48 protein-coding genes, 1 tRNA gene and 2 pseudogenes (1 of these 51 only partly in view) are annotated in these 56,085 nt (G+C 74.0%); 22 read left to right on the top strand and 29 right to left on the bottom strand.

Going from position 1 to position 56,085, the window contains the following annotated elements; genetic code table 11:
* The 5 genes and pseudogenes from ACIG0D_RS10490 to ACIG0D_RS10510 all read right to left on the bottom strand — a co-directional run.
* Positions 1–321 (bottom strand): annotated as a pseudogene (locus ACIG0D_RS10490) (3-dehydroquinate synthase); the annotation flags it as partial.
* Positions 267–707 (bottom strand): annotated as a pseudogene (locus tag ACIG0D_RS10495) (shikimate kinase); the annotation flags it as partial. The pseudogenes ACIG0D_RS10495 and ACIG0D_RS10490, both read right to left, overlap by 55 nt.
* Positions 704–1,888, bottom strand: coding sequence for a chorismate synthase (gene aroC / locus ACIG0D_RS10500; RefSeq protein ID WP_399798229.1), 1,185 nt, complete (start codon positions 1,886–1,888; stop codon positions 704–706). The pseudogene ACIG0D_RS10495 and the gene aroC, both read right to left, overlap by 4 nt.
* Positions 1,885–3,165, bottom strand: a complete 1,281-nt coding sequence (gene aroA / locus ACIG0D_RS10505) for a 3-phosphoshikimate 1-carboxyvinyltransferase (RefSeq protein ID WP_399798231.1) — start codon at positions 3,163–3,165, stop codon at positions 1,885–1,887. The genes aroC and aroA overlap by 4 nt, the downstream gene beginning before the upstream one ends.
* A gap of 349 nt (positions 3,166–3,514) precedes the next feature.
* Complete coding sequence (locus tag ACIG0D_RS10510; RefSeq protein ID WP_399798234.1) at positions 3,515–5,011, bottom strand: MFS transporter; 1,497 nt, start codon at positions 5,009–5,011, stop codon at positions 3,515–3,517.
* A gap of 196 nt (positions 5,012–5,207) precedes the next feature.
* On the opposite strand from ACIG0D_RS10510, the gene ACIG0D_RS10515 reads away from it, so the two are divergent.
* A complete protein-coding gene (locus ACIG0D_RS10515) occupies positions 5,208–5,861 on the top strand; it encodes a TetR/AcrR family transcriptional regulator (RefSeq protein ID WP_399798237.1) in 654 nt (217 codons plus the stop codon).
* 214 nt (positions 5,862–6,075) lie between these two features.
* On the opposite strand, the gene ACIG0D_RS10520 is transcribed toward ACIG0D_RS10515, so the two are convergent.
* Complete coding sequence (locus tag ACIG0D_RS10520; protein ID WP_399798241.1) at positions 6,076–6,786, bottom strand: ScbR family autoregulator-binding transcription factor; 711 nt, start codon at positions 6,784–6,786, stop codon at positions 6,076–6,078.
* Between the two features lie 317 nt (positions 6,787–7,103).
* Here ACIG0D_RS10520 and ACIG0D_RS10525 point away from each other — a divergent pair, with 317 nt between their 5' ends.
* The gene (locus ACIG0D_RS10525) at positions 7,104–8,090 is read left to right on the top strand and encodes an aldo/keto reductase (protein WP_399798242.1); all 987 of its coding nucleotides are present in this window, start codon (positions 7,104–7,106) and stop codon (positions 8,088–8,090) included.
* Positions 8,091–8,131: 41 nt separating this feature from the next.
* Here the strand turns inward: ACIG0D_RS10525 and ACIG0D_RS10530 are convergent, their stop codons facing one another.
* Complete coding sequence (locus tag ACIG0D_RS10530; protein ID WP_399798244.1) at positions 8,132–8,893, bottom strand: GntR family transcriptional regulator; 762 nt, start codon at positions 8,891–8,893, stop codon at positions 8,132–8,134.
* Between the two features lie 233 nt (positions 8,894–9,126).
* Here ACIG0D_RS10530 and ACIG0D_RS10535 point away from each other — a divergent pair, with 233 nt between their 5' ends.
* The 4 genes from ACIG0D_RS10535 to ACIG0D_RS10550 are packed head-to-tail and all read left to right on the top strand — an operon-like array spanning position 9,127 to position 13,056.
* The gene (locus tag ACIG0D_RS10535; protein ID WP_399798246.1) at positions 9,127–10,164 is read left to right on the top strand and encodes a sugar ABC transporter substrate-binding protein; all 1,038 of its coding nucleotides are present in this window, start codon (positions 9,127–9,129) and stop codon (positions 10,162–10,164) included.
* Entirely contained in the window at positions 10,164–11,240 is a 1,077-nt protein-coding gene (locus tag ACIG0D_RS10540; protein WP_399798249.1) for an ABC transporter permease, read from the top strand. Before ACIG0D_RS10535 ends, ACIG0D_RS10540 begins: the two co-directional genes overlap by 1 nt.
* 8 nt (positions 11,241–11,248) lie before the next feature.
* Positions 11,249–12,151: an ATP-binding cassette domain-containing protein gene (locus tag ACIG0D_RS10545; RefSeq protein ID WP_399798252.1), complete on the top strand. Its 903-nt coding sequence runs from the start codon at positions 11,249–11,251 to the stop codon at positions 12,149–12,151.
* A 2-nt stretch (positions 12,152–12,153) separates the two neighbouring features.
* Positions 12,154–13,056, top strand: coding sequence for a sugar phosphate isomerase/epimerase family protein (locus ACIG0D_RS10550; protein ID WP_399798256.1), 903 nt, complete (start codon positions 12,154–12,156; stop codon positions 13,054–13,056).
* A 56-nt stretch (positions 13,057–13,112) separates the two neighbouring features.
* Here the strand turns inward: ACIG0D_RS10550 and ACIG0D_RS10555 are convergent, their stop codons facing one another.
* From ACIG0D_RS10555 to ACIG0D_RS10565, 3 genes are all read right to left on the bottom strand, one after another.
* Complete coding sequence (locus ACIG0D_RS10555; RefSeq protein WP_399798258.1) at positions 13,113–13,463, bottom strand: hypothetical protein; 351 nt, start codon at positions 13,461–13,463, stop codon at positions 13,113–13,115.
* 144 nt (positions 13,464–13,607) lie between these two features.
* Positions 13,608–14,570 carry a DUF3068 domain-containing protein gene (locus tag ACIG0D_RS10560; RefSeq protein ID WP_399798259.1) on the bottom strand — a complete coding sequence of 321 codons (963 nt, stop codon included), beginning with the start codon at positions 14,568–14,570 and terminating at the stop codon, positions 13,608–13,610.
* Between the two features lie 130 nt (positions 14,571–14,700).
* Positions 14,701–15,330 carry a TetR/AcrR family transcriptional regulator gene (locus tag ACIG0D_RS10565; RefSeq protein WP_399798262.1) on the bottom strand — a complete coding sequence of 210 codons (630 nt, stop codon included), beginning with the start codon at positions 15,328–15,330 and terminating at the stop codon, positions 14,701–14,703.
* A gap of 143 nt (positions 15,331–15,473) precedes the next feature.
* On the opposite strand from ACIG0D_RS10565, the gene ACIG0D_RS10570 reads away from it, so the two are divergent.
* From ACIG0D_RS10570 to ACIG0D_RS10585, 4 genes are read left to right on the top strand one after another with little or no spacing between them, the layout of a single operon-like run.
* On the top strand, positions 15,474–16,964 hold the full coding sequence (locus ACIG0D_RS10570; RefSeq protein WP_399798265.1) for an MFS transporter: 1,491 nt from the start codon (positions 15,474–15,476) through the stop codon (positions 16,962–16,964).
* Positions 16,965–16,967: 3 nt separating this feature from the next.
* Positions 16,968–18,143 (top strand): thiolase family protein, encoded by a 1,176-nt coding sequence (locus tag ACIG0D_RS10575; RefSeq protein ID WP_399798267.1) that lies wholly within the window; start codon positions 16,968–16,970, stop codon positions 18,141–18,143.
* Positions 18,140–20,065, top strand: coding sequence for an AMP-binding protein (locus tag ACIG0D_RS10580; RefSeq protein ID WP_399798270.1), 1,926 nt, complete (start codon positions 18,140–18,142; stop codon positions 20,063–20,065). The genes ACIG0D_RS10575 and ACIG0D_RS10580 overlap by 4 nt, the downstream gene beginning before the upstream one ends.
* Positions 20,066–20,090: 25 nt before the next feature.
* Positions 20,091–20,972 (top strand): MBL fold metallo-hydrolase, encoded by an 882-nt coding sequence (locus ACIG0D_RS10585; RefSeq protein ID WP_399798272.1) that lies wholly within the window; start codon positions 20,091–20,093, stop codon positions 20,970–20,972.
* Here ACIG0D_RS10585 and ACIG0D_RS10590 read toward each other — a convergent pair.
* The 8 genes from ACIG0D_RS10590 to ACIG0D_RS10625 are packed head-to-tail and all read right to left on the bottom strand — an operon-like array spanning position 20,908 to position 30,554.
* Positions 20,908–21,717 carry a thioesterase II family protein gene (locus ACIG0D_RS10590; RefSeq protein WP_399798274.1) on the bottom strand — a complete coding sequence of 270 codons (810 nt, stop codon included), beginning with the start codon at positions 21,715–21,717 and terminating at the stop codon, positions 20,908–20,910. The genes ACIG0D_RS10585 and ACIG0D_RS10590 overlap by 65 nt on opposite strands.
* Before the next feature lie 55 nt (positions 21,718–21,772).
* On the bottom strand, positions 21,773–21,988 hold the full coding sequence (locus ACIG0D_RS10595) for a hypothetical protein (RefSeq protein WP_399798277.1): 216 nt from the start codon (positions 21,986–21,988) through the stop codon (positions 21,773–21,775).
* On the bottom strand, positions 21,985–22,224 hold the full coding sequence (locus ACIG0D_RS10600; RefSeq protein WP_399798279.1) for a phosphopantetheine-binding protein: 240 nt from the start codon (positions 22,222–22,224) through the stop codon (positions 21,985–21,987). The genes ACIG0D_RS10595 and ACIG0D_RS10600 overlap by 4 nt, the downstream gene beginning before the upstream one ends.
* A complete protein-coding gene (locus tag ACIG0D_RS10605) occupies positions 22,221–24,167 on the bottom strand; it encodes an HAD-IIIC family phosphatase (RefSeq protein WP_399798282.1) in 1,947 nt (648 codons plus the stop codon). Before ACIG0D_RS10605 ends, ACIG0D_RS10600 begins: the two co-directional genes overlap by 4 nt.
* Complete coding sequence (locus ACIG0D_RS10610) at positions 24,164–25,192, bottom strand: 3-oxoacyl-ACP synthase III family protein (protein WP_399798284.1); 1,029 nt, start codon at positions 25,190–25,192, stop codon at positions 24,164–24,166. Before ACIG0D_RS10610 ends, ACIG0D_RS10605 begins: the two co-directional genes overlap by 4 nt.
* Entirely contained in the window at positions 25,189–28,413 is a 3,225-nt protein-coding gene (locus ACIG0D_RS10615; protein ID WP_399798286.1) for a type I polyketide synthase, read from the bottom strand. The genes ACIG0D_RS10610 and ACIG0D_RS10615 overlap by 4 nt, the downstream gene beginning before the upstream one ends.
* Positions 28,410–28,703 (bottom strand): acyl carrier protein, encoded by a 294-nt coding sequence (locus tag ACIG0D_RS10620; RefSeq protein ID WP_399798289.1) that lies wholly within the window; start codon positions 28,701–28,703, stop codon positions 28,410–28,412. The genes ACIG0D_RS10615 and ACIG0D_RS10620 overlap by 4 nt, the downstream gene beginning before the upstream one ends.
* 48 nt (positions 28,704–28,751) lie before the next feature.
* On the bottom strand, positions 28,752–30,554 hold the full coding sequence (locus ACIG0D_RS10625; RefSeq protein WP_399798292.1) for a fatty acyl-AMP ligase: 1,803 nt from the start codon (positions 30,552–30,554) through the stop codon (positions 28,752–28,754).
* A 238-nt stretch (positions 30,555–30,792) separates the two neighbouring features.
* Between ACIG0D_RS10625 and ACIG0D_RS10630 the strand changes: the two genes are divergently transcribed.
* The 4 genes from ACIG0D_RS10630 (at position 30,793) to ACIG0D_RS10645 (ending at position 34,672) form a co-directional block, all read left to right on the top strand.
* Entirely contained in the window at positions 30,793–31,491 is a 699-nt protein-coding gene (locus ACIG0D_RS10630; protein ID WP_399798294.1) for a 4'-phosphopantetheinyl transferase family protein, read from the top strand.
* 165 nt (positions 31,492–31,656) lie between these two features.
* Complete coding sequence (locus ACIG0D_RS10635; protein ID WP_399798296.1) at positions 31,657–32,292, top strand: TetR/AcrR family transcriptional regulator; 636 nt, start codon at positions 31,657–31,659, stop codon at positions 32,290–32,292.
* Between the two features lie 33 nt (positions 32,293–32,325).
* Positions 32,326–33,546 (top strand): alpha/beta hydrolase family protein, encoded by a 1,221-nt coding sequence (locus tag ACIG0D_RS10640; protein WP_399798299.1) that lies wholly within the window; start codon positions 32,326–32,328, stop codon positions 33,544–33,546.
* A 307-nt stretch (positions 33,547–33,853) separates the two neighbouring features.
* Positions 33,854–34,672: a BTAD domain-containing putative transcriptional regulator gene (locus tag ACIG0D_RS10645; protein WP_399798301.1), complete on the top strand. Its 819-nt coding sequence runs from the start codon at positions 33,854–33,856 to the stop codon at positions 34,670–34,672.
* 513 nt (positions 34,673–35,185) lie between these two features.
* On the opposite strand, the gene ACIG0D_RS10650 is transcribed toward ACIG0D_RS10645, so the two are convergent.
* The gene (locus ACIG0D_RS10650) at positions 35,186–35,785 is read right to left on the bottom strand and encodes a CGNR zinc finger domain-containing protein (protein ID WP_399798303.1); all 600 of its coding nucleotides are present in this window, start codon (positions 35,783–35,785) and stop codon (positions 35,186–35,188) included.
* A 60-nt stretch (positions 35,786–35,845) separates the two neighbouring features.
* Here ACIG0D_RS10650 and ACIG0D_RS10655 point away from each other — a divergent pair, with 60 nt between their 5' ends.
* Both ACIG0D_RS10655 and ACIG0D_RS10660 read left to right on the top strand, forming a co-directional pair.
* The gene (locus ACIG0D_RS10655; protein ID WP_399798306.1) at positions 35,846–36,775 is read left to right on the top strand and encodes an alpha/beta fold hydrolase; all 930 of its coding nucleotides are present in this window, start codon (positions 35,846–35,848) and stop codon (positions 36,773–36,775) included.
* Positions 36,772–37,788, top strand: a complete 1,017-nt coding sequence (locus tag ACIG0D_RS10660) for a GNAT family N-acetyltransferase (protein WP_399798309.1) — start codon at positions 36,772–36,774, stop codon at positions 37,786–37,788. Before ACIG0D_RS10655 ends, ACIG0D_RS10660 begins: the two co-directional genes overlap by 4 nt.
* A gap of 170 nt (positions 37,789–37,958) precedes the next feature.
* Here the strand turns inward: ACIG0D_RS10660 and ACIG0D_RS10665 are convergent, their stop codons facing one another.
* Genes ACIG0D_RS10665 through ACIG0D_RS10675 form a run of 3 tightly spaced genes read right to left on the bottom strand, consistent with a single transcriptional unit; the run spans position 37,959 to position 41,023 of the window.
* The gene (locus tag ACIG0D_RS10665; protein WP_399798311.1) at positions 37,959–38,963 is read right to left on the bottom strand and encodes a Gfo/Idh/MocA family oxidoreductase; all 1,005 of its coding nucleotides are present in this window, start codon (positions 38,961–38,963) and stop codon (positions 37,959–37,961) included.
* A gap of 59 nt (positions 38,964–39,022) precedes the next feature.
* Positions 39,023–39,790: an SDR family oxidoreductase gene (locus ACIG0D_RS10670; protein ID WP_399798314.1), complete on the bottom strand. Its 768-nt coding sequence runs from the start codon at positions 39,788–39,790 to the stop codon at positions 39,023–39,025.
* Between the two features lie 15 nt (positions 39,791–39,805).
* Entirely contained in the window at positions 39,806–41,023 is a 1,218-nt protein-coding gene (locus ACIG0D_RS10675; RefSeq protein WP_399798316.1) for a phytanoyl-CoA dioxygenase family protein, read from the bottom strand.
* Between the two features lie 76 nt (positions 41,024–41,099).
* Between ACIG0D_RS10675 and ACIG0D_RS10680 the strand changes: the two genes are divergently transcribed.
* The gene (locus ACIG0D_RS10680) at positions 41,100–42,134 is read left to right on the top strand and encodes a LacI family DNA-binding transcriptional regulator (RefSeq protein WP_399798318.1); all 1,035 of its coding nucleotides are present in this window, start codon (positions 41,100–41,102) and stop codon (positions 42,132–42,134) included.
* 31 nt (positions 42,135–42,165) lie between these two features.
* Here the strand turns inward: ACIG0D_RS10680 and ACIG0D_RS10685 are convergent, their stop codons facing one another.
* Entirely contained in the window at positions 42,166–43,323 is a 1,158-nt protein-coding gene (locus ACIG0D_RS10685; protein ID WP_399799245.1) for a Gfo/Idh/MocA family protein, read from the bottom strand.
* A gap of 159 nt (positions 43,324–43,482) precedes the next feature.
* On the opposite strand from ACIG0D_RS10685, the gene ACIG0D_RS10690 reads away from it, so the two are divergent.
* Entirely contained in the window at positions 43,483–44,487 is a 1,005-nt protein-coding gene (locus ACIG0D_RS10690) for a LacI family DNA-binding transcriptional regulator (protein WP_399798320.1), read from the top strand.
* Here ACIG0D_RS10690 and ACIG0D_RS10695 read toward each other — a convergent pair.
* Positions 44,477–44,821: a cupin domain-containing protein gene (locus tag ACIG0D_RS10695; RefSeq protein ID WP_399798322.1), complete on the bottom strand. Its 345-nt coding sequence runs from the start codon at positions 44,819–44,821 to the stop codon at positions 44,477–44,479. The genes ACIG0D_RS10690 and ACIG0D_RS10695 overlap by 11 nt on opposite strands.
* A gap of 179 nt (positions 44,822–45,000) precedes the next feature.
* The gene (locus tag ACIG0D_RS10700; protein WP_399799247.1) at positions 45,001–45,804 is read right to left on the bottom strand and encodes an EamA family transporter; all 804 of its coding nucleotides are present in this window, start codon (positions 45,802–45,804) and stop codon (positions 45,001–45,003) included.
* Positions 45,805–45,972: 168 nt separating this feature from the next.
* On the opposite strand from ACIG0D_RS10700, the gene ACIG0D_RS10705 reads away from it, so the two are divergent.
* Positions 45,973–46,824, top strand: a complete 852-nt coding sequence (locus ACIG0D_RS10705; RefSeq protein WP_399798324.1) for a LysR family transcriptional regulator — start codon at positions 45,973–45,975, stop codon at positions 46,822–46,824.
* Positions 46,825–46,871: 47 nt separating this feature from the next.
* Positions 46,872–46,945 (top strand) — tRNA-Pro (locus tag ACIG0D_RS10710).
* Between the two features lie 255 nt (positions 46,946–47,200).
* On the opposite strand, the gene ACIG0D_RS10715 is transcribed toward ACIG0D_RS10710, so the two are convergent.
* Entirely contained in the window at positions 47,201–48,289 is a 1,089-nt protein-coding gene (locus ACIG0D_RS10715; RefSeq protein ID WP_399798327.1) for a M12 family metallopeptidase, read from the bottom strand.
* A gap of 98 nt (positions 48,290–48,387) precedes the next feature.
* Here ACIG0D_RS10715 and ACIG0D_RS10720 point away from each other — a divergent pair, with 98 nt between their 5' ends.
* Complete coding sequence (locus ACIG0D_RS10720; RefSeq protein WP_399798329.1) at positions 48,388–50,220, top strand: LuxR C-terminal-related transcriptional regulator; 1,833 nt, start codon at positions 48,388–48,390, stop codon at positions 50,218–50,220.
* 103 nt (positions 50,221–50,323) lie between these two features.
* On the opposite strand, the gene ACIG0D_RS10725 is transcribed toward ACIG0D_RS10720, so the two are convergent.
* The 3 genes from ACIG0D_RS10725 to ACIG0D_RS10735 form a co-directional block, all read right to left on the bottom strand.
* Positions 50,324–51,514, bottom strand: coding sequence for a cytochrome P450 (locus ACIG0D_RS10725; RefSeq protein WP_399798332.1), 1,191 nt, complete (start codon positions 51,512–51,514; stop codon positions 50,324–50,326).
* Entirely contained in the window at positions 51,511–52,215 is a 705-nt protein-coding gene (locus tag ACIG0D_RS10730; protein WP_399798336.1) for a tRNA-dependent cyclodipeptide synthase, read from the bottom strand. Before ACIG0D_RS10730 ends, ACIG0D_RS10725 begins: the two co-directional genes overlap by 4 nt.
* 244 nt (positions 52,216–52,459) lie before the next feature.
* A complete protein-coding gene (locus ACIG0D_RS10735; RefSeq protein ID WP_399798339.1) occupies positions 52,460–55,063 on the bottom strand; it encodes a CHAT domain-containing protein in 2,604 nt (867 codons plus the stop codon).
* A 118-nt stretch (positions 55,064–55,181) separates the two neighbouring features.
* On the opposite strand from ACIG0D_RS10735, the gene ACIG0D_RS10740 reads away from it, so the two are divergent.
* Positions 55,182–56,085: the 5' portion of a S8/S53 family peptidase gene (locus tag ACIG0D_RS10740; protein ID WP_399798347.1), read on the top strand. The gene runs 527 nt beyond the window's last position; the window shows 904 of its 1,431 coding nt (coding positions 1–904); its start codon is at positions 55,182–55,184; its stop codon lies beyond the right edge, outside the window.

Here is a 56,085-nt window from a genome sequence, read left to right on the forward strand (position 1 = left end):
GATCGCGACCGCCTCGTAGCCCTGCCCGGCCAGATCGGCGCGCAGCGCCTCGCCGGTCTCGGCCAGCGCCTCGGGGTGGATCACGGCCACCCGGGACGCGGTGCCGACCAACCGGGGGAGTTCACTGAGCGGCCGACGGCCGATCAGGACGTCGTAGGGGTCGGCGCCGCCGACATGGATGCGTGTGGTCATACGTGCTTCAGCTCCAGTGCGTCGAGGACCGCTCGGGCGACCTCGGCGGGGGTACGGCCGTCCGTGGCGACCATCGCGCGGGCGACCTCGGTGTAGAGAGGCCGACGGGCCTCCATCAACGTCCGCCACCGCTCCCGCGGGTTGTCCGCGAGCAGCGGCCGGGCGGCGTTCAGACCGGTGCGCCGGGCCGCTTCCTCGGCTTCCATCGACAGGTAGACGACCGGGTGCCCGGTGAGCAGCGCGCGGGTGTCGGCGTCGAGGATCGCGCCGCCGCCGAGCGCCAGGACACCGTCGTGCTCGGCGAGCGCCCTGCGCACGGCCCGCTTCTCCAGGGCGCGGAAGTGGGGTTCGCCGTGGGTGGCGAAGATGTCGGCGATGGCGCGGCCCTGCTCGGCGACGATGTCGTCGTCGGTGTCCCGGTAGCCGAGGCCCAGTTGCTCGGCGAGGAGCTGCCCGACGGTGGACTTGCCCACGCCCATCGGACCGACCAGGACGACCTCAGGACCGGTGCTCATCGGATGTGCAGGTTGTCGAGGTACGACCGCACGTTGCGGCGGGTCTCGGTGACGCTGTCGCCGCCGAACTTCTCCGCCACCGCGTCCGCCAGCACCAGCGCGACCATCGCCTCCGCGACGATCCCAGCGGCCGGCACCGCGCAGACGTCCGAGCGCTGGTGGTGGGCGGCGGCGGGCTCATTGGTGGCCACATCCACCGTCTTCAGCGCGCGCGGCACGGTCGCGATCGGCTTCATCGCCGCGCGGACCCGCAGCAGCTCACCGGTGGTCAGCCCGCCCTCGGTGCCCCCGGAACGGCCGGACACCCGCCGGATGCCCTCCGGGGTGTTGACGATCTCGTCGTGCGCCTTCGAACCCGGCACCCGCGCCAGCTCGAAACCGTCGCCGATCTCGACACCCTTGATCGCCTGAATGCCCATCAGAGCCGCCGCCAGACGCGCGTCCAGCTTGCGGTCCCAGTGCACATGGGAACCGAGCCCGACCGGAACGCCGTAGGCCAGCACCTCGACCACACCGCCGAGCGTGTCACCGTCCTTGTGGGCCTGATCGATCTCCGCGACCATCGCCTTCGACGCGTCCGCGTCCAGGCAGCGCACCGGATCCGCGTCCAGCTTCCCGACATCGGCGGGCGTCGGGTACACCCCGTACGGCGCCTTGGCGGAGGCCAGCTCGACGACGTGCGAGACGATCTCGATCCCGGCGGTCTCCTTCAGGTACGACCGCGCCACCGCGCCCAGCGCGACCCGCGCCGCGGTCTCACGCGCCGACGCCCGCTCCAGGATCGGCCGGGCCTCGTCGAAGCCGTACTTCTGCATCCCCGCCAGATCCGCGTGGCCGGGCCGCGGCCGGGTCAGCGGCGCGTTGCGCGCCAGGCCCGCCAGCACCTCCGGGTCCACCGGATCGGCCGCCATGACCTGCTCCCACTTCGGCCACTCGGTGTTCCCCACCATGATCGCCACCGGGGAACCGAGCGTGAGCCCGTGCCGGACACCACCGAGGAAGGTGACCTCGTCCCGCTCGAACTTCATCCGCGCACCGCGCCCATAGCCGAGCCGCCGCCGCGCCAAGTGATCCGCCACCATCTCCGTGGTGACCGGCACGCCGGCGGGAAGGCCCTCCAGGACCGCCACCAGCGCCGGGCCGTGGGACTCTCCTCCGGTCAGCCACCGCAACCTGCTCACTGCCGCTCCTCACTGCTCACGGTCATCTCGGGAAACAGCCGCCGCATCTCGGCATGGAACCCGGGGAACGTCTTGGCCACACAGCCCGGGTCGTCCAGCTCCAGAGGGACCCCGGAGCCGAGGGCGAGGACCGAGAACGACATGGCGATCCGGTGGTCGCGGCGGCAGGCGATCCGGGCCGGGGCCGGGCGGCCGGGGTGGACGGTGAGCCAGTCGGCGCCCTCCACCACCCGGATCCCGCAGGCACGCAGGTTGGCCGCCATCGCCTCGATCCGGTCCGACTCCTTCAGACGGGCGTGTCCGATGCCACGGATGGTCACCGGGGCGTCGGCGAGGGGCGCGATCGCCGCCAGGGTCATGAAGGTGTCGGAGATCTCGCCCATGTCCACGTCGAAGCCGCCGCGCAGCCGTCCGTCGCCGCTCACGGTGGTGGCACCCGCCTCGACCCGCACGCGCGCACCGGCCTTCGCCAGCACGTCCACGAAGCGCAGATCGCCCTGGAGGCTGCCGCTGCCGAGACCCGGCACGGTGACGGCGTGCCCGGTGACCGCGCCCGCCGCGAAGAAGTACGACGCCGTGGAGGCGTCCGGCTCGATGGCCAGGTCGGTGGGGCGGTAGCGGCCCGGGAGGACGCGGATGCGGTCCGCCGAGGTCTCGACCTGCGCGCCGTAGCGGCGCATCAGCGCGAGGGTCATGTCGACGTACGGGCGGCTGACCAGCGAGCGGGCGTCGGCCTCCAGGCCGTGTCGCATCAGCGGGGCCGCCATCAGCAGCCCGGACAGGTACTGGCTGCTCATGGACGAGTCGACGGCGATCCGGCCGCCGTCCAGCCCGGCCGCGGTCACCTCGAACGGCAGGGTGCCCCCCGTCGTCCGCACGGTGGCGCCCAGCTCGCCGAGGGCGTCCAGCAGGGGCCGCAGCGGCCGGGCGCGCAGTTGCGCCGAGCCGTCGAAGCGGAAGGTGCCGTCGCCGGTGGCCGTGAACGGGGGCAGGAAGCGGGCCGCCGTCCCGGCGTCGGCGCACCAGACCCGCGCCGCCCGCCCGGTCGGGCCGCGGCCGGTTCCCGTGACGTCCCAGTAGACGTCCTCCGGGCCTGCGGTCACGGTGAGGCCGAGGTCGGTCAGCGCGGTGCGGAACGCGAGGGTGTCGTCGCTGACCAGCGGCGCCCACAGGCGGCTGGTGCCGGGCGCCGCCGCGGCCAGCAGCAGCGCGCGGTTCGTCAGGCTCTTGGATCCGGGGATGCGGGCGGTGCGGGGGAGCGGGTCGTCCGGGTGCATGGGCGGGTGGTTCCTATCGGCAGTCGGCGTTCGGGCAGTCGGCGTTCATTTCTCCCACGGTGGCTGCTGCAACGCCTGTTCACATCGAAGATCGAGCAGAGCGTTGTCCACTGTTTTCTCCAATCGCGGTGAGGCGTACGGCGATACGGGACGCAAGGAAGGGAAGAAGTGGGAGCGGGTCGAATGGCGGGATCCCGTCTGCGGCGGCACTGATCGTCCGACGCGTTCGACGGCGTCACCAACAAGACGCGCGTTACTCCGTCAGGTGACGCGGAATCCGTCAAGTGGCCGGAGATATGTCAAGTCGCGGCCGCCGCAGGGGACTTTCCGGGACGGGAGTATGCGTGCCTCAGCGCGGGCCGGGCACCTTGCCGGCCTGTGCCTTCGGCTCCTTCGGCACCCAGCGCAGCGCGAGGACGCCCAGGGCCAGACAGAGCAGGCTCGCCGCGCCGATCGCCACGTGCAGACCGGTGAGGAACGCGTCCTTGGCCTCGGCGACGGTGCCCGCGGTCAGGGCCGGTGCGTCCAGCGTCTCGTCGAGGGTGCCCGCCACACCGGGACCGGTCAGCCGGAAGCAGAGGGCGGCGAGCGAACCGAGCAGCGAGATGCCCAGGGCGTTGCCCAGCTCGTTGCTCATCTCGGCGAGCGACGCGGCCGACCCGGCGCGCTCGGCCGGTACCGCCGCGACGGCGGTGTCCGCGACCAGGCTGAAGGAGAAGCCGTAGCCGACGCCGGTGACGACCGAGGAGGCGATGAACGCGGCCACGCCGTGCTCGGTGGTCGTCAGCAGCAGAAGCAGCAGGCCGGTCCCCATGAAGAAGTGCGAGGCGATCAGCGCCGACCGCATGCCGATCCGCTCGACCACGGCGCTCGCCCTGACGCAGGCGACGGTGAGCACGGCCGCGCCCGGAAGCACCAGCAGGGCCGCCGCCAGGACGCCGTAGCCGAGGACCGACTGGAGGTACACGCCGGTGAGATAGCCTGCGGCCGCCCACGCGACCAGCGACAGCAGGCCGGTGAGGATCGCCACGGTGAACACGTGGTCCTTGAAGAGCCGCAGGTCGAGGAGCGGGTACTCCAGCGTGAGCTGCCGGCGCACGAACCACACCAGCACCGCCAGACCGACGACACCGGTGACGGCCTGCGTCGGGGAGAAGCCCTCCGCCGCGGCCGACTTGACCGAGTGGACGGTCAGCAGGATGCCGACGGCGGACAGGACGACGCTCAGGGCGTCGACGCGGCCGGGACGCGTGGTGCGGACTTCTGTCAGCAGCACCGGCGCGAAGGCGAGGAACAGCACGACGACGGGGATGTTGATGAGGAAGACGACTCCCCAGTCGAAGCGGCTGAGCAGCAGACCGCCGAGCACCGGTCCGACGGCGAACCCGGCGGCGAAGGTCGCGGCGAAGATGCCGATGGCCCGGGAGCGTTGCCTCGGGTCGTGGAAGAGGCTGCTGATGATCGCGAGACCGGAGGGCAGCAGCGTCGCTCCGCCGAGACCCATCAACGCCCGGCAGGCGATGAGCGCTTCGGCGTTCGGCGAGAACGCGGCGCCGACCGAGCCGGCACCGAAGACGGCCGCGCCGCCCAGCAGGAACCTGAGCCGGCCGTAGCGGTCGCCCAGGTTGCCGAAGGCGATGAGGAGGGACGAGACCACGAAGCCGTAGATGTCCAGAATCCACAGTGCCTGATCGGTACTCGGCGTGATCGCGGACGTGATGCCCGGCATCGCGAGATAGAGCACGGAGCCGTCCATCGCGACGAGCGCGACGGGGCCGAGGACGACGAGGAGGCCGAGCCAGGCGCGTCGGTCGGCACGCTCCACGGCTAAGTCGAGAGAGGTCATCGAAGCAACCTTTCGGGAGAAGGCGCGTAGGAGTCCTGAAGGTGCATACGGTGTACGCGAAATGCGGGCGTACGATGTACGCGCTCAGGGAGCGTACATCGTACGCGGGGGTGGCGTACAGCGTACGCGCAAGGTGTTCCCCGTTGTCCGGAATTCCCGGCGTACGACGTACGCGGAGGGCTGGTTATACTTCGCCATGGCCATCAAGACACAGGGCAGGCAAGCGAGTTCGCCGAGCCTGTCACGGGGTGCGATCGTGGCGGCCGCCATGCGGATCGCCGACGCCGAGGGCGTCGCCGCGCTCTCGATGCGACGCCTCGCGACGGAGCTGGACTCGGGCGTCATGTCGCTCTACCGGCATGTGGCGAACAAGAACGCGCTGCTCACCGAGATCACCCGGGCGGCATGTGACGAGCACCCGTATCCCGAACCCGCGCCGCCGGACTGGCGAGAGGCCATGCGGCTCGCGGCGCGGCTCGACTGGGAGGTGTACCGCGCCCACCCCTGGGCGCTGGTGACGTCGAGCTCCGCCCGGCACTTCTCGGACACCTCGTGCCTCGACTGGATGATGGACGCGCTGACCGGACTCACCGACGATCCCGATCTGGCGCGGTCCTTCGCGATCGCCGTGTGGTCGTATGTGCAGGGCGTGTGCATCCAGCATGTGGCGCAGGAGTTGCTGCCCGCGGGGGAGAAGCCCGAACAGTCGCCGCTGAGGGCGACGGAGGAGGACTTCGAGATGGGGCTGGAAACCCTTCTCGACGGAATGGAACAGCGCGCCCTGCGGGCCGGGACGGACGGTGCGGGGATCCCCGCCGTACGGACCTTTCCGGCGGACACGCGGCGCTGAGCCGACGCCCGTCGCCGTACGCCTGGCGCCCGATGCCCGGGCCCGAGTCCGGCGCCCGATTTCCGGCGCCCGGCGCCCGACGCCCGACGCCGTACGCTTGGCGCCCGATGCCCGGGCCCGATCTCCGGCGCCCGTACCGGTGTTCGACGCCCGGCTCCCGGAGGGGTTTCGCTGGCCGTCCGGGAGCCTCGTTCCGGTTTGCGGTGGTGCCGCCCTAGGGGGCGAAGCACATCTCCCGGGCGGCTGGGGTGGCGCAGCCGCCGGGGGTCCGGCGGCTCGCGAACCACCGGTCCGCCGCCGGTGACTCCCCGGCGGTGGCGTGGCTGCCGGCCGCGTCGATCCGGCCGCGTACGTGCTCCGCGGACAGCTGCGGCAGCACCAGACGCCAGAACGGTGTGACCGACTCCGGCGAGGGTGTGCCGTCCCGGCTCCGGTCCAGCGCCTCCACCCCCGCCATCACCGCCGTCACGGCGGACACCGCGTCGTCGAGATCCACCCCCGGGGCCAGGCTGCCCCGCTGGCGGGCGACCGTCAGCAGCCCGCGCACCCAGTCCCGCCAGTGGTGCCACAGATTCGTCCCGCCGTGCCACGCCGCGTCGTGCGCGAGCCGGAATCCCGCCCGGAGGACCGGGTCGTGCGAGACCCACCGGGCCAGCGTGTGCGAGGTGTCGACGAGTAACTGGAGCGGCGCGGGATGACGGGCGGGGTCCTGGCCGGTGATACAGCACAGCATGTCGGCCGCGGTCGACTCGACCGCCTCGCCGAGGGCCTGCTTGTTCTTGAAATGGAAGTGCAGCGCGCCCTGGCTGACCCCGGCCAGGGCGCAGATCTGCCCGATGGAGGATCCCGCGAACCCGGCCCGGTCGAAGACCTCGGCGGCGGATCGGATCAGTTGGCGACGTGTCTTTGCGGCACGGTCCTGCATGGTGATGCGCACTCCGGGAGAGGGAGGGAGGGGGGACTCGTGAGCGAGGAGTGGTGACCCGCACGCGGACGTGCCGGGCGGCGACACGCGGGGCACCGGACCACGGCGACATCGCGGGCGTACGTCCCCGTCCACCGCTCCACTCTTACCACGCCGGCCACGCGCCCTGAACGGCACGTCACCGGCCCTGGCGGGATATCGCCGACGCCGGCACCGGGCCGAACACGCCACGCCAACCGCCTTGACTTCGAGCGCACTTCACGCTGAAGACTCCCGTTCCGCCCGGACCAGCGGGCCCACGGGAAGGAATCGCCAGCATGAAGTACCGCACCATCGGCACGGATCCGGCACACCGCCGGGAGGTGAGCGTCCTCGCGCTCGGAGCCATGCTCTTCGGCTCCCTCACCGACGAGGAGACCTCCTTCGCCGTCCTCGACCGCTATGTCGAGGCCGGCGGGAACTTCGTCGACACCTCCGACAACTACGCCTTCTGGACCGACGGCGGCCAGGGCGGGCAGAGCGAGGAACTGCTCGGCCGCTGGCGGCGCAGCCGCGGCGTCGGCGACGAGATCGTCATCGCCACCAAACTCGGCGCCCGCCCGCTGGCGCCCGGCACCAGCTACACCGACAACCCCGAGGGACTGTCGGCGAAGACGATCCGCGAGGCCGCCGAACGCAGCCGCGAACGGCTGGGCGTGGAGAAGATCGACCTGCTCTACGCGCACATCGAGGACCCCACGGTGCCGTTGCGGGAGACCGTCGAGGGGTTCGCCGGACTCGTCGCCGAGGGCACCGTCGGACTGCTCGGCGTCAGCAACCACGCGATATGGAAGGTGGAACGCGCCCGCGCCCTCGCCGCGGCGGCCGGACTGCCCGGCTACGAGGTGCTGCAGTACCAGCACAGCCATCTGCGCCCGCGCTTCGACGTGCCGAGCGCCCTCTTCCCCGACGGCAGCCTCGGCCACGCGGGCCCCGAACTCCTCGGGTATCTGCGGGCGGAGCCCTCCCTCACCCTGGTCGCCTACTCGCCGCTGCTGGCGGGCGCCTACGTCCGCGCGGACAAGCCGCTGCCCCCGGACTACGACCATCCGGGCACCCCGCGCCGGCTCGCCGTGCTGCGCGAGGTGGCGAAGGAGACCGGCGCTACCGTCAACCAGGTGGTGCTGGCCTGGCAGATCGGCGGCCCGCTGCCGATCGTGCCGCTCGCCGGCGCGTCGTCCGTGGCCCAGCTGGAGGAGAACCTGGCCGCCGTCGACCTGGAACTGACACCGGACCAGCGGGCACGGCTGGACGCGGCGCACTGATCCGGGGGCGCGTGCCCGGGCGCCCCCTCCCTCGCTCCCCCTCACGGCCGCACCAGCAACTGGAAGTCGAACGCGTAGCGCGAGGCGCGGTAGATGTGGGTGCCGTACTCGACGGGGCGGCCGGTGTCGTCGTAGGCGGTGCGCTGCATGGTGAGGAGGGCCGCGCCCTCGTGTTCGTCGAGGAGGGCGGCTTCCTCGGGGGTGGCGGAGCGGGCGCCGACGGTCTGGCGGGCGCTGTGCGGGGTGCGGCCGGCGGCGCGCAGCATGCGGTACAGGCCGGTCGTCTCCAGCCGGCCGGTGTCCAGGTCGAGCAGGTCGGGCGGCAGGTAGTTGCACAGGAAGGCCACCGGCCGGCCGTGGGTGAGCCGCAGCCGCTCCAGGACGACGACCTCGGCGCCCTCGGGGACGCCGAGCGCGGCGGCCACGTCGGCGGGCGCGGGGACGCGCTCGTTGCGCAGCACCCGGGTGGCCGGATCCTGACCGGCGGCGCGCAGGTCGTCGTAGAGACTGCTCAGTTCGAGCGGGCGCCGGACCTGGCTGTGCACCACCTGGGTGCCCACCCCGCGGCGGCGCACCAGCAGTCCCTTGTCGACCAGGGACTGGATGGCCTGGCGGACCGTCGGGCGGGACAGTCCGAGGCGGGTGGAGAGGTCGACCTCGTTGCCCAGCAGGTTCCCGGGGGCGAGCACGCCCTGTTCGATCGCCTCCTCCAGCTGGCGCGCGAGCTGGTAGTACAGCGGGACCGGGCTGGTGCGGTCGAGGGTGAAGCGCACGGCCTCGAGGGCGGAGACGGTCGTCGCCACGGGGACACCTCCTGTGGGCGGTCGGTCACCAGGTGTAGGCCGGGGACGGCCGCGTTGTCAATCATTTGTACTTACATTCGGACCTGCTTGTGAAATGATGTCTTAACAAAGTATTGACAGCGGGCGCCCCAAGGGATGGAATCCGGTCTCAACGCAAGAGCCGCAAGGCCTCGACGCAACAGCCGCAAGGCAAGAGCCGTGCTTCCCTCGTCGCACAGTGAGGTGCAGGAAAGATGGACCGCACTCCTCGGGACCGCTCGTCCCGCTCCCGCTCCCGCAGCATCACCTCAGCCCTGGCCGTGGCAGCGGCAGCGGCCCTGGTCCTCGCGGGCTGCTCCAGCAGCTCCGGCGGCAAGAAGGCCGAGGAGTCGGCGGCCGAGGGCGCCGCCGCGGGCAAGGCCACCACGCCCCGGATGACCGTCGCCCTGATCACCCACCAGTCGCCCGGCGACACCTTCTGGGACATCGTCCGCAAGGGCGCCCAGACCGCCGCCGACAAGGACAACGTCAAGCTCGTCTACTCGGCCGACCCCAACGCCGGCAACCAGGCCAACCTGGTGCAGAACGCGATCGACCAGAAGGTCGACGGCATCGCGATCACCCTCGCCAAGCCGGACGCCCTCAAGGACGTGATCGCCAAGGCGAAGGCCGCCGGCATACCCGTGGTCGGCCTCAACTCCGGGGTGAGCGAGTGGCAGAAGCTCGGCCTCATGGAGTTCTTCGGCCAGGACGAGACCGTGGCCGGCGAGGCGCTCGGCAAGCGGCTGAACGAGGCCGGCGCCGAGAAGGCCGTCTGCGTCATCCAGGAACAGGGCAACATCGGCCTCACCCAGCGCTGCGACGGCGTGAAGAAGACCTTCTCCGGCGACACCGAGACCCTCTACGTCAACGGCACCGACATGCCCTCCGTGAAGTCGACGATCAGCGCCAAGCTCAAGGAGGACGACGCCATCGACTACGTCGTCACCCTCGGCGCCCCGTTCGCGCTCACCGCCGCGCAGTCCGTGTCCGAGGCCGGCAGCGAGGCGAAGATCGCCACCTTCGACCTCAACAAGCAGCTCACCGGCGCCATCAGCGACGGCTCCATCGAGTTCGCCGTCGACCAGCAGCCCTACCTCCAGGGCTACCTCGCGGTCGACTCCCTGTGGCTCTACAAGAACAACGGCAACTACAGCGGCGGCGGCGAGCAGCCGGTGCTCACCGGACCGGCCTTCGTGGACAAGTCCAACGTCGAACAGATCGCGAAGTTCGCCGCGAAGGGCACCCGGTGATGAGCATGACCCAGCAGGCTGCGCCGGCGGTGACCACACCGCCGGCCCCCGGCCCGAAGGACACCGACGGGCGCACCGCCCGGCGCCCGCTGGCGCTGCGCCTGCTCGCCCGGCCCGAGGTCGGCGTCTTCCTCGGCGCCGTCGCCGTGTTCGTGTTCTTCCTGGTCGCCGCGCCCGCGGTGCGCGACGGCAGTTCGATGGCGAACATCCTCTACCAGTCGTCCACCATCGGGATCATGGCCCTGCCGGTGGCGCTGCTGATGATCGGCGGCGAGTTCGACCTGTCGTCCGGCGTCGCGGTGATCACCTCCGCGCTCACCGCCAGCATGATCAGCTACCAGCTCACCATGAACGTCTGGGTCGGCGTGATCGCCGCACTCGTCACCTCCCTCGCGATCGGCCTGTTCAACGGCTGGATGCTGGTGAAGACCGGACTGCCGAGCTTCCTCGTCACCCTCGGCACCTTCCTGATCCTCCAGGGCGTCAACCTCGCCGTCACCAAGCTGATCACCGGAAACGTCGCCACCGACGACATCAGCGACATGGACGGCTTCGACCAGGCCAAGGCGATCTTCGCCTCCTCCTTCGACGTCGGCGGCGTCCAGGTGAAGATCACCGTCGTGTGGTGGCTGCTCTTCGCCGCCCTCGCCACCTGGGTGCTGCTGCGCACCAAGTACGGCAACTGGATCTTCGCGGTCGGCGGCAACAAGGAGAGCGCCCGCGCGGTCGGCGTCCCGGTCACCTTCACCAAGATCTCCCTGTTCATGCTGGTCGGCTTCGGCGCCTGGTTCGTCGGGATGCACCAGCTGTTCTCCTTCAACACCGTGCAGTCCGGCGAGGGCGTCGGCCAGGAGCTGATCTACATCGCCGCCGCGGTGATCGGCGGCTGCCTGCTCACCGGCGGCTACGGTTCCGCGATCGGCCCGGTCTTCGGTGCTTTCATGTTCGGCATGGTGCAGCAGGGCATCGTCTACGCCGGCTGGAACCCCGACTGGTTCAAGGCCTTCCTCGGCGTGATGCTGCTCGGCGCCACCCTGATCAATCTGTGGGTCCGCAGGACCGCGACCCGGAGGTGACCCACCCCATGACCACCGCGACCGAGACCCCCCTCGTCGAACTCCGCGCGGCCGGCAAGTCGTACGGCAACATCCGCGCCCTGCACGGCGTCGACCTGACCGTCCGGCCGGGCAAGGTGACGTGCGTGCTCGGCGACAACGGCGCCGGCAAGTCCACCCTCATCAAGATCGTCTCCGGGCTGCACCAGCACACCGAGGGCGAGTTCCTGGTCGACGGCGAGCCGGTCCGCTTCTCCACCCCGCGCGAAGCCCTCGACCGGGGCATCGCCACCGTCTACCAGGACCTGGCGACCGTTCCGCTGATGCCGGTGTGGCGGAACTTCTTCCTCGGCTCCGAGATCACCAAGGGGCCCTGGCCGGTCCGCCGCCTCGACATCGAGACGATGAAGAAGACCGCCGACGAGGAACTGCGCGCCATGGGCATCGTCCTCGACGACCTCGAACAGCCCATCGGCACCCTCTCCGGCGGCCAGCGCCAGTGCGTCGCCATCGCCCGCGCCGTCCACTTCGGCGCCCGCGTGCTCATCCTCGACGAGCCCACCGCCGCCCTCGGCGTCAAGCAGTCCGGCGTCGTGCTGAAGTACATCGCCGCCGCCCGCGACCGCGGCCTCGGCGTCATCTTCATCACCCACAACCCCCACCACGCCTACATGGTCGGCGACCACTTCAGCGTGCTCCGCCTCGGCACCCTGGAACTCTCCGCCGACCGCAGCGAGGTCTCCCTCGAGGAGCTGACCAACCACATGGCCGGCGGCGCCGAACTCGCCGCCCTCAAGCACGAACTCGCCCAGGTCCGCGGCGTCGACGTGGAGGAACTCCCCGACGAGCCCGGCCTCCGGGCCACCGCGGCGCCGTCCCCGTCCTCCCCGTCCGCATCGTCGTCCCCGTCGTCCCCGGAAGGAAAGTCCTGAACATGGCCCCCGCGCTCGACCGTATCCGGGTCGGCTCCGCCCCCGACTCCTGGGGCGTCTGGTTCCCCGACGACCCGCAGCAGGTGCCCTGGGAACGCTTCCTCGACGAGGTCGCCGAGGCCGGCTACTCCTGGATCGAACTGGGCCCGTACGGCTATCTGCCGACCGACCCGGCCCGCCTCACCGACGAGGTGGCCAAGCGGAACCTGAAGGTCTCCGCGGGCACCGTCTTCACCGGACTGCACCGCGGCCCCGCCGTCTGGGAGTCCACCTGGGAGCACGTCGGCCAGGTCGCCGCCCTCACCCAGGCCATGGGCGCGAAGCACCTCGTCGTCATTCCCTCCTTCTGGCGGGACGACAAGACCGCCGAGATCCTGGAGCCCCCGGAGCTGACCGCCGGGCAGTGGGCGTACCTGACCAAGGGCATGGAACGCCTCGGCCACGAGGTCAAGGAGACCTACGGCCTGGACATCGTCGTCCACCCGCACGCCGACACCCACATCGACACCGAGGCCCACGTCGAGCGCTTCCTCGACTCCACCGACTCCGACCTGGTCAACCTCTGCCTGGACACCGGGCACTACGCCTACTGCGGCGGCGACAGCGTCAAGCTGATCGAGACGTACGGCGAACGCATCGGCTATCTCCACCTCAAGCAGGTCGACCCGGAGATCCTGGCCGACGTCGTCGCGAACGGGGTCCCGTTCGGGCCCGCCGTGCAGCGCGGCGTGATGTGCGAGCCGCCCTCCGGGGTGCCGGAGCTGGAACCCGTGCTGACGGCCGCCCAGGGCCTCGGCGTCGAACTGTTCGCGATCGTCGAACAGGACATGTACCCCTGCGAGCCGGACAAGCCGCTGCCCATCGCGGTCCGCACCCGCCGGTTCCTGCGCTCCTGCGGCGCCTGACCGGCCGCCGGCCGGCAGCGCGTACGAGCCGTCGGGGCCGGGCAGGCCGGCCTCGCTCAGCTCCGCTCCGCCTCCGGGCGCTCCAGCGCGGCCACCAGGGCCCGCACGGTCTGCGGGTCGGCGCCGGTCACGGTCACCGACACGCCGTCGCGCTCGACGCGGACCCGCGGCGCGCGGGGGCGGGTGCCGCGCCAGGCCGCCACGGCGACCAGGAGGTTGGCGAGGGCGATGCCGTTGCCCAGGACCACGTTCACGACGTCGAGGGCGCCGCCGCTCATCTCCCCGGGCCGCGCGGCGGCGCCGAGGCGGACCGTCGCGTGACCGGCGACGTCGGGGTCCCGGGTGAGCCAGCGGTGGAGCGAGGTGGCGTCCTCGCCCTCGACGGTGAGCGACAGCTCCATGGACATCCCCACTCGTGTGTTCGGATCGCCCGGGGTCGTCGGTCCGGGCGGGATGAGGATTGTGGCAGCGCGGCGCGGGCCGCCGCAGCCGGTCCGCCGAATCCCGTGTCCCGCCCGCCCGGCGGACACCCGGAAGCCGTCGTCCGCCGGTCAGGTGCCGTCCTGCGCCTCCGGGCGCCGTCGTCCGCCCCTGGCCAGCAGCAGCCCGCCGCCCGCCGCGAGCACGAACCCGGTGGCGGCCGACGCCACCGGCACGGTCCGGCCCACCGCGCGCAGCCGGGCGTTGTCCTCCCGCGCGCGGCTCACCGCGAACTCCTGGGTGGCCCTGGTGTGGGTGAGCCTCGGGACGTCGAGCAGCACCACGGCGTCCTTCTCGCCGCCGGGGGCGCGCAGCGTGCGGCGCGGGCCGAGCCGGGCGTACAGGGTGCGGCCGGTGGCCTGGTCGACGACCAGTTTGATGCCGTGGTTGGCGTACCACTCCTCGGCGAGCACCTGGTCGGCGCCCGGCCGCCCGACCAGCGCGCCCGGCACCTGGCGGGTGCCGACCTTCGTCGGCGGGACGGTGCCCGTGAAGACGTAGCCGCGGTGGCCGTGGATCTTCTCGGTGCCCCGGTAGGAGAGGGTGACCGTCGAGCCGAGCTGGCTGTCCCACCAGCTGTAGGGCCGCTTCTGCACGTCGAAGGGGAACTTCAGATACGCCTCGCCCTCGTGGTACGGCCGCTCGTCGCAGCAGTGCGCGGGCCGGTTGGTGGCGCGGTCGGTGACCCAGCGGTCGGTGGAGAAGTCCAGCGCGTCGTGCGGGTCGGCGGCGGGCAGCGACGCGTCGGTGTCGACGGTGGTGACGATGTCCCAGACCGCCCGGCCGCTGCGCTCGCTGTCCGCCACGTCGCCGCGCACCCGTTGGGTGACGGTGATCCGCCGGTCGTGGACCGTCTCGGCCTCGCCGACGTCGAAGTAGCTGCCGGTGCCGGTGTAGACGGCGGTGACGTCGATGTCGATCGGGTTCACCGCCGCGCGCGGCTGCACGTACCAGACCAGCATGGGCGCGAGGACCAGCAGGAAGACACCCAGGCCCAGCAGGACCAGGGAGAGGGGCGAGCTGCTACGGCGCATCGGCACTCCGGCACTCCAGGGCTCCGGGGCGACGGCGGCCCCACGGCTCCGGAGACCGTACGAGCGGCCGTACGGCACGTCTACGCATCCGCGTGACAAAAGCGGCGCCTCGGAGGAGCCGGCCGGGCCCTCAGCGACTCGCGGCGAGTGCCGCCAGGACCGCGCGCGTCAGCCGGTCGACGTAGGCCTCGTCGGTGGGGCCGCCGACCGCGAGCATCCGGAAGTACAGCGGCGCGCCGAACAGGTCGACGGCCAGGCCCATGTCGATGTCGGCGGGCAGCTCGCCCCGCTCCACCGCCTGGCGCAGCAGCGCGGCGACCGCGGCGCGCCGGGGCGCGAGCACCGCCGTGTGCAGCGCCTCGCGCAGCGACGGGTTGCGGGCGGACTCGGCGACCAGGTCCGGGATGATCCGCCCGACCAGCGGGTGGCTCAGGTCGGCCACCGTGTCCCGGACGAACCGGGCGACGTCGGCGCGGAGCGAGCCGGAACCGGCCGGGGCGGGCAGATGGGCGGCGGCGGCCTCCGAGACCAGCTCCACCACCATCGCCTCCTTGGAGGGCCAGCGCCGGTACAGCGCCGCCTTGCCGACCCGGGCGCGGCGGGTGACGGCCTCCATCGACATCCGGGCGTACCCGGTCTCGGCCAGTTCCTCGAACACCGCGCGCCGGATCGTCTCGGTCACCGATTCACGCAGGACCGCGGAACCCGTGGGGCGGCGGTCGAGGGCGCCGTGGCCGGTCGCGTCGCTGGTCGAGTCCATCGCCGGAGACTAACACCGGACGGAACGGTTGCGTTCCGTCCGGGGCGGGTGTACGTTCCCCGCCACATGGAACGGACCCGTTCCGTTCCGTGGGGGATCCGCACCGGGTCTCCTCAGGGACGCGCCGGCCGAAGGGGGCCCGGATGAAGTTCCGCTCCGCCGAGGCCGGCACCGGGCCACGGCCCCGCACGGTGCTGGCGCTGCTCGCCCTGTTCGTCGTGATCAACGCCGCCGACAAGGCGGTCCTCGGGCTCACCGCCGGACCCGTCCAGGACGAACTCGGCCTCACCGCCACCCAGTTCGGCACCATCGCCAGCAGCTTCTACCTGCTCTTCAGCCTCTCCGCCGTCTCGGTCGGCTTCCTCGGCGACCGCATCCGCCCCCGGCCCCTGCTCGCCGCGCTCGCCCTGGTGTGGGCCGCCGCGCAACTGCCGATCCTGCTCCCCGCGGCCGGCTACGGCGCGCTCATCGCCACCCGCGTGGTGCTCGGGGCGGGCGAGGGGCCGGGCTATCCGCTCGCCAACCACACGGCGTTCACCTGGTTCCCGGAGAAGCGGCGCGCCCTGCCCTCCGCGGTCGTCGTCGCGGGCGGCGCGGGCGGCACCGTCGTCGCCGCGCCCCTGGTCCTCCTCGTCACCGACACCCTCGGCTGGCGCGCCGCCTTCGGCCTCCTCGGGGCGGCGGGCCTTGTGTGGACCGCGGCATGGCTCCGCTTCGGGGGCGGCGGCCCGTACCACGCCCACCCAGGGGCGTCACAGGCCGCGCCCTCGCCCACCGGGACCGAGTCCACCGCCGCGAGGCCGCGTGCGGTGCCCGTCGCCGGGGAGGCGGGTTCCGTCTCCGTCGAAGCCGAGGTGTACGCGGCGCCCGCCGACACACCCCCCGGACCGGCCACCGTCCTCCGTCCGGCGCCCGCCGACACCACATCACGTCCCGCCCCGGTCCCCTTCTGGCGGATCGTCATCACCGGTACCTGGCTCGGCGCCACCCTCTCCACCTTCGCCGTGATGTGGACCCTCGCGCTCGGTTTCGCCTGGCTGCCGCTCTACCTGGAGGAACAGGCCGGGTTCGGGGACGCGGTGGTGGGAGTGATCGTCGGTCTGCCCGCGCTCGCGATGGCGGTGCTGGTGCTGACCGCCGGGGCGGTCGCGCACCGGCTGCTGCGGGGCGGGACCAGCGCCCGGGTCGCGCAGGGCCTGCTCGGGGCCGTACTGCCGCTCCTCGCCGGGGTGTGTCTGCTGCTGGTCACCCGCGTCGGACCCGCGCCGCTGCTGTTGCCCCTGCTGGTGCTGGCGTTCAGCGCGGGCAACGGGCAGACCCCGCTCACCAACGCGGCGGTCGCCGACATCTGCCCGCCCGCCCGGCGCAGCGCCGCGCTCGGCCTGTCGTACGCGCTCGCCGCCCTGTCGAGCCTGCTCGCCCCGTATGTCACCGGCCGGATCATCGACGCGGCGCCCACCGAGGCCGTCGGCTACGGCCGCGCCTTCGACCTGGCGGGCTGGCTGCTGATCGGCGGCGCGCTGCTCGCGGCGCTGCTGATCCGCCCCGACCGGGACGCCCGCGCCCTGGGCACCGCCGGGCGCCCGGCCGGTCCCACCGCCCCGGCCGGTCCCACCACCCACCCGAAGGAGTGACCGATGCCGTTGGACATCGCCGTCGTCGCGGGGGCCCGCACCCCGATCGGCCGGTACAAGGGCGCCCTCGCCCACGTGCCCGCGCACCGCCTCGCCGCCCTCGTCGTCCGGGAGGCCGTGGTCCGCGCCCGGACCCCGCTCGGCGCGGTGGACGAGGTGGTGCTCGGCTGCGTCGGCCAGGTCGGCCCCGAGGCGTTCAACGCCCGCCGCGCCGCCCTGGCCGCCGGACTGCCGGTGCGCACCACCGCCCACAACGTCAACCGGCTGTGCGGCTCCGGCCTTCAGGCGGTGTGGTCGGCCGCGCAGAGCCTCGCCGTCGGCGCGGCGGACGTGGCCGTGGCCGGCGGCACCGAGTCCATGACCCGTCAGCCGCTGCTGGACTACGCCGACCGCGCCCCCGACGAACTGGGCGGACCCTCCTCGATCGACGGCACCGTCTCCCTCGTCACCGACCCCTTCGGCCGCTACCCGATGGGCAGGACCGGCGAGATCGTCGCGGACCGGTACGGCATCTCCCGCGACCGGCAGGACCGCTGGGCCGAGCGGAGCCAGCGCCGCACCGCCGAAGCCGTCGCCGAGGGCCGGTTCGACGCGCAGATCGTGCCCGTCGCCACCCCGGGCGGGGTCGTCGAGCGCGACGAACACCCGCGCCCCGGCACGACCGTGGCGAAGCTCGCTTCGCTGCCCACCGTCTTCGCCGACGACGGCACCATCACCGCCGGGAACTCCGCCGGCCTCAACGACGGAGCCGCCGCCGTCCTCCTCACCCGCGTCCCCGACGTGCCCCGGGACACCGCCCCGCTGTGCCTGCTGCGCGACGTGGCCGTGACCGCGCTGGAACCGGAGATCATGGGCGTCGCCCCCGCCGAGACCATCGGCACCCTGCTGCGCCGCAACGACCTCACCCTCGACGACCTCGACCTGGTCGAACTCAACGAGGCGTTCGCGGCCCAGGTGCTGGCCGTCCTCGACACCCTGAAACTCGACCCCGACCGGGTCAACCCCAACGGCGGCGCCATCGCCCTCGGCCACCCCATCGGCGCCACCGGCACGGTCCTGCTGCTGAAGGCCGCCCACGAACTGCGCCGCACCGGCGGCCGGCTGGCCGTCGTCGCGCTGTGCATCGGCGGCGGCCAGGGCATCGCCGCGCTGATCGAGAACCCGGACGGCACCCGGTGACGGCGTACGCCTGGCATCCGTCCGCGGAGTTCACCGAGCACGGCAACATCGCCGCCTTCTGCCGCACCCACGGCGTGGACGGCGGCTACCGCGCGCTCCAGGCCCGCTCCGCCGCCGATCCCGAGTGGTACTGGGCGCGCGCGGTCGCCGACATCGGCGTCGTCTGGCACCGCCCGCCCGACCGGATCCTCGACGACAGCGGCGGCATCGCCGCCACCCGCTGGTTCCCCGGCGCCCGCACCAACCTCGCCGACTCCTGCCTCGACCGCCACGTCCGGCAGGGGCGCGGCGCGGCGCCCGTGCTGCGCTGGGAGCGGGAGGACGGACGGCGGGGACGGCTGACGTACGCGCAGGCCGCCGCGGACAGCGCCCGGGTGGCGGGCGGGCTGCGCGCCCTCGGGGTGGGGGAGGGGGACCGGGTGGCCTGCTGTCTGCCGCCCGGTCCCGAGGCCTTCGTGCTGCTCTTCGCCTGCGCCCGGCTCGGCGCGCTCCTCGTGCCCCTCTTCTCCGGCTTCGGCGCCGAGGCGATCGCCGTCCGGCTCGCCGACGCCGGGGCACGCGTCCTGGTGACCGCCCGCACCACGCGGCGCCACGGACGCGCGTACGACCTGGAGGCGGTGGCCCGCACGGCGGTCGCGGCCGTGCCGGGCGTACGGCACCTGGTCGTCGCCCCCGGCGACTGGGACCGGCTGGCCGCCGCCCCGCCCGTCGTGCCCGCCTCCCTCGACGCCGCCGCCCCGTTCCTGCTGCTGCACACCTCCGGCACCACCGGCCGCCCCAAGGGCGCGGTCCACACGCACGGCGGGTTCGCCGCGCAGGTCGGCAGCGAGACCCGCTACCACCTCGATCTGCGCCCGGACGACGTGGTGTTCTGGGTGACCGACCCCGGCTGGATCATGTTCCCGCTCGTCCTCGTCGGCACCACCCTCGCGGGCGGCTGCGTGGTGGCGTACGAGGGTGCGGTGGACCACCCGGACCCCGGGCGGCTGTGGCGGCTGCTGGCGGAGCACGGGGTGACCGTGTTCGGCAGCTCGCCCAGCCTGTCGCGGATGCTGCGGGTCCGCGGCCCGAAAGTCCCGCCCGTACCGGACCGGTTGCGGGTCCTCGGCTCCACCGGGGAGCCGTGGACGGAGGAGGCGTGGCGCTGGTACTCCGCCGAGTTCGGCGGCGGCCGATGCCCGGTGATCAACATCTGCGGCGGCACCGAGGTCGGCGGCTCGCTGCTCGCCTCCGCCCCGGTCGTGCCCCAGTCGCCGTGCTCCTTCGCCGGGCCCTGCCTCGGCATCGACGCGATCGTCGCCGACGAGACCGGCGCCGAAGTCCCCGAGGGACAGACCGGCGAGCTGGTCGTACGGCGGCCCTGGCCCGGGATGACGCGGGGGCTGTGGCAGGCGCCGGAGCGGTTCCGGGAGGCGTACTTCAGCCGCCGGCCGGGAAGTTGGTCGCACGGCGACCTGGTGTCCCGGGTGGGGGACGAGTGGTTCGTGCACGGACGCGCCGACGACGTCGTCAAGGTCGCCGGGAAGCGGCTCGGGCCCGCCGAGGCGGAGGCCGCCGTCGTCGCCGACCCCGCGGTCGCGGAGGCCTCCGCGGTGGGCGTGCCGCACCCCCTCAAGGGCGAGACGCTGTGGTGCTTCGCGGTGCCCGCGCCCGGCCGCGCCCTCGGCCCGGCGGACACCGAACGCCTCCGCGCCCGCGTCGCCACCGCCCTGGGACCCGCCTTCCGGCCCGACCGCGTGCTGGCCGTCCCCGACCTGCCCCGCACCCGCAACGGCAAGGTCATGCGCCGGCTGCTGCGCGCCCTGGTCACCGGCGACCCGCCGGGCGACACGTCCACCCTCGTCGACCCGGCCGTCCTCGACCCGATCCGCGCGGCGGTCTTAGCCGCCACGAGCACCCCCGAGAGCACGCCGACCCCGTGAACGTCCGTGATCACAAGGGAGTTCCATGCCGACGATCGACATCCTGCTGCCCGGCTTCGCCGTCGACACCGACCAGGGATACCCGGCCTTCTGCGGGGTCTTCCTGGTCCGCGGCCCGGACGCCACCGGGCGGGCCCGCAACGTACTGGTCGACGCCGCGCACGTCGGCCGCCGCCCGTTCCTGTGGGACGCGCTGGCCGCGCACGGCCTGACCGCCGCCGACATCGACACCGTCGTCCTCACCCACGCCCACTGGGACCACGTCCAGAACATCGACCTGTTCCCGCACGCCACCCTCGTCCTGCACGGCGACGAACGGCGCTACGCCCACACCCCGCACGCCAACGACTGGGCCACGCCCGCCTGGACGGGCCTGCTCCTGGAGCAGCTGCCCGTCCGTGAGGTCGCCGACGGCGAGCGGATCATCCCCGGTGTCGAGGTGATCGCCCTGCCCGGGCACTCGCCCGGCAGCATCGGCGTCGTCGTCGACACCGACGCGGGCCGCGCCACCATCACCGGTGACGCCCTGCACTTCGCGTACGTCGCCCGCACCCGGCGCAACCCGCTGGTGTTCTGGGACGCCGACGCCGCCGCCCGCAGCATCGACCGGGCGCTGGCCGTGTCCGACGTGATCTACCCCGGCCACGACCGGCCCTTCCGGCTCACCCGGGACGGCGCCGTCGACTACCTCGCGGACTTCTCCCTCACCCTCACCGGGCTGCGCCCCGACACCCCGGGCCTCACCTTCGCGGACGGCACCTCCCGGCCGGTGTGGACCATGCCCGGCATCCAGGACCAGCGCGGCCTGTACGAGAAGAACGCGGACGAGATCGCGCGGCGGATCAGCCGGGTGCCGCGGGTGGTGCGTCCGTCGGGGCCGCCACCAGCCGGGCCAGCGACCGGTTGAGCAGCGCGAAGAACGGCTCCGGGGCCTCGCGCGGGAAGAAGTGACCGCCGGGGACGGACACGAGGCGGAAGTCCCGCACGTACCGCCCCCAGGCCCGCACCCCCTCCGGGTCGACCAGCGCGTCGCCGGTGCCGGTGAACGCCTCGGCCCGCACCGGCAGCCGGGCCCCCGCGTCCCCCGGGTCCGGCAGACCCGCGCGATGGTGGCTCGCGCAGATCCGCAGATCGTCCCGGACCACCGGCAGCAGCACCCGCAGCCAGTCCTCCCGCTCCAGGAAAACCGGGTCGAGACCGCCGAAGTCCCCCAGCGCGCGGGCCAGTCCGACATCGTCGTAGGCGTCCGGGCGGGGCAGCGTGGGCGTGCGGTGCGGGGCCGCGTACGCCCCCAGGAACAGCGTCTCCGGTCCGCGCCCGCCGGCCCGCAGCCGCGCCGCCGTCACCCCGGCGGCCAGCAGCGCGCCCATGCTGTGCCCGTACGCCGCCCAGGGCCCCGCGTCGAGCAGCGCCCCCAGCTCCCCGTCCAGCGCCGCCACCGCCTCCCCGGCGTCCTGGAAGCGGCGCTCCCGGAACCGGCCCTCGCGCCCCGGCAGCTGCACCGGCAGCACATCCACCCCGGCCGGCACCCGGCCCTGCCACGACGCGAAGAACGAGGCCCCGCCGCCCGCGTGGTGAAAACACAGCAACCGCAGCCGTGCCCCGGCGCGCGGCGCCCGCACCAGACACGGAGCGAACACGTCCGTCGTCATGCCCGCCCTCCGGCGCACACCCGGCGTCGGCCCGTCGCGGCCGGCTCCGCCGGGGTCACCGGGCCGCTCCCCTCCGACCCGCGGGCCGCGGCTGCCGCGGCACGGGGTCGACAGCGGGTGGAGCGGTGCCGCGGCGAGGGGTGAGCAGGCGGGCCAGGGCGGGTGGGCAGACGATCTCCAACTGGGTGTCGAGGAACAGGGCGTGGAAGCGCAGGCACGGCTCGGTGCCCTCGGTGAGCGGGGTGCCCTCGGTGGGCGGGCGGGGCGTCATCGGGCCGTCACCGCCTCGTACAGCCGGCGGAACGTGCGAGCCTCCAGCAGGTCCACCACCGGGATCCGCCGGCCGAGGGTGCTCTCGGCGACGGTCACCAGGCGGAGCAGCAGGACCGAGTCCCACTCGGGGAAGTCGTCCAGCGGCCGGTCCAGGTCGTCGGGGCCGACGAGCAGCCCCAGTTCCTCCTCCAGCAGGGTGCGGAAGGCGGCGGTGTCGTCGAGTGCGGTGGTCATGGGCGGTCTCCGTCCGTGGTCGTGTCGAGCGGTTCGAACATGGCGCGCAGGCGCAGATGGGCCGGGGCGGGCGGGACGTCCTCCAGGTCGTGCCGGAAGCGCACGGCGTCCGCGTCGTCCGGGTCGGCGGCCACGGCGGTGAACCCGTGTTCGGCGTAGAAGCCGGCGAAGGCGGTGTTGCGCGGCGAGGGCACATAGCGGCCCGCCACCCACCGCACCCCGGCCGAACGCGCGAAGTCCAGCACGGCCGCCACGCACCCCGCCTCGATGCCACGGGCGAACACCCGGCAGCTCAGCACGAAGTTGTCGACGCTCAGGCCCTCGCCGTCCCGCCGCAGGAACAGCGCCCCGACCAGCCCGTGGTCGCCGAACCGGTCCCGCGCCCGCACCGCGATCACCTGCCGGCCGGGCCGCTCCCGCCAGGCGGCGACCTCCGGCACCTGGAGGCGTTCGGTCGCCAGATGGAACTGGTTGGTGCGCAGGGTGAGCTGCGAGACCCGGGCCAGCTCCGCCTCCTCGGGCGGGCGCAGCTCCAGCTCGATGCCCAGCCCGTCCAGATACTCCTGGTAGGACCCGGTGTCCTCGCGGAACTCCTGCCGCAACGCCTCGGTGCGATAGCGGCCGGCCCGCTCCAGATCGGCCTCGGTCAGCTCGAACAGGTCGAACCAGCCGTCCGCGAGCAGCGCCGACGGGTGCAGCGCGGGCTCCTCGTCGACCCGCACCACCGCCACCTCCGGCAGCCGCTCGGCGACCAGCCCGCACTCGAAGAGGCTGTCGTCGACGAAGACGAAGCCGTCCAGACCGAGCCCCAGCCGGTCGGCGATGTCCCGCAGATTGTCGTGCTTGGCCTTCCAGTTGGCGTTGACGCGGACGAAGTCGTCCTCGCGCAGCACCATCGAGGGATGGGTGCGCAGCACCTCCCGCACCAGGGCGTCGTCGTTCTTGCTGCTGACAGCGAGCAGCACCCCCTGCGAGCCGAGCTGCGCGACCGTGCGCTGGAACTCCTGGAACGCCTCGCCGCGCAGCCCGCCGCCCAGCTCGATCCCACCGGGCCCGGCCTCGCCGAGCACCCCGCCCCACAGCGTGCCGTCCAGATCCAGCACCAGCACCTTGCGGGTGCGGCCGAGCCGGGCCCGTACGACATGCCCGGCCTCCCGGGCGTAGGCGGCGAGCAGCGGACCGGACAGCCGGGCCCGCGCGTACTGCGCGGTGCGCGGCTCGACCGCCGGGACCCCCTCGGCGAGCAGCGGATCGAGATCCACGGTCACCACGCCCGGGTGGCGTTCCGCCAGCTCCAGCAACCCGCTGTTGAACTCCCGCCACACCGCGCCGAGCCGCGCCCGCGAGCGCAGGTCGATGAGCTGGTGGCTGAAGCGGCGGGGCAGCGGCACGGTGTTGAGGACGAGCAGCCCGCGCCCGGCCTCCTGGTGGGCGCGCACCGCACCGGCGAGCAGCGCCAGCCGGGCCCGCGCCGCGGCCTCGACGTCCGCGGCCCGCCACTCCACGCCGACCTCGTCGAAGACGGTGTGCGCGTCGAGCAGGCAGAGCGTGAGCTGCGGCTGCGCGCCGCCGGCGGGGCGCATCAGATCCTGGAGGTACGACCCGTACGGCGCGACCTCGGCCGCCAGGAGCAGCCCGTGCCGGGCCAGTTCGGCGGTGAGCGGCGCCACCAGTGGCGCCACCGTGGAGTGCCCGGTGAGCGCCACCCGCACCACCGTCACCTCCGGCGCGTGCCGGCTCACCTCCTCCGGATCGACCCGGGCCAGCAGTTGCCCGGCGGCCGGCAGGTCGGCCGGGGGCATCCGCGCCAGCAGCCCCCGTACGGCCCCGTACTCGGCGGCGAGCTTCCCGGACCGGTGCAGCGCGCGCAGCGCGGACAGGGCACCGGGGTCGTGCCACCCGCCGGCGGACTCGGCGGGCGGTGCGGCGTACGTCTGGGTCATGACCGCTCCAATGCGATACCGGACTTGATCCACTTGCTGGACTCCACGGCCACCGCGATGGCCCGCCCCGGCGCGTCCCACTGCCGCAGCAACTCGTCGAGCTGGAGGAACGGCAGGGCGTTGCCGTTGTTGCCGACGTGCCGCACCACGTTGACGCGGCGGGCGTCCGGCGCGGGCAGATCCGCGGAGATACGGTCGCTCATCCGCCCGGACAGCTGCGGCGGCAGCAGGAAGTCCACGTCGTCGGCGCCCCAGCCCAGGTCCTCCAGGAGCTCCCAGAACATCTGCCGGGCCAGTACCGGGACCGTCTCCTCGATCGCCTTGTAGTCCTCGGAGACGGCGATGCGGTCGCTGTACCGGTCGCCCAGCCCGAACCAGTCGATGACCTGTCCGGGCTCCCGGCCCAGGCCCACCAGCCGGTTGAGTACCTGGCGCACTGCGATGCCCTGCCCGACCGGTTCGGCGCTGAGCACGGCGGCGCCGGCCCCGTCGCCGAACAGCGCGTAGTTGACGAGTTCGGCGGAGGAGCGGGTGCCCGGGTCGAAGTCGGTCTCCAGATGTTTGGCGCACACGTCGCCGCCGATCACCAGCACGGTCCGGCAGCGCCCCGCGAGCAGCAGCGTGCGCGCCAGGTCCAGGGCCTGCACGGCGCCCGCGCAGCCCGACTGGAGCTGGTAGGTGGGCACGTTGTCGATGCCGAGCCGGTCCGCGACCAGGTTCACGGTCGCCGGCATCAGCTGGTCGGGCGTGGCCGTGCCCATGACGATGCCGTCGATGTCGTACGGCTCCAGACCGGCGTCCGCGAGCGCCCGGTCGGCGGCGGTCGCCGCGAGGTCGGCCAGGGTGTGCCGGACCTGGCCGGTGGCCAGGTCGACGGCGAAGTGGCGGCTGACGTTGCCGATGAACATCTCGGCCCACGTCTCGTCGACGCCGACGAGCTTGGCCAGGGTCGCGTTGTCCACCGGCTCGCCGGGCAGGCACGTGCCGACCGAGGCGAGGTGCGCGGTGGGGATGGGCTCGGTCATCGGGTTCCCTCCAGGGCGGTGTGGCGGTCGCGCAGATACCGGACGAGGTCGCCCACCGTGCGCAGGGCGGCGAGCAGTTCCTCGACCGGGAGCGTGCCGAGCCGCGGCAGCTCGTGCTCGACACGGGCCTTCAGCTCCATCACGCGGATCGAGTCGAAGCCCAGGTCCTCGTGGAGCCGGGAGTCGTCCCGCACCTGCTCCGGCGCGTGGCCCCCGATCCGGCAGACCAGCGCGCGCGTGAGTGCTTCCAGCGACTCGGTGCCCTCGCTCGGCGGGGCCGGCTCGCGGAGGCCGGGCCGGTCGTGCGGACCGGCAGCCGGTGCTTCCGCGTCGGACGGCGAAACCGCTCCGGGCAGGCCCGTAGGTGTCGCTTCCTCCGCGCCATGCGGCCGGGTCGCCTCCGTGTCCGTGCCGTGCGGCCGGGCCGGTTCGTCCGGGTGCGGACCGGGGGCCCCGGGGCGGGCGGGGGTGTCGCCGGAGCGCCAGGAGCGGAACGTGTCGTCGAAGGCGTACGGCGGCAGCCGCCGGGGCACGCGGTCGGCCTCCGGGTAGAGCACGTCCCACTCCGGGGTGAGCCCGGCGCACCACAGCTCGCCCAGCAACTGCTGGGGCCGGTATGCGGGCGCGTGCTCGCCGGGGTGGGCGGCGTGCAGGCTCGCCGTACGGCCGGTGTCCGCCGTCAGCCGCGCCAGCAGCGGGGTGAGCACCGCGCGCGGCCCGATCTCCACCACATGCGTGACCCCGCCCGCCAGCAACTCCCCGGCGGCCTCGGCGAATCGGACCGGCGCGGTGATCTGCCGCGCCCAGTAGTCGGCGTCCAGCCGCTCCTCACCGCTCAGCGCACGGCCGTACACCGTGGAGAACACCGGCAGCTCCGACCGCCGCGCGGCCACCTCGGCGCACTCGGCGCGGAACTCGGCCACCACGGGCCGCATCAGCGGCGAGTGGAAGGCGTGCGAGACGTCGAGCCGCCGCACCGCCACCCCACGCCCCCGCAGCTCCTCCTCCACGGCGGCCAGGTCGCGCAGATCCCCGGAGATCACCGTGGAGCGCGGCCCGTTCACGGCGGCCACGGCCAGCCGGGGCCGGTCCGCCACCAGCTCCTGCGCGCTCGCCGCGTCGAGCGCCGCCGCGAGCATCCCGCCGTCCGCCGGCAGCTCGTCCATGAGCGCCCCGCGCCGGGCGACCAGCCGCGCGGCGTCCGCCGGATCGAGCGCCCCGGCGGCCACGGCGGCGGCGAACTCCCCGACGCTGTGCCCCAGGACGTACGCCGGCCGGATCCCGGCCTCCGCCAGCGTCGCCGCCATCGCGTACCCGACCGCGAACAGCGCCGGCTGGGCGAGCCGCGCCCGGTGCACCTCCGGGTCCCCGTCGAGCACCACCTCGCGCACCGAGCGCCCCGTGTACGGGACGAGCAGCTCGTCGACCGCGTCGAAGTGGCGGGCGTAGGCGGGGCACGCGCCGTACCAGGAGGCCGCCATCCGCGGATGCTGGGCGCCCTGCCCGGTGAACGCGAACGCCACCGACGGCACCGGCCCCCGCACGCCGTCCGGCGCGTCCCGTTCCCCGGCCCGTTCGGCCGCCGCGCGCAGCCCCGCGACCAGCGTGGGCAGATCGGCCGCCGCGACGGCCGCCCGGTGCGGCAGCCGGGACTTGACCCGGTTGCTGGTCCAGCACAGCTGCGCCAGCCGGCCCTCCGGGCGGCGCGCCAGCCCCTCGGCCTGGGCGAGCAGATTGGCGCGCAGCCGCTCCGGGGTGCGCGCGGACACGGTGAACACGCCTGGCGCGCCCGGCGTGCCGCCGTGCACCACGCGGGGCGCGCCGGCCAGCACCGCGTGCGCGTTGGTGCCGCCCATGCCGAAGCTGCTCACCGCCGCGTGCACGGGCCCGGGCGGCAGCCGCAGCGGCGCCCTGGGCAGCGTCAGCCGCCGCCCGGCGAGATCCAGCTTCGGGTTCTCCCGCTCGGCGAACCGGCTCGGCGGCACCGTCCGGTGGTGCAGCGCCAGCACCGCCTTGACCAGGCCCGCGATCCCGGCGGCGCCCTCGGCGTGCCCGATGTTGCTCTTCACCGAGCCCAGCGCCACACTCCCCGCGCGCCGCCCGGCGGTCAGCTCGCCCAGCGCCTGGGCCTCGATGTGGTCGCCGAGCAGGGTGCCGGTGCCGTGCGCCTCCACGAACCGGATGTCGTCGGCCGTCACCCCGGCCCGCCGCCACACCGATTCGACGAGCCGCTGCTGCGCCCAGCGGCTGGGCGCGGTGATGCCGTTGCTGCGGCCGTCCTGGTTGGTGCCGGTCTCCTTCAGCACCGCGTACACCGGCTGACGGTCCGCCAGCGCGTCCCGCAGCCGGCGCAGCACCAGCACGGCCACCCCCTCCGCGCGGCCGATGCCGTCGGCGTCGGCGCTGAACGGCTTGCAGCGGCCGTCGGGCGCCGACAGCCCGGCCTGGGCGTAGAAGATGTTCAGCACCGGCGTCATGATCAGGTTGGTGCCGGCGGCCAGCGCGTGGTCGCACTCGCCCGAGCGCAGCGCGTTCACCGCCAGATGCACGGCGACCAGCGAGGACGAGCAGGCGGTGTCCACGGCGAGGCTCGGTCCGCGCAGGTCGAGGTGGTACGAGACCCGGTTGGCGCCCATGAAGTAGCCGTTGCCGGAGCCGTGCCGGGCGGTGATCCGGTCGTAGTCGCCGAGCTGGAGGAACGCCCACTCGTTGGCCATCACCCCGACGAACACGCCGGTGTCGGTGCCCGCCAGGTCCTGTGGCGCGATCGTCGCGTCCTCCAGGGCCCGCCACGCGCACTGGAGCAGCAGCCGCTGCTGCGGGTCCATCGCCTCCGCCTCGCGCGGGGCGATCCCGAAGAAGCCGGGGTCGAAGGCGTCGGGGTCGTCGATGAACCCGCCGCGGGTGGTGTTGGTACGGCCCGCGGGGCGCGGCCCGGCCGGGCCGCCGGCGGGGGAGCCACCGGGAGAGCCGTCCGCCGGTGCGTACCAGCGGTCGGCGTCCCACCGCCCGGCGGGGACCCGGCCGGTGCCGTCGCGCCCGTCCCGCAGCAGGGACCAGAACTCGGCCGGGTCGCGGGCGCCGGGGAAGCGGCAGTCCAGACCGACGACGGCGATGGGCTCACGCTCGGCCGGCGCGGTTCGTGACGCCTCGGGCGATTCGGGACGCTGTGGTCCGACCGCCCCCTTCCGTGGTGTCTCGGGCGTCCCGCTCCCCGTCATGAGCGGCCCTCGGCGGACAGCCGTTCGGCGAGGTGGTCGGTGATGGCTCGCACGGTCGGGTAGTCGTAGGCGATCGTCGGGGCGACCGGGATGCGGTAGCGCTCCTCGATCTCGCCGCAGACGCTGATCGCGGCGACCGAGTCGATGCCGTAGTCGGCGAGCGGGGTGTCCGGGTCGATCTCCTCGGGGGTCGTGTGCAGATGGAAGGCCACGCGTTCGGTCAGCCAGGGCACGAGGTCGGCGGCCGAACGGCGGTCCAGGGGCGTACGGGTGTCAGGGGCGATGCTCATAGCCTGCTTCTCTCTTGGCGGGTCGGCGGCGGTTCCGAGCGGCTGTTCTCAGAGGCGGGAGGGCTCCGCGGCCGGGGCCGTCGCCGGGAGCAGCGCGGCGACCGGCGGGGTGAGCCGCTGGTGCAGCACGGGCAGGGCGCCGTCGAGGAAGAGCTGCCGCATCAGCACCCGCTGGGTCTTGCCGCTGGTGGTCTTGCGGATGACGCCCTGCCGGACCAGCACCACACTCACCGCGGCCAGCTGGAACCGGCGGCTGAGCAGCGCCTGCACCCCGGCCGCCAGCCGGATCGGGTCGACGTCGTCGGCGACGCGGTTGCGCAGCTCCTGCACGACGACGACATGGGAGCGCTCGTCGGCCCCCGTGACGGTGAACACCGCGCCGCCGCCGCGCCGGAAGGCGTCCTCGGCGTCCTGCACGGCCTGCTCGATGTCCTGCGGGTAGAGGTTGCGGCCGTGCTGGATCAGCATCTCCTTGATCCGGCCGGTGACGTACAGCTCGCCGTCCAGCAGCGCCCCCAGGTCGCCGGTGCGGAAGTACCCGGTGCGGCCGTCGGCCGTCGCCGCCCGGAACGTCTCGGCGGTCAGCGTCTCGCGGTTCCAGTAACCGGCGGCCACCGACGGGCCGCGCAGCCAGATCTCGCCGACCCGGCCGTCGGGCAGCGCCTCCACGGAGACCGGGTCCGCGATCAGCACCTCGGTGTCCTTCGGCCGGCCGCAGGCGACCAGGGTGCGGGCGGGCCGGTCGCTGCGCGCGGGCCGCAGCTCGTCGCGCTCCAGCGCGTGCGCGTCCACGGTGAGTTCGAGATGGGGGGACTCGGTGTCGCCGCTGGAGACCAGCAGCGTGTTCTCCGCCAGCCCGTACGACGGCAGGATCGCCTCGGGCCGCAGCCCGTTGCCCGCGAAGCGCCGGACGAACGCGCGCACGGTCTCCGCGCGCACCGGCTCGGCCCCGTTGAGCGCCACCCGCAGACTGGACAGGTCCAGGTCGGCGGACTGCTCCTCGGTGATCCGGCGCACGCACAGCTCGTAGCCGAAGTCGGGTGACGCGGTGCCCTCCACCCGGTAGTCGTGGATCATCCGCAGCCAGCGGTGCGGCTGTTTGACGAACGCGATCGGCGACATCTGGACGCTGGTGCCGCCCACCCACAGCGGCTGGAGCGTCATCCCGATGAGCCCCATGTCGTGGTAGAGCGGCAGCCAGCTGCCCGCCACCACGCCGTCCGGGGTCCGCATCGCCGTGCGGATCGCCTCCTCGTTGGCGGCGAGGTTGGCGTGGGTGACCATCACCCCCTTCGGCTCGCTGGTCGAGCCCGAGCTGTACTGGAGGAACGCCACGTCGTCGTCCCTGACCCGGGGCGGGGTCCACAGGTCCGGGTCGGCGTCGCCCTCGTCGTCCCCCTCGGCCGCCGCGAGGCACACCACGTCCCGCTCGCCGGCGGCGGTCAGCCAGGCGCCGATCGGCTGCCGGTACTCGGGCAGCGTGAGCACGGCCCCCACGCGCGCGTCCCGCAGGATGCCGCTGACCCGCGCCAGCCGCTCGCCCGGCTCGTCGGGCAGCGGGGCCGGGATCGCCGTACGGCCCGCGTAGAAGCAGCCCAGGAACGCGGTGACGAAGTCCAGGGTCGGCGGATACAGCAGCAGGACCGGGCGGGCCGGGTCGCCCTTGGCCGACTGCCGCAGCCGGGTCGCCACCACCCGGGCCCGCCGGTCGAGTTCGGCGTAGGTGAGACGTTGCGGCCGCAGGCCGGGGCCGTCCTCGTGCAGATACACGAACGCGGCACGCTCGGGGTGACGGTCCACGCCGTGGCGTACGGCGTCCGTCAGGGTTCGGTGCTGGAACTGGTGCGGCACAGGCAGTCCTCTCACGATCGGGTCGGCACCGAGTGCCATCCGGTGTGACCAGCCTTGGTGAGGGTTGAAAAGCCTGTGTAAAGCGGAAATTGCGGCGCACGTCACGGGGCGGAGGTGCGGGGGTACGGTCCGTGCTGGCACCCGGTGCCGAGGGTGGTGGTCCGGGAGGCGGGGCGTACGAGGGTGGAGGTGGGGTTACATGCGCGGAGACGGCGTACAGGCGGGGAAGAGCGCCGATGTGGCTGACGCACCGTTACTCGTCGGCCCTGTGAGGCCGGGTGAGCGCCGGGCGGGCAGGGCGGTGCGGGAGGCCGTACGGCGGCACGGGTACGCGGTGTGCCACGGGCGGGTAGCGGACTGGGCGCGGGCCGCCGGACCGGCCCCGGACGTCGCCGGACTGCTCGGCGCGGACCTGCCGCGGTACCGGGCCGCGCGCGAACCCGCCGTCAGGGAGCGGCTGGTGGGCTCCCGCGTGCTGCTCCGGTGGGCCGTCGCCGCGGCGGGCGGCACCGCGCCCGAGCGGGTACGGCTCGGCCGGGACGGACGCGGGCGGCCGGTGGTGCGTGCCCCCTCCGGGCTGGACGCGGGGCTCGCCCACACCGCGGACACGCTGGTCGTCGGGGTGGCCTGCGGGCGGCTGATCGGCGTGGACGTCGAGGCCCGGAACCGCTCCCTGCTCACCCTGGCCGGAAAGATCTGCCACCCCGCGGAACTCGCGGAGCTGCGGGGGCTGCCGCCGGGAGAGCGGAACGCGCGGCTGCTGCGGCTGTGGACGCTGAAGGAGGCGTACACCAAAGCGCTCGGCGTCGGACTGGCGCGGGACTTCACGTCACTGCACACCGAACTCCTCGGCGCGGACTGGTGGTTGGGTTGCGGGGAGGCCGCCGGCGGACTCCTGGTCGCCGTGGCGGTGGGGCCGGACGGACCCGGGCGGTAGCGCCGGGAGACCCACCCGTGTTTCGAGTCAAAGATGTTTCGATACACCATTGACTCGATTGTCCGGCGGGTCTAGCGTCGAACGCGGGCCGCCCCACACCGTGCGCGCCGCCCCGACCGCCGTACGCCGGACGCCTCTTGGCGTGGCCCATCTCACGGAGGCCCCATGTCCACACCGCCCCGACTCGACCGCGCCCACCGGGGCGGCCGACGGCGCGACCCCGCGGCCGACCGGGCCATCCTCGACGGCACCCTCGCCCTGCTCGGCGAGGGACACAGCTTCGCCGAGCTGTCCATGGACCTGGTCGCCCAGCGGGCCGGGGTCGCCCGTGCCACCGTCTACCGGCGCTGGCGCAACAAGGAGGAACTGGTCCTCGCCGCGCTCGGCTCCCTCGACCTGCCCGTGCCGCCGCTGGACGGGCTGGGACTGCGGGAGAAACTGGTCACCCTCGTCGACCAGCTGCGCCACCGCGGCCAGGACACCCCGCTGCACCGGCTGATCGGCAGCCTCCTCGGCGAGGCCGTACGCCGGCCCCACCTGGTGGCGCGGTTCGAGGAGACCGTCGTCGCCGCCCGGCGCGAGGCCCTGAGCGAAGTCCTGCGCGAGGGCGTCGCGAGCGGGGAACTGCGCGCCGGACTCGACCCGGACGACGCCGTCGAACTGCTCGTCGGCCCGATGGCCTCCCGGCTGATCCTGCGTCAACGCCCCGTCGACTCCGTCGCGTTCGCCGAGACGATCGTCGACACCTTCCTGAACGGAACCCGTGCGCACCCCGCCGGGACGGACCCCGGCACGCCGTAGGAGCACCTCCCCGACGCTTCAGGAGCCGCTGCCATGACCTTCCTCTTCGACGACCCCGCCTTCGACTACCAGGCCCTGCGCACCGCCGGATACGCCGACTACGGCGGTGCGCAGCTCGGCGAGGTCGTCGCGGTCGCCTCCCGCATCCCCGACGGCGACACCGAGGCCTGGCGGCGGGCGTGGACGGCGCTCGCCGAGCGCGTCCACCGCCTCGGCGCCGCCGCCCGCGGCGACGGCCGCACCGTGGACGCCCGGGCCGCCCTGCTGCGCGCGCACAACTACTACCGCACCGCCGAGTTCTTCCAGCGCGACGACCCGCTCGACCCCGAGGCGCTGCGCCTGATGCGGCTGTCCCGGGAGACCTTCGCCGACGCCGCCGAACTCATGGACCGGCCGCCCGAGTTCGTCCGCATCCCCTACGAGGACACCTCGCTGCCCGGTTACCTCTACCGCGCCGCCGACGACGGCACCGGCAGTCCCCGTCCGCTCGTCATCCACCACGGCGGCATCGACTCCACCCTGGAGGAGGGCTGGTTCTTCGTCGCCGCGGCGGCCCTCGCCCGCGGCTACGACTGCCTGTGCTTCGAGGGCCCCGGACAGGGCTCCGTCCTGCGCGACCAGGGCCTGGTGTTCCGGCCGGACTGGGAGCGGGTGGTCACCCCGGTGGTCGACTACGCGCTGGACCTGCCCGGCGTCGACCCCGACCGGGTGGTGCTGATGGGCACCAGCCTCGGCGGGCTGCTCGCGGTGCGGGCCGCGGCGTTCGAGCACCGGCTGGCCGGCTGCGTCGCCCACGACGCCGTCTGGCAGCTCGGCGACGTCGTGGCGCTGCCGCCGTTCGTGCTGGAGTGGGTCGAGCAGGGCTGCGACGACTTCGCCGACCCGGTGATGTGGGGCATCGCCGCCCAGCAGACCTTCACCCGCTGGTTGCTGCGCCAGGCGCTGTGGACGTTCGGCGCCGCCACCCCCTCCCGACTGCTGCGCACCCTGCCCGCGTTCGGGCTGTCCGAGGTGATCGGGCAGGTGCGCTGCCCGGTGCTCGTGCTCGACGCCGAGGAAGACCTGTTCTTCGCCGGACTCGAGCACGCCAAGAAGGTCTACACCGGCCTGAACGCGCCGAAGACGCTCCACGTCTTCACGGCCGACGAGGGCGGCGGCGCGCACTGCCACTCCGGCGCGATGCACCTCTTCCACGACCGGCTCTTCTCCTGGCTGGACCGCACGCTCGGCGGGGAGCGGCCCATGGCGGCGTGACCCGGGGCGCCGACGCGCCACGACGCGGACAGCGACAGCCCGGCCCGCCCTCCGGCGCGGCCCGGGCTGTCGGCGTTTTCCGCCGCCCCCGGAAATGGCCGAATTCTTTACCGCCGAGGGATCGGAACCGGGCAACTTCCGTTCGCCTTAATGCCGGTGTAACGAGGTGGGACTGGTATCGGGCAGGGAGCTGGCATAGGCTTCCGGCGAAAGCAGATACCATCGAGTAATAGACGTCCCGGACCTGGGGACGGACGGGGGAACCGGACTTTTAGTTGAATGCGCACCGCGCATTCGGGGGGTAGTTGTGTCCCTGTCCTCTGTACCGGCCGACCAACCGCTGCGCTACGAACTGCTGGGCCGGCTGCGGATCATCCGCGGCCGCGTCGACCTGACGCCCGAGGCGCCCAAACTCGCCAAACTGCTCGCCCTTCTGCTGGTCAGGGCGGGGCAGGCGGTACCCGGGGAGAGGCTCGTGGCGGAGCTGTGGGAACACGAGCCGCCACGGTGTGCCCATGCGAGCCTGCGGGTGTACGTCTCGCAGTTGCGGAAACTTCTGAGCGGACCGAGGGGCGGGTCCCCGATCGTCACCACATCGCCCGGATACATTCTCGACGTCAGCGGCGCGATGACCGATTTCCAGGAATTCGAGGCGCTGTACGAGCACGGCCGGGAGCGCTACTTCGCGGCCGATTTCCGGCAGGCGTGCGAACTGCTCCGCCGGGCGCTGAACCGGTGGCGCGGCCCGGTTCTGGAAGGCCTGCCGGGATCTCTGGCGATCGAGTCGTTCGCCGCGGTGCAGGAGGAGAAACGGCTGAACTGCACCGAACTGGGCATCGACGCGGCGCTGGCGATCGGCCGCCACCACGAGGTGATCGAGGAACTGAAGGGCCTCCTCGTCCACCACCCGCTGCGCGAGCCGTTCTACCGCCAGCTCATGGCCGCGCTGTACCGGGCGGGCCGCCAGGGCGACGCCCTCGGCGTCTACCATCACGCCCGCCGCGTCATCAGAGAGGAACTGGGCGTCGAACCCGGCCCGTCCCTCCGCCTCGCCCAGGAAGCCATCCTCCGCGCCGACCCGTCCCGCCTCCAGCAGGCGGGAGTCCTCCCGGCGGCGACACCCTGACCGACGGCATCCCGTCCGGCCGGGGGCGGCGGGCGGGATGCCGCCGACGGGCGGTCGCGGGTCGCTGGCGAGGCAGGGTGTGCCGGGGGCCGGCGAGGCAGGGTGTGCCGGGGGGCCAGCGAGGCGGGGTGTGCCGGGGGTGGGGACCCGGCGAGGCGGCGTGTGCGGGGAGTGGGCCCGGCGAGGAACCGTGTGCGGGAGTGGGCCCGGCGAGGAGCCGTGTGCGGGTGGTTGGGGTCCGGCGAGGAGCCGTGTGCGGGTGGTTGGGGTCCGGCGAGGAGCCGGCCGCCGCCGAAGCCGGGGAGACATGCCGCCTCGCCGCGGGCCGAGTCGGCGAGCCGCGAGCGGTGCCGCCGAGCGGGTGCGATCAGTCGACCGTCGCTGGTGTGCGGCCCCCGGGAGTGGCGGCCGGGCACGGCCCCCGGGCGTGGCGGCCGGGCACGGCTCGTCGAAGCGGTCGCCGGTGTCGCGCGCCACCGCGTACGCCCCCGCCGGCGGCACGGTGAGGCACCCTCACGACTCCTTCCGCCGCCGGTAGTGCCGCGCGACGCGGACCCGGTTGCCGCAGCGGGTGGGGGAGCACCAGCGGCGGCGCGGGTGGGCGGGCAGGAACAGCAGGACGCAGTCGTCGGCCGCGCACTCGCGGACCCGGGCGACCGACGGGTCGGCCAGCAGCGCGGCGGCGGACTCCGCGAGCAGCGCGGCCAGCCGGACCCCGAGCGGCCCGGTGCGGCGCGGCGGCGCGACCACCGCCGTACCGTCCCAGACCGGCGCGCGGACCGCCGGGGCGGCGCGCTGGGCGTCGGCGAGTCCGCGCAGCGCGGCCTCGGGTGGCCGCCGCCCCGCCATCAGGGCGCGCAGCGCCGCCTCGGTGTGGTCGCGCACGGCGTGCACCGGCGCGAGGTCGGCTTCGGCGAGGGCGGGGCCGGCCGCTTCCGCGTCCTCGTCCATCCGGCTCGTCTCCTCACCCAGCCGGTCTCCCTGCCTCGCCACCCAGGCGGCGAGTCGGTCGGGGGTGCCGAGCAGGTCCGTACGGCTTCCCCCGCTCAGCGGGCGGGTGTTGACGAGGTCGAGGGGCAGGGGCTCGCCGGTCGGCGGTTCACTGGCGTACACGAACTCTAATGCTACATAAAGCGATTGACGCATTAGAAGGCGTCGGCGTATGACTGACGCATGACAGCCTCGGTGACCGCACCGCGCATCAGCCCGCCCGCCCGTTCCGCACACCGGCACCTGGACGTCGACGGGGTCGACGTCTTCTACCGCGAATCCCTGCCCGACCGTCCGGATGCCCCCGTGCTGCTGCTCCTGCACGGATTCCCGTCCGCCTCCCACCAGTTCCGGCGGCTCATCGACACCCTCGGCCGCCGCCACCGGCTGATCGCGCCGGACTACCCCGGCTTCGGCCACACCCGCGCCCCGGACGGCTTCACCTACACCTTCGAGCGCCTCACCGACGTCGTCGAGGGCTTCACCGAACGGCTCGGCCTGACCCGGTACGCCCTGTACCTCTTCGACTTCGGCGCGCCGGTCGGCCTGCGCCTCGCGCGGCGGCACCCCGAGCGCGTCGCCGGGCTCGTGGTGCAGAACGGCAACGCCTATGACGACGGACTCTCCGCCGCCGCCCGCGCGTTCACCGCCCTGACCCCGGACACCCCCGGCGCCGATCAGACCATCCTGGACCTGTTCACCCTCCCCGCCACCCGCGCCCAGTACGAGGGCGGCACGGCCGACCCGGCGCTCGTCGCGCCCGAGGGCTGGCTGCTCGACCAGCACTTCCTCGACCTGCCCGGCCGCAAGCAGGCCCAACTCGCCCTCGCCTACGACTACAAGAGCAACCTCGCCGCCTACCCGGACTGGCAGGCCTGGCTGCGCACCCACCGCCCGCCGACCCTCATCACCTGGGGCACCGGCGACCCCTTCTTCACCCCCGACGGCGCCCGCGCCTATCTCCGCGACCTGCCCGACGCCGAGCTGCACCTCTTCGGCACCGGGCACTTCGCGCTCGAGGACCACCTGCCCGAGGTCGCCCCGCTGATCGACGGCTTCCTCGACCGCGTCTGGGGCCGGTCCACCGCCCCCGCCGCCCGGGATGCCTCGTGATCGTCCGCACCCTCACCGACACCGACGTCGACCGCGTCCTGCCGCTGCTGCCCCCGGGCCGGACCGGCGTCTGGGCCGACACCGACATCTTCCGGGAACGGCTCGCCTCCGGCGAGTACCGGCCCGAGTGGACCTGGCTCGCGGAGCCCGAGGACGGCGGCGAGCCCTACGCCCTCGCCGTCTGGTGGGGCGGACCCGACGACCCCCTGCCCGCCGCGCTCGACGTACTGAACGTGCGCGACCCCGAGGAGCCCGAGGAGCCCGGGGGCCCCGGAGGCTCCCAAGACCTCAACGGCCCCCACGACCCCGACGACACCCGTACGGAGGCTGCGGCCCGCCTGCTCACCGCCGCGCACACCGCCTTCGCCGAGGCCGGCCAGGACAGCCCGCCCGACTACCACGTGCTGCTCCCCGGCGACTGGCGCGAGCGCCGCGACGCGGTCGCCGCCCTCGGCTGGCGCCGGGAGGCCGCCCGCCGCGCCGGACTCACCGCCTCCCTCGAACGGCTCCGCTTCGAGTGGACCCGCGAGACCGGCGTCCCCAAGCCCTCCGGCCGGCTGCGCTTCCGGGCCGAACCGGACGACGAGGTCTTCGTCGACCTGTTCCGCCGCGTCCTGGAAGGCACCCTCGACGCCGAGTCCGGCACCGGCGCCGCAGCCGTGGGCGCCGAGCGGCAGGCCCGCAAGGACGTCGCCTTCTACCGCGACGAGATGCCCGGCGACCGCTCCTGGTGGCGGATCGCCGAGACCCCGCAGGGCCGGCCGGTCGGCTTCGCGCTGCCCTCCCGCAACACCAGCGTCCACGTCGTCGGCTACCTCGGCGTCCTGCCCGAGCACCGCGGCCGGGGCTACGCGGACGACCTCCTCGCCGAGATCACCCGCTTCCTCGCCGAGGACGCCGGAGCGGACGTCGTACGCGCCGACACCGACCTGGCGAACACCCCGATGGCCGCGGCGTTCACCCGTCTCGGCTACCGCAACTTCGCCCGCCGCCTGGTCCTTTCGGCGCCCTGAGCCCCCCGTCCGCCCGGGTGACCGCCGTCCGGACGCGCTCGGCGGGCGGACGGGCGGCCGGTGTGGAAGATTGCGCACTGAGGGAGGCCGGGTACGGGCTCGCTGTCCCCCACAAAAGTGCTGCTCGGGTGCTCGCCCCCGGCCTCCCTCGCCCGCCTTTCGCCACCGCGTCAGGCGGCGCGGACCTCGTCGACCGTCACCGGCCGGTGCTCGTGCAGCGACCGCGTGCACGCCTCGGCGATCCAGCCCGCCTCCAGGGCGTCCCCGATCGTGCACGGCGAGGGCCGGGTACCGGCCACGACCTCGGTGAACGCGGCGAGTTCGGCGCGGTAGGCAGCGGCGAAGCGGTCCATGAAGAAGTCGTGCGGGACACCGGCCGGGAAGCTCACCCCGGGCTCCACCGAGCGCAGCGGCAGCTTGTCCTCCAGACCGACCGCGATGGAGTCCTCGAAGCCGTGCAGCTCCATCCGCACGTCGTAACCCCGGCCGTTGTGCCGCGAGTTGGAGACGACCGCGATCGTGCCGTCGTCCAGGGTGAGGACGGCACCGGTGGTGTCCGCGTCACCCGCCTCCCGGATGTGGTCGGCGCCCCGGTTCCCGCCGACGGCGTACACCTCGGTCACCTCACGGCCCGTCACCCAGCGGATGATGTCGAAGTCGTGCACGGAGCAGTCCCGGAAGATGCCCCCGGAGGCGGCGATGTACGCGGCGGGCGGCGGCGCCGGGTCCAGCGTGGTGGACCGTACGGTGTGCAGCCGGCCCAGCTCGCCGCCGCGCACGGCGGCGCGGGCGGCGGCGAAACCGGCGTCGAAGCGGCGGTTGTAGCCGATCTGGACCGGTACGCCGCTGCCCTCGACGGCCTTCAGCACCTCGACGCCCTCGCTCATGGTCCGGGCGACGGGCTTCTCGCAGAACACCGGGACACCGGCCTCGACCCCGGCCCGGATCAGCGCGGGGTGGGCGTCCGTCGCGGCCGCGACCACGATGCCGTCCACCCCGGCGGCCAGCAGGGCCTCCGGCGAGTCCACGACCTCGCCGCCGAACCGCTCCGCTGCGGTCTTCGCGGCGTCCGCGAACGGGTCGGTGAGCACCAGCGACTCGACCGCGTCCAGTCGGGACAGGGTCTCGGCGTGGAAGGCGCCGATGCGGCCGAGGCCGAGGATTCCGATACGCATGGGGCTGCTCCTTGAGGAGGGAGGGGGAGGGGAGAGGGGGACGGGGGGTTCAAGAGGAGTCAGTCGAGGGCGCCGAGGACGTTCTGGTCCCAGTCGATCACTGATCCGGTGACCACGCCCGATCGGTCGGACAGCAGGAACACCACGAAGTCGGCGATCTCGTCGGGCTGCCCGAGCCGGCCCATCGGCAGCCGCGCGGCGGCCTGCTCCCGCCAGTCGTCCCCGGCGCCGTGGAAGGCCCGCTGCGTCGCGTCCTCGCCCTCGGTCGCCGTCCAGCCGATGTTCAGGCCGTTGATCCGGATCCGGTCCCAGCGGTGCGCGTGCGCGGCGTTGCGGGTGAGTCCGATCAGGCCGGCCTTCGCGGCGACGTACGGCGCGAGGAACGGCTGGCCGCCGTGCGCGGACGACGTGATGACGTTGACGATCGTGCCGGGCGCCTTGCGGGCCACCATGTCCGCGACGGCCGCCTGCATCGCGAAGAACGGCGCCCGGAGATTGATCGCGACGTGCCGGTCGAACAGCTCGGGTGTGGTGTCGAGCAGGGTGCCACGCGTGGTGAGGCCCGCAGCGTTCACCAGGCAGTCGATCCGGCCGTACGCGTCGACGACCTCCGCCACGACCGACTTGGCCCGCTCGGCGTCGGCCAGGTCGGCCCGGATGAACCTCGCCCTGCCGCCCAGCTCCGCCACCAGCGCCTCACCGGGCCCGGCGCGCCGCCCGGTGACGGCCACGGCCGCGCCCTCGCGGACGGCGGCCCGCGCGACGGCCGCGCCGACACCCTGGCTGCCGCCGTTGACCAGGACGGCCTTGTCGTCGAGAAGTCCCATGGGAACGGGGTCCTTTCAGCTCTGGCGCCGCTCGGCACCGGCCCGCAGCGCGTCCCGCAGCGCCTCGGGGGTCCAGGTCTCCCGCAGCGCTCGCCGGACGACGTCCGCCTGCGAGGGCGGCGCGAGCCCGGCGACCGGCGGGTCGCTGTCGAGGTTGGTCGGGAAGGGGTAGCCGTCGGCGCTCGCCGCGATGACGCGCTCCAGCCACGCCTCGTCAGCCCCCTCGGCCCGCCGCTTCAGCAGCACCGGATAGACCGCGTCGACGATCGCCGCACGGTCGACCGTCTCCATGGCCCGCCCGAACGCGGACGACACCTGGAGGAGGTTGGCCATGCGCCGGATCCCGGCGGAGCGGTTGCTTCCGGCGGCGTGGAACACGGCCGGGTTGAAGAAGACGGCGTCCCCCTGGGCGAGCGGCAGCTGCACGTGGTGCGCGGCGAAGTACTCCTGGAACTCGGGGCGCCGCCAGGCCAGATAGCCCGGCTCGTAGCGCTGCGAGTACGGCAGGTACATCGTCGGCCCGGACTCCACGGGCATGTCGCGGTGGGCGACGGCGCCCTGGAGGGTGAGCGCGGGGGAGAGGCGGTGGACGTGGGCCGGGTAGGCGGCGGCGACCTCGTCGGAGAGGAAGCCCAGGTGGTAGTCGCGGTGCGGGGTCTGCGCCGCGCCGCCCGGGTTGACCACGTTGACCTGCGAGGTGATCTGGTGACCGGGGCCCAGCCAGGCCTCCGCGACGAGCGCCAGCACGTCGTTCGCGTAGTAGTCGGCGAACGCCTCCGGGTCGTACAGCGCCGTCTTCTCCAGCGCGTTCCACACCCGGTCGTTGGCGCCCGGCGCGGCGAAGTGGTCCCCGGCCGCGGCGCCCGCGGCGCGCTGCTCGGCGATCAGCGCGTCGAAGACCTCGCTGACCCGGTCCGCGACCGCGCGGTCCGGGAAGGCACCGCGGAAGACGACGATGCCGGGGCCGTCGGTGAGCACGTGGACCAGTTCGGCCTGCACCGCGCGGCGGTCCCGGCGGTCCTGACGGTCCTGACGGTCCAGGCGGTCACGGAGGCGTCCGGCGTCGTAGACCGGCACGTTCCGCTCCACGGCGGTGGCGTACGGCAGATCGGCGGGGTCCGTGGTCCGCTCGACCAGCGCGCGGAACGCGCCGAGGTCGCAGTCCCGCGCGGACAGCCAGGGGGTGGGGGCCATCGTCGTCCTTTCGGTGACGGGGCGACGGAGTGCTGTCATTCTTGTCAGTACAAACCCCTCGAACAACCAGCAGGAAGCCATCAAAAACCCCTCAAGAGAACTCGAGGAGCCGTGCGTGGGCCATCCCTTCCCCATCCGGGAGATCGCACGTCAGGCCGGGCTGAGCGAGGCCACCGTCGACCGCGTCCTCAACGGGCGCGGCGGGGTGCGCCCGAGCACCGCGCAGGAGGTTCACCGGGCCATCGCCGACCTGGACCGGCAGCGCACCCAGGTCCGGCTCGTCGGCCGCACCTTCATGATCGACATCGTGATGCAGGCGCCGGAGCGGTTCTCCACCGCCGTGCGCACCGCCCTGGAGGCCGAACTGCCCGGACTGCACCCGGCCGTGGTGCGCTCCCGCTTCCACTTCCGCGAGACCGGCCCCGTCGAGGAACAGCTCGCCACCCTGGACCGGATCGCCCGGCGCGGCTCACAGGGCGTGATCCTCAAGGCGCCGGACGTCCCCGAGGTCACCGCCGCCGTCGCCCGGCTGGCCGCCACCGGCATCCCGGTGGTCACCCTCGCCACCGACCTGCCCGCCAGCGCCCGCATCGGCTACGTCGGCATCGACAACCGCGCGGCCGGCGCCACCGCCGCCTACCTCATGGGCCAGTGGCTGGGCGACCGGCCCGCGCACGTCCTGACCAGCCTCAGCAGCGGCTTCTTCCGCAACGAGGAGGAGCGTGAGATGGGCTTCCGCGCCACCATGCGCGCCCGGCACCCCGGCCGCACCCTCGTCGAGATCACCGAGGGCCAGGGCCTCGACGCCACCCAGTACGACCTCGTCCGCGCCGCCCTCGAACGCGACCCCGAGATCCGCGCGGTCTACTCGATCGGCGGCGGCAACGTCGCCACCCTCCAGGCCTTCCACGACCTCGGCCGCGAGTGCGCCGTCTTCCTCGCCCACGACCTCGACCACGACAACACGCGCCTGCTGCGCGAGCACCGCCTGTCCGCCGTCCTGCACCACGACCTCCGCCACGACCTCCGCGAGGCCTGCCACCGGATCATGCGCGCCCACGGCGCCCTCCCACCCGCCGCCCCACCGCTCCCGTCCCCCATCCAGGTGGTCACCCCGTACAACATGCCGCCGGAGGCGACGACGGGCTGAGGCGGAAGGCTCCGGCGGGCGGCCATCCCGCTCACCCCTCCACCGGCACCCAGCTCCCGGCCCGCGCCGACAAGGTCATCGCGTCCAGTACGGCAGCGCTGCGCACCGCGTCCGTGACGGTGGCGCCGAGGGGGCTGTCCTCGGCGATGGAGCGCAGGAAGCGGTGGGCCTCGATCACCTTCAGGTCGTCATAGCCCATGGCGTTGGCCGCGCCCGGCTGGAACGCGCCGAACTCGCCGTCGCCGGGGCCGACGTACACGGTGCTCACCGGCTGGTCCTGGTACCGGTCGCCGCGGCAGACGCCCAGCTCGTTCATGCGGCGGAAGTCCCAGAACACGGCGCCCCGGGTGCCGTGCACCTCGAAGCCGTAGGTGTTCTGCTCGCCGACCGAGACCCGGCAGGCCTCCAGGACGCCGCGCGCGCCGGAGGCGAAGCGCAGCAGGCAGTTCACGTAGTCCTCGTTCTCGACGCGGCCCGGCTCCCCGCCGGCGGCGAGGGTGTGACCCGCGGTGGCGCCGACCGGGCGGGCCCGCTCCGGGACGAAGATCGCGGTGTCGGCCACCAGGGAGGTGATGTCGCCGAGCAGGAAGCGAGCCAGGTCGGCGCCGTGCGAGGCGAGGTCGCCGAGCACCCCGCTGCCGCCCCGCTCACGTTCGTAACGCCAGGTCAGCGCCCCCCGCGGGTGGGCCGCGTAGTCGCTGAACAGCCGGATGCGGACGTGGGTCACGGTGCCGATCTCGCCGGAGGCGATCAGCTCGCGGGCGGTCTCGACGGCCGGCGCGTTGCGGTAGTTGAAGCCCACCGCGCTGCGCACCCCCGCCGCGGCCACCGCGTCCGCCACCGCGCGGGCGTCCTCGGCGGTCAGACCCACCGGCTTCTCGATCCAGAGGTGCTTGCCCGCCTCCGCCATCGCCACCCCGATCTCGCGGTGCAGGAAGTTCGGCGCGGTGACGCTGACCGCCCGCACGCGCGGATCCGCGGCCACCTCCCGCCAGTCGCGCACCGCGGAGGCGAACCCGAACTGCTCCGCCGCCTCCTCGGCCCGGCCCGGCACCTCGTCGGCGACCGCCACCAGCTCCGGCCGCAGCGGCAGCCGCGGATAGTGGTGCCGCACCCGGGCGTAGGCCTGGGTGTGCACCCGGCCCATCCAGCCGAACCCGACGACGCCGACGCCCAGCGTGTCACCCACCATGACAGCCCCTCTCAAGCCCCGGCCCGAGCCCCTCTTTGGACCGGTCCATTTTTCTCGGCCCGCCCACCTTGGGTGGCGCGTTCCCGGCTGTCAAGCCTTCTCCCGGTCTCACCGCGCCTTTGACAGGGCAGCCACCCTCATGGAACGGTCCATCGCATGAGACCGCCGACCATCCGCGACGTCGCCGAACACGCCGGAGTCTCCAAATCGCTGGTCTCGCTGGTGCTGCGCGGCTCGCCGCAGGTGCGGCCCGAGAAGCGGGACGCCGTGCTGCGGGCCGTGCGGGAGCTGGGCTACCGGCCGAACGCCGCCGCCCGCACCCTCAGCGAGCAGCGCTCCCGCACGATCGGCGTCCTCCTGCACGACCTGCGCAACCCCTGGTACGTCGACCTGCTCGAAGGCCTCAACTCGGTCCTGCACACCGCCGGTCTGCGCACCGTCCTCGCCGACGCCCGCCTCAACCGCCGCACCGGACAGGACCCGGCGGGCCCCTTCCTGGACCTCGGCGTGGACGGTCTCGTCGTCGTCGGCACCCTTCCCGACCCGGCCGCGCTCGGCCCGGCCGCCGCCCGCATACCCGTCGTCGTGGCCGGGGCCCGCGAGACCGTGCCGCCCGGCGTGGACCTGGTCGCCGGCGACGACACCCGGGGCGCGCGGCTCGTCACCGAGCACATCGTCGGGCTCGGCCACCGCCGCATCGCGCACATCGCGGGCTACGGCGCCGTCGGCGAACTGCGCCGCCGCAGCTTCGAGGCGACCATGCGGGACCACGGCCTGGCCGCGGACGCGCTGGTCGAACCCAGCGACATGACGGAGGAGGGCGGCTACCGGGCGACCGTACGGCTCCTCGGCCGCGCCGACCGGCCCACCGCCGTACTGGCCGTCAACGACATCGCAGCCGTCGGCGCCCTGTCCGCGGCGGCCGAGCTGGGCCTGCGCGTGCCGCACGACCTCTCCGTGACCGGCTACGACAACACGGCCGTCGCCCGGCTGCGCCACCTGTGGCTGACCACCGTCGACCACGCCGGACACGAGGTCGGCCGCCACGCGGCCCGCTGCCTCCTGGACCGCTTCGAGCGGCCGGGCGGCGCGGGCCGTACGCACCTGGCCGCGCCGACACTGGAGATCAGGGGCACGACCGCCCCACCGCTCACAGGTTGATCGCGTACGCCTTGCGCAGCGTCTCGTGCACCGTCCACGTCGTACGGTCGCCCTCGCGCAGCACCGCCATGTCGCCCGGCCCGACCCTCAGCGTCGGCCCGCCCTCGACCTCGATCGTCGCCGACCCGCTGATCACCACGAACAGCTCGTCCGCCTCGGTGTCGGTCACGACACCCGGCGTGATCTGCCAGATGCCGCGCACCTGGCGGCCGTCCGCCGACTCCCACACCACCTTCCCGGTCACCTCGGGCGTCCCGGAGACGATCTGCCCGGGCTCCAGCGGCTCGGGCTCGAGCGCGGCGTCGGGGATGTGAACAACGAAACCATGGGTCATACGGCCGACCCTAGCCAGCCCGCACCCCGCCCCGGCGCCGACAGAGTGTGCGGGATCGGCCCCCACGGCCGGACACTTCGTCGCGCGGCGGCCGGGCACTGGGCCGCGTGGCGGCCGGACACTGGGTCGCGCGGCGGCCGGGCACTCCGTCGTACGGCGGCCGGACGCGTCGGCGCCCCTCACGCCCGCCGGGTCAGCATGCTCACCGCGTTGGCGGTGACGACGGCTGCGATCCCGGCGCACTCCCACCCGCCCAGGCCCTCGCCGAGGACGACCCACCCCACCACCGCCGCCAGCACCGGATTGACGCTCATGAACAGCCCGAACGTCTGCGCCGGGACGTGCCGCAGGGTCAGCAGATCGGCGAGATAGGGCACGGCGGAGGACAGCACCCCGGCCGCGACCGCGCAGGCCACCGCCGCCGCGCCCGGCGGCCGGTGCGCCACGACCAGCAACCCGACCGGCAGGAACAGCACCGCCGACACCCCGGCCGCGGCGGCCGCCCCCTGCGCGCCGGGCAGCCGGGTGCCGATCGTGCGGTTGAGCAGGATGTACGACGCCCAGCACGCCGCCGCCAGCAGACCGAGCCCCATCCCCAGGTAGTCCGCGGAGGGCCGCGGACGCATCAGCACGACCACGCCCGCCGCAGCGAGCACCGCGCAACAGGCGTCCAGCCGACGGCGTACGGCGGCCAGCGCGATGGTCAGCGGCCCCAGGAACTCCAGGGTCACCGCGAGCCCGAGGCCGATCCGGTCGACGGCGCTGTACAGACTCAGGTTCATCGTGCCGAACACCACGGCCAGCAGCAGCACCGGCCACCACTGCCGCCAGGTGAACTCCCGCAGCCGGGGCCGGGCGAGCGGCAGCAGCACGGCGGCGGCGACGTACTGCCGTACCGCGACCACCCCGACCGGGCCGAGCACCGGGAAGGCCAGGGCGCCCACGGCGGCGCCCGTCTGGTTGGACAGACCGCTGCCGAGCATGGCGGCGACGCCGGCCAGTCGCCTTCGCCCGGGCGTGACGGTGTCAGGGGATATGCGCGACCAGCGCGATGCGGAAGCGGAGGCGGAAGCTGTGCCCATGCGCCGCATCGTGCGCGCACCCAGGGCTTGCGCAAAATGCATGTACCGTCCGATCCATACGCTTGACGCATGGATGTGGAACTCCGCCATCTGCGCTGCCTCGTCGCCATCGCCGACGAGGGCACCTTCACCGACGCCGCGCTCGCGCTCGGCGTCTCCCAGGCGGCCGTCTCGCGGACGCTCGCCGCGCTGGAACGCGCCCTCGGCGTGCGGCTGCTGCGGCGCACCTCCCGCGCGGTGACGCCGACGGCGACCGGACAGCGGGTCCTGGCGCACGCCCGGCGGGTGCTGGCCGAGGTGGACGACCTGGTCCGGGACGCCACCACCGGCCGGGACGAGCTGCGGATCGGCTACGCCTGGGCGGCACTCGGCCGCCACACCCTGCCCTTCCAGCGCCGCTGGGGCGCCGCCCACCCGGAGACCGGACTGCACCTGGTGCGCGTCAACTCGCCCACCGCCGGGTTGCTGGAGGGCATGTGCGACCTCGCCGTGGTCCGCCGGACGCTCGACGACCGGCGCTTCGACTCCGCGATCGTCGGCCTGGAGCGGCGGCTGTGCGCGATGGCCGCCGACGACCCGCTGGCCCGGCGCCGCTCGGTGCGGCTGGCCGACCTCGCCGGGCGCGTGCTGCTGGTGGACCGCCGCACCGGCACCGCCACCCCGGAGCTGTGGCCGCCGGACGACCGCCCGGCGACCGAGGAGATCCACGACGTCGACGACTGGCTCACCGTCATCGCCACCGGCCGGTGCATCGGCGTGACCGCCGAGTCCACCGCGAACCAGTACCGGCGGCCCGGCGTGGTCTACCGCCCGGTGCGGGACGCCGAGCCGGTCGCCGTGCGCCTGGCCTGGTGGCGTGACGATCCGCACCCGGCCGGCCAGGCGGTGCTGGAACTGCTCACCGAGCTGTATCGGGGATGAGGTAGGCTTGACCTGCACGATCACGCGGGAGACCGCGGGTCGGCCGCCGGGACGTGGCGCAGCTTGGTAGCGCACTTGACTGGGGGTCAAGGGGTCGCAGGTTCAAATCCTGTCGTCCCGACACGGCGAAGGGCCCTCACAGGCGAACCTGTGAGGGCCCTTTCTCATCCCCCGTTCCTTTCCCCCGTTGTTTCCCCCGTGTCTCCCCCGTTGTTTCCCCCGCGTCCCCCGTTGTCCCCGTTGCTTCCCCCGTGCTCACGTCCCCCGTGAACTGACGCGGTCGAACACGTCACCCCTCCCCCGAAGGGGTGACGTGCTCGACCGCTCCCCCGGTGCCGGACTGCGGTCTGGCGCCCGTGTGCGGTCGTACGGCCCGTCACCAGCACATGACGGCCGTCTCGCCCGAACCCCACGCGGAGTACAGGCGCACACGGACGAAGTAGCGGCGGCCCTTGACGAGCCGGGCCCGGACGGTGGCGTTGGCGGGTGTGCCGCCGTCGTCGTGGGCGGTGAGATAGCGCGGTTCGCCGTCGCGTTCCTCGAAGACCACGACGACGGTGTCGGCGGCGCCGAAGACCCCCACGCTGTACTCGCGGGTCTCCGGCGGCTCGACGGTGAAGTCGGCCTGCCCGCCGCTCTCGAGACGCAGCGCCGCCGACCGGAAGGGCACCAGCGGCTGCGCCACGGCCGCCGGCGGATACCAGCGCAGCGCGAACTCCTTGTCCGCGGCGGACAGCGTGCCCGGCGGATGCAGCCCCGCACGATACTGCTCCGGCTCCAGGATCAGCCCCGGCGGGAACGGATACTCCATGATCGACTGCGGGTCCCAGACCGCGCCGTTCACCTCGTCCCGGTCCAGCTTCCGCAGAATGTTGACGTAGGTCCGGTCCCGGCTCCAGAAGTTGGGCGGGCCGGCCAGCTCCTCGTACACGGCCTCGTCGTCCCAGTGGAGCCCGGCGCACGGGTTCTGGTGCTCGTGCGTCATGCCCAGCGCGTGCCCGATCTCGTGCAGGGCCGTCGCGCGCTCCCCGGGCGCGGTCAGGTCCCAGCCGAAGTTCATCGTGCGCTCGCGCAGACCGACCCGCAGGGCGTCCCGGCCCACGAGCGACCAGGAGCCGCCGCCCGGCTGGAAGCCGATGCGCAGCTCCGCCTCCGAGCGGTCGCCCACCTCGGCGAAGGTCAGGCCGATCCCCAGGTCCCGCCACTCGTCGAAGCACTCGCGGACGACGTCCTGCTGCTCCTTGGTGCCCGCCCACGACACCCGCCGGGTCTCCCCGGTCCCCGGCACGGGGATCACGGAGCCGTCGGCGCCTTCGGAGTCGTCCGTGAAGAACCAGTAGTGCAGCACGGTGCCGTTGACCCACATCCGGTGACCCCGGACGAGCGCACCGATCCGCTCGGCGGCCAGCCCCGGCGCGAAGGCGGGGTCGGGCTGCTGCGCGAGGGAGCAGTAGCGTGCGGTCATGGACCCAGAGTGGGGCCGGAGGGGCTCCGGGCGCCTGAGTCGGGGTCTACTCAAGTGCCCCTGTATCAGGACTGAGTAGCGCGGCTCCTGTAGACGTGATGACTTACGAACAGGACGCGAAGACCCTTCGGCTGCCCTGGCCGTTCACCGGCCGCGAGGACGAACTGGAGCTGGTCCGCCGCTCGCAGACGGCCGGGCGGCACGGCATCGTGGTCACCGGCCCGTCGGGCGTGGGCAAGACCCGGCTGGTCACCGAGGCACTACGCGGCACCGACTGCGCCCGCGCCGCCGGCACCCCCGACTCCCGCGGCATCCCCTTCGCCGCGTTCGCGCACCTGCTGCCCGAGTCCGTCACCCTGTCCCGCGCGGTGCGCCTGCTCTCCGGCGTACGGCTGCTGCTGGTCGACGACGCGCACTGGCTGGACGACGCCTCCGCCGCCCTCGTCCACCAGCTCGCCGTCCACGGCCGCACCCGGCTGGTGGTCGTCGTCACCGACGGCACCCCGGCACCCGCCGCGGTGGCCCGGCTGTGGACCGGCGAACTGCTGCCCCGCCTCGCCCTGGAGCCGCTGCCCGCCGAGGAGACCGCGCGGCTCGCCGCCGCGGGCGCGGGCCGGGCGCTGGAACCGCTCACCGCGCGCCGGCTGCACCGGCTGTGCAGCGGCGATCTGCGACTGCTGCGCGATCTGCTGGGCGCCGTGCGCGACGGCGGGCTGCTCAGCCGCGTACCGGACACCGACACCTGGGCGTGGCGCGGCCCCGTGCCGGTCACCCCGGCCGTCCGCGAGCGCACCGCGCCGGTCCTCGACCGCACCGACCCCGACGAGCGGGAGACCCTCGACCGGCTGGCCTTCGCCGAGCCCCTGGCGGTCGACCCCGACGCGTTCGACCTGAGCGTCCTCGAACGCCTGGAGGCGGCCGGCCTGATCCACCTCGACGAGTGCCACCGCGTCCGGCTCGCCCACCCCCTGTACGGCCCGGCGCTGCGGGCCACGGCCGGCCGGCTGCGGGCCCGCAGGCTGGGCGGCACCCCCGACCGGTACGCCTCCGCGCTCGCCGCCGAGACCGCCACGCTGGCCCGCCGGATCGCCGACGCGGACGTCCGGACGCTGCCGGCCCCCGTGGGGGAGTGGCTGGCGGGGGAGGGCCACCCGGTGCCGCCCGCCTACGCCGCCGTGCGCGCCCGGTACGCCCGGCTGCGGGGCGAGCTGACCGAGGCCGCGACGTGGGCCCGCGAAGGGCTGCGGGCCGGCGCGGACGACCCCTCCTGCCGTACCGAACTCGCCCTGGCCGTCGCGCAGTCGGCGGGCTCCACGGTGGCACCGGACGCCCACGGCGGGCGTACGGCACACGGGCCGGTGGCGGTGCGGCCGGCCGCGGCGCGGGCCGCGGAGGAGGCGGACGCCGGCGAAGACGTCCCCGGCGACGACGTCCTCGCGCTGTACGACGCCGTGCGCCTCGGCGCCCCGGAGTCGGTGCTGGGCCGGCTGCCCGCCGGGAGTGTCTTCGCCGAGCACGCCGCCGCCCTCGCCCGCCGCGACGGGCCCGCCCTGGACCGGGTGGCCGCCCGCCTGGAGGAGCGCGGCCTGCTGCTGTTCGCCGCCGAGGCGTACGCCCAGGCCGTCCCCGCGCACCGCGACCCCGGCGCGGCCCGCAGGGCCCGCACCCGGGCCGTCGCCCTGGCCCGCCGCTGCCCCGGCGCGCGGACGCCCGCGCTGTCGGGGCTGGTGCTCGGTGAACTGACCGCCCGGCAGAGGCAGATCGTCACCCTGGCCGCCGCCGGGCTCAGCAACCGGCAGATCGCCGAACGGCTCACCCTCTCCGTCCGCACCGTCGGCAACCACCTCTACAGCGCCTACGCCCGCCTCGGGGCGAGCGACCGCGGATCGCTGCCGTGGCTCGTGGAGCTGCCGCAGGCCCAGTCCGCCTGACGGCACGCGGCCTTAAGGGCGAGCGGACGCCGGGCGGGCCCGGAGAGCGCCGGACCCCGGGGCACGGAACCACCCCGGGGTCCGGTCGCTCACGGCCGCCGCGTCACCACCGGACGGGCAGCCGCTCCGGGACGCGCTTCATGAACCCGGTCCGCCACACCAGTTGCTCGACCGGCACGGCCAGATCCAGTCGCGGCATACGGTCCAGCAGCACGCGGAGGGCGACCTCGGCGTGCTTCTTGCCGAGGGCGGTGGCCGGGCAGTAGTGGCCACCGCCGCCGAACGACAGGTGCGTGCCCGCGTTGGGCCGCTCCAGCCGGATCGCGCGCGGGTCGTCGTACTGGTCCGGGTCGTGGTTGGCGGCCTCGACCAGGACCAGCACCAGCTCGCCCCGGCGCACGGTGACATCACCGAGCCGTATGTCGTCGAGCGCGATCCTCGGCAGCCCGTCGGCGATGGACAGGTTGACGCGCAGCAACTCGTCGACGGCGGTGGGGATCAGGCCCGGCTCGGCGGCCAGCCGGTCCCGCACCTCGTGGTCGAGCAGCAGCGTCACGCACATCATCGTCAGCGCGCCCATGACCGAGATCACCCCGGCGCCGAACATGGTCACGCCGACGGTCGCGAACATCTCGTCCGACACGTGCGCGTACTCCGGGGTGCCGCGCAGCCCGGCGAGTTCGCCCATCAGGCCGGTGGTGTCCGGGTCGTCGAGGCGGCCCTTCATGTACGCGATGTCGCGGTCCCAGTTGAGCGCGGCGGCGGGTATCGGACGGGGACTGTTCATGAACGCCACGTGCAGGCTGCGGTAGAGGCGGTCCGCGTCCTCCATGGGGATGCCGAGCAGGCGGCAGTGCAGCCCGGTGGAGTACGGCACCGTGAAGTCCCGCCGCAGGTCGGCGGGTGCGCCCTCGGCGAGCATGCGGTCGGCGAGCTGCCCGGCGTACCGCTCCATCCAGTCGGCGTGCGCCTTGGGGTTGATGGCGCGCATCACCGCGCGGCGCAGTCCGGCGCCGGTGATGTTGCCCATGTTGTTGACGACCTCCGGCGGAATGGTCAGCGCGTACTGGCGCGGCACCCCGGGAGCGGAGGTCTCCTTGAGACTGAACCGGTCGTCCTCCAGCACCTGCTTGCACAGGGCGTGCGAGGACACCAGCCAGGCGACGTCCCCGGCGATGGTGCGCACCCGGGTCACCGGGCGGTCGCGCAGCAGGGAGGGGACTTCGTCCGGGAGGCGGTCACCGCGCGGCGAGAACGGGAAGTCGAGCAGACCGGTGTCGGTTGCGGTGGTCACTGGGCGTCCTCCGGAGCGGTGAGAGCGATGATGCCGTGGCCCTGGTTGCGGGATGCGCGCAGCCCGTGCCCCGGTCCGTAGAGAAGGTCCGCCAGCGGCAGTACTTGGTGGTAGCAGTTGAGTGAGGAGGCGACGCCGAAGATCGCCGGCGAGTCGATGAAGAGGGGCAGTTCGGCGAGTATGTAGCGGGTGCACACCTCACGTTGCCGGTCGGTGGCGTCCCGGCCGGTGACCTTGTCCCGGAGGAACCGGTCGACCAGGCCGGCGACCGTGGCCGCGAGCGCGGCGTCGCCGGTCATCAGCGTCTCGACGTGCCGGCTGAGTCGCCGGTACTCGGGCCGGCCCGTGAGCGCGGACACGGGCTGTGCCCGTACCCGGGCCCCGTCGGGGTCGACGGCCAGGGCGGCGTTGGAGACTTTGGCGCGTACCCCGCGCAGGTTCTTGACCGCCTTGCGTCGGGCGTCGTCGGGCGCGTAGCCCAGGGCCTCGTACATGTCGGCGATGTACAGGTCCGTATAGACGAGGTCGACGCGGGCGAACCGTTCGGCCGCCCAGTGGGCGAGGCCGGTCACGGTCTCCGCGGTGAAGAAGCTGTTGCCGGGCGAGACGCCGATGACGGCGTGCTGCGCTTCCTGTTCGATCACCCGGCAGTGTGAGGTGTACGGCCGCACGGTGAATATGTCGGTCGCGATGGTCGTCAAGAGGACGATTCCCTTATCGAGCCACTAGTCCCATGGGGCCCCGTGCCCCAGGTGTGGCGGCTCAGGGGGAGAACCTAGCCCAGCTCCGGGCGTTACGCAGCATGATCGAGAAGTGACTCAGCGGTAGATGTGGACGGTTGAACTCCGCACAAAATCAGCCAAGTTGAAAGCCTCGTGCCGTTTCCCGTGGCGACGCCGTGAGTTCACCTGTCGTTCACGCAACTCGTGTTCGCGCGGCCCGTGTTCACGCCGCCCCGAACGCCGTGAACGCCCACCCCGTCGCCTGGTGCAGGGCGTCCCCCGGCAGCGCGGCGCGCGCGTCACGCAGCGCCTCCGCCAGCGACAGACCCGCCCCGAGCCCCTTGTGCAGCGCCAGCATCAGCGGCACCACCGCGGCGTCATTCACCGGCGCGCTGCTCGCCACCACCCCCGCCGTGCCCAGCGGCAGCAGCGCCGTGACCAGACCCAGCAGCTCGTCGGCACCGACCGAGGCCAGCCGGGCGGTGTCGCAGCTCGAGAGGATGATCCGGTACGGACTGCGGGCCAGCCGCTCGAAGTCGTGCACGATCAGCGGCCCGTCCGCCATCCGCAGCGAGGAGAACATCGGGCTGTCCGCGCGGAACGTGCCGTGCGCGGCGATGTGGGCGAGCGCAGCCCCGTCCAGCTCCTCCAGGACGCGCGGCACCCGCGCCTCCTCGTCCTCCAGCACCCGCGCCTCGGCGTACCGGTCGGCGACCTCCGGGACCTCCGCGCCGCCGGTCGCCAGACCCGGCCCGCGCACCAGCACATGACGGCCGCCCGGCGGCGGCTCGGTCTCCCGGGCCCGCAGCCAGCTGCTCGCCGACGGCGACACACTGACCACCCGCTCCCGCAGCGACGGCAGCAGTGCCCACGGCACCCGGTGCAGCCGCGCGGGCGGCACGATCACCACGGGCCCCGGACTCAGGCGTCCGGCGGCCGGGCCCAGCAGCAGCTCCTCCAGCCGCCGGCCCGCCGCCTCCACCACCGGCAGCCGGCCCTCGGCGCCGGGGTGGGCCAGCCGCCGCAGCCCGGCCTGCACATGCTCGGCCTCGACCTCCGCCTCCGCCAGCAGCCCCGCCTCGAACCGCCGCACCCGGCCCCGGCCGCACAGCAGCACCTGCACCCGCCCGTCCAGCACCGCCAGCTCCACCAGCAGCGTCTCGCCCAGCCGGTCCAGCAGCCGGCCCACGTCGAACCGGTGCCCGTCGCCCGGCGCGCCACCCCGGATGTGCAGCGTCCGCGACCGCACCTCCCGCTCCAGCCGCCGCTGCTCCCGCTCCAGCGCCGGTATCGGCCGGCCCTCCCAGCGGGCCGCCTCCGCGCGGGCCGCGATCTCCCGGAACGCGGTCAGCCCGCTCAGCAGCGCCGGGTCGGCGGGCGGCCGGGTCGGCGGCGCGGACAGCACCGTCGCCCGCCACCGCTCGCTCCACACCAGCAGCCGCCGCGGCCCGCCCCCGTCCAGGCTCGCCCGCTGCGCCAGCGCGGCCAGTTCGGCGCCCTGCGCGGTGGCCCGCGCCCGCAACTCCGAGGCGCCCAGCGTCATCCGGTGGTCGTCCAGCACGTCGAGACCGCGCCGGCAGGCCTCCAGCACACCCCGCGCCGAACCCGCCGCCCGCGCCCGCAGCGCCTGCGCCGCCCACCCCGTCATCCGGGCCAGCGGCGGCCCGCCGTGCCGGCTGCGCGCGGCCACCGCCAGATGCCGCTCGGCGTCCGCCGTCCAGCCCAGGCCCAGCGCGATCCGGCCCGCCAGCAGCGACGCCTCCGGCGCGGCCGGCGCCCCGAACGACGCCAGCCGCTCGGCCACCGCCGCGGCGTCCGCGACCAGCCGCCCCGAACTGCGCCCCGCGGCCACCCGCGCCTCGATCAGCACCAGCCGGGCATGCGTCTCCCACCAGGTGCGCCGCTGCCCGGAGAAGAGCCGCACGGCCACCGCCGCGCGGGCGATCGCGGTGTGCGGATCACCCGCCAGCCGGGCCGCGCGCGCCGCCGCCAGCAGCAGCTCCGCCTTGCGGGTGGACTGCCCGCCCATCCCGTCCAGCACGGCGATCGCCGCGTCCGCCTCCGCCAGCGCCTCCGGCGCCAGGCCCGCCGCCATCAGCACCTCGCAGCGGCGGATGTTCAGCATGAACGTCGGCGTGCCCAGCTTGGCGTACCGCTCCTCCGCCTCGTCCAGCAGCCGCAGCGCCGCCGGGATGTCCCCCGACCGGAACGCGGCGAGGCCCCGGCTCTCCACCGCGTCCGCCTTGTCGTGCTCCTGGCCGGTGGTCTCCCACAACTTCTCCGCCGCCGTGAAGTCGGCGTCCGCCCGCTCCACCGCGCCCAGCGCCAGATGCACCGTCGCCCGCAGCGTCAGCGCCCGCGCCGTCCAGATCACGTCGTCCGCCTGCCGCAGCACGGGAATCGCCCGGCGTACGTCCTCCAGCGCCTCGCGATGATGACCGAGCACCCACCAGACGTACGCCCGGCGGAACCGCACCCGCGCCCGGGTGTGCCCCGTACCGCGCGCCACCCCGCGCTCGAACGCCGCGAGCCCCTGCCGCGTGCGCCCCGCGTGCACCAACGCGACCCCGAGCGTGCCGAGGACGTCCGCCTCCCGCTCCGCCGAGTCCGCCCGCGCGGCCAGATCGCGGGCACGCCGAAGGTGGTGCAGGGCGATCCGCAGATCGCCGAAATCCCGCTGCCAGATGCCGATCACCTGGTGCGCCACGGAGGCGTGCAGCGGTGACGGATCGGCCGCGAGCACCTCCTGCGCCCGGTCCAGCGCCTCGTTCGGGGCGGCGAACACCATCGGCAGCAGTTCGAGAACCGAGTCGCTTCCCGCTCTCACCCCACGGATGGTAGTGGCCGCCGTCGCCCGGAACCACGGGCCACCGATTCGTCTCTGTATCAATCAGCGACATCGCGACTCCAGTTGACGAACGTCGCCACAACGGGGAGGACACGCCATGGCACCACAGCGATTCCGCGAGCAGTTCGACCAGATCCAGCGCACGATGCCCGACGTCCCGCTCGCCATGGGACCGGACGACTCCGCGGAATTCCTCTACGAGAAGGGGGTCGTCCTCGCCCGCGACGGCGAGGAGGCGCAGCTCGTCGAGGACACCGTCCGCACCTTCTTCACCGAGGCCCCCGACCTGACCCCCGACACGGTGCGCCGGGCGGGCCCGCCGCGCAACCGCTCCGGCATCACCCGCATCCAGGTCGGCGACCCCGGCGAGGGCGCACCCGGCGCGGACCGCGCCGTCGCGGGCGCGCTGCGGGCACTGCGCCAGGCGGAGGGACGCGCGGGCCGCCGGCTGGTCAGCCGCAACCACGTGGTGTCCATCGCCGTCAACGCCTGCCCCGGCGACGAACCCGCCCCCGCCCCGCAGAACGAACCGCCCAACCCGGCCGCCGCCGAAGGCCGGTACGACCCGGAGACCTCCGTCGGCGTCCTCGTCGTCGACACCGGCCTGATGAGCGACTACCGCGCCTACCCGCTGCTCGCCCACACCCGCGGCGACCTCCAGATCCAGGAGACCGACGAGGACGGCGTACTCCAGCAGTACGTCGGCCACGGCACCTTCATCGCCGGGCTGGTCGCCGCCGTCGCCCCCAACACCGACGTCACCGTACGCAACTCGCTCAACGACGCCGGGGCCGTCCTGGAGTCCGAGTTCGGCGAGAAGCTCTTCGAGGCCGTCGACGCGAGCGGCTGGCCCGACATCCTCAGCCTCTCCGCGGGCACCTCCAACGGCCGCACCGACGGACTTCTCGGCGTCCAGGCGTTCATGGAGGAACTGCGCGAGCAGCGCACCCTGCTCGTCGCCTGCGCCGGCAACAACGCCAGCGCCACCCCCTTCTGGCCCG

The sequence above is a fragment of the Streptomyces sp. NPDC052773 genome, assembly GCF_044547145.1.
Classification (GTDB): domain Bacteria; phylum Actinomycetota; class Actinomycetes; order Streptomycetales; family Streptomycetaceae; genus Streptomyces.

Coding starts and splice junctions, on each gene's coding strand:
- aroA (WP_399798231.1), bottom strand. CDS start 3,165: ATGCACCCGGACGACCCGCTCCCCCGCACCGCCCGCATCCCCGGATCC.
- ACIG0D_RS10510 (WP_399798234.1), bottom strand. CDS start 5,011: ATGACCTCTCTCGACTTAGCCGTGGAGCGTGCCGACCGACGCGCCTGG.
- ACIG0D_RS10515 (WP_399798237.1), top strand. CDS start 5,208: ATGGCCATCAAGACACAGGGCAGGCAAGCGAGTTCGCCGAGCCTGTCA.
- ACIG0D_RS10520 (WP_399798241.1), bottom strand. CDS start 6,786: ATGCAGGACCGTGCCGCAAAGACACGTCGCCAACTGATCCGATCCGCC.
- ACIG0D_RS10525 (WP_399798242.1), top strand. CDS start 7,104: ATGAAGTACCGCACCATCGGCACGGATCCGGCACACCGCCGGGAGGTG.
- ACIG0D_RS10535 (WP_399798246.1), top strand. CDS start 9,127: ATGGACCGCACTCCTCGGGACCGCTCGTCCCGCTCCCGCTCCCGCAGC.
- ACIG0D_RS10540 (WP_399798249.1), top strand. CDS start 10,164: ATGAGCATGACCCAGCAGGCTGCGCCGGCGGTGACCACACCGCCGGCC.
- ACIG0D_RS10545 (WP_399798252.1), top strand. CDS start 11,249: ATGACCACCGCGACCGAGACCCCCCTCGTCGAACTCCGCGCGGCCGGC.
- ACIG0D_RS10550 (WP_399798256.1), top strand. CDS start 12,154: ATGGCCCCCGCGCTCGACCGTATCCGGGTCGGCTCCGCCCCCGACTCC.
- ACIG0D_RS10555 (WP_399798258.1), bottom strand. CDS start 13,463: ATGTCCATGGAGCTGTCGCTCACCGTCGAGGGCGAGGACGCCACCTCG.
- ACIG0D_RS10560 (WP_399798259.1), bottom strand. CDS start 14,570: ATGCGCCGTAGCAGCTCGCCCCTCTCCCTGGTCCTGCTGGGCCTGGGT.
- ACIG0D_RS10565 (WP_399798262.1), bottom strand. CDS start 15,330: ATGGACTCGACCAGCGACGCGACCGGCCACGGCGCCCTCGACCGCCGC.
- ACIG0D_RS10570 (WP_399798265.1), top strand. CDS start 15,474: ATGAAGTTCCGCTCCGCCGAGGCCGGCACCGGGCCACGGCCCCGCACG.
- ACIG0D_RS10575 (WP_399798267.1), top strand. CDS start 16,968: ATGCCGTTGGACATCGCCGTCGTCGCGGGGGCCCGCACCCCGATCGGC.
- ACIG0D_RS10585 (WP_399798272.1), top strand. CDS start 20,091: ATGCCGACGATCGACATCCTGCTGCCCGGCTTCGCCGTCGACACCGAC.
- ACIG0D_RS10590 (WP_399798274.1), bottom strand. CDS start 21,717: ATGACGACGGACGTGTTCGCTCCGTGTCTGGTGCGGGCGCCGCGCGCC.
- ACIG0D_RS10595 (WP_399798277.1), bottom strand. CDS start 21,988: ATGACGCCCCGCCCGCCCACCGAGGGCACCCCGCTCACCGAGGGCACC.
- ACIG0D_RS10600 (WP_399798279.1), bottom strand. CDS start 22,224: ATGACCACCGCACTCGACGACACCGCCGCCTTCCGCACCCTGCTGGAG.
- ACIG0D_RS10605 (WP_399798282.1), bottom strand. CDS start 24,167: ATGACCCAGACGTACGCCGCACCGCCCGCCGAGTCCGCCGGCGGGTGG.
- ACIG0D_RS10610 (WP_399798284.1), bottom strand. CDS start 25,192: ATGACCGAGCCCATCCCCACCGCGCACCTCGCCTCGGTCGGCACGTGC.
- ACIG0D_RS10615 (WP_399798286.1), bottom strand. CDS start 28,413: ATGACGGGGAGCGGGACGCCCGAGACACCACGGAAGGGGGCGGTCGGA.
- ACIG0D_RS10620 (WP_399798289.1), bottom strand. CDS start 28,703: ATGAGCATCGCCCCTGACACCCGTACGCCCCTGGACCGCCGTTCGGCC.
- ACIG0D_RS10635 (WP_399798296.1), top strand. CDS start 31,657: ATGTCCACACCGCCCCGACTCGACCGCGCCCACCGGGGCGGCCGACGG.
- ACIG0D_RS10640 (WP_399798299.1), top strand. CDS start 32,326: ATGACCTTCCTCTTCGACGACCCCGCCTTCGACTACCAGGCCCTGCGC.
- ACIG0D_RS10655 (WP_399798306.1), top strand. CDS start 35,846: ATGACAGCCTCGGTGACCGCACCGCGCATCAGCCCGCCCGCCCGTTCC.
- ACIG0D_RS10665 (WP_399798311.1), bottom strand. CDS start 38,963: ATGCGTATCGGAATCCTCGGCCTCGGCCGCATCGGCGCCTTCCACGCC.
- ACIG0D_RS10670 (WP_399798314.1), bottom strand. CDS start 39,790: ATGGGACTTCTCGACGACAAGGCCGTCCTGGTCAACGGCGGCAGCCAG.
- ACIG0D_RS10675 (WP_399798316.1), bottom strand. CDS start 41,023: ATGACAGCACTCCGTCGCCCCGTCACCGAAAGGACGACGATGGCCCCC.
- ACIG0D_RS10690 (WP_399798320.1), top strand. CDS start 43,483: ATGAGACCGCCGACCATCCGCGACGTCGCCGAACACGCCGGAGTCTCC.
- ACIG0D_RS10695 (WP_399798322.1), bottom strand. CDS start 44,821: ATGACCCATGGTTTCGTTGTTCACATCCCCGACGCCGCGCTCGAGCCC.
- ACIG0D_RS10700 (WP_399799247.1), bottom strand. CDS start 45,804: ATGCTCGGCAGCGGTCTGTCCAACCAGACGGGCGCCGCCGTGGGCGCC.
- ACIG0D_RS10705 (WP_399798324.1), top strand. CDS start 45,973: ATGGATGTGGAACTCCGCCATCTGCGCTGCCTCGTCGCCATCGCCGAC.
- ACIG0D_RS10715 (WP_399798327.1), bottom strand. CDS start 48,289: ATGACCGCACGCTACTGCTCCCTCGCGCAGCAGCCCGACCCCGCCTTC.
- ACIG0D_RS10720 (WP_399798329.1), top strand. CDS start 48,388: ATGACTTACGAACAGGACGCGAAGACCCTTCGGCTGCCCTGGCCGTTC.